Annotated in this window: 58 protein-coding genes (1 of these 58 only partly in view); 32 read left to right on the top strand and 26 right to left on the bottom strand. The window is 63.5% G+C overall.

Annotation, left to right across the window (positions count from 1 at the left end):
- The 16 genes from AB1555_13850 to AB1555_13775 all read left to right on the top strand — a co-directional run.
- On the top strand, positions 1-579 hold the 3' portion of the coding sequence (locus AB1555_13850; protein MEW6247776.1) for a glycosyltransferase family 4 protein. It extends 753 nt beyond the left edge of the window; 579 of the gene's 1,332 nt are visible here — the last part of the coding sequence; its start codon lies off the left edge, out of view; its stop codon occupies positions 577-579.
- A 159-nt stretch (positions 580-738) separates the two neighbouring features.
- A complete protein-coding gene (locus tag AB1555_13845; GenBank protein ID MEW6247775.1) occupies positions 739-1,848 on the top strand; it encodes a glycosyltransferase in 1,110 nt (369 codons plus the stop codon).
- Complete coding sequence (gene asnB / locus AB1555_13840; protein ID MEW6247774.1) at positions 1,849-3,783, top strand: asparagine synthase (glutamine-hydrolyzing); 1,935 nt, start codon at positions 1,849-1,851, stop codon at positions 3,781-3,783.
- A 145-nt stretch (positions 3,784-3,928) separates the two neighbouring features.
- Positions 3,929-6,079, top strand: coding sequence for a bi-domain-containing oxidoreductase (locus AB1555_13835; protein ID MEW6247773.1), 2,151 nt, complete (start codon positions 3,929-3,931; stop codon positions 6,077-6,079).
- Positions 6,069-8,027, top strand: a complete 1,959-nt coding sequence (locus tag AB1555_13830) for an alginate lyase family protein (GenBank protein MEW6247772.1) — start codon at positions 6,069-6,071, stop codon at positions 8,025-8,027. The genes AB1555_13835 and AB1555_13830 overlap by 11 nt, the downstream gene beginning before the upstream one ends.
- Positions 8,008-8,742 (top strand): WecB/TagA/CpsF family glycosyltransferase, encoded by a 735-nt coding sequence (locus AB1555_13825; GenBank protein MEW6247771.1) that lies wholly within the window; start codon positions 8,008-8,010, stop codon positions 8,740-8,742. Before AB1555_13830 ends, AB1555_13825 begins: the two co-directional genes overlap by 20 nt.
- Positions 8,739-10,364, top strand: a complete 1,626-nt coding sequence (gene xrtD / locus AB1555_13820) for a VPLPA-CTERM-specific exosortase XrtD (GenBank protein MEW6247770.1) — start codon at positions 8,739-8,741, stop codon at positions 10,362-10,364. The genes AB1555_13825 and xrtD overlap by 4 nt, the downstream gene beginning before the upstream one ends.
- A gap of 10 nt (positions 10,365-10,374) precedes the next feature.
- Positions 10,375-12,009 (top strand): MraY family glycosyltransferase, encoded by a 1,635-nt coding sequence (locus AB1555_13815; GenBank protein MEW6247769.1) that lies wholly within the window; start codon positions 10,375-10,377, stop codon positions 12,007-12,009.
- Between the two features lie 134 nt (positions 12,010-12,143).
- Entirely contained in the window at positions 12,144-14,531 is a 2,388-nt protein-coding gene (locus AB1555_13810; GenBank protein MEW6247768.1) for a tetratricopeptide repeat protein, read from the top strand.
- Between the two features lie 2 nt (positions 14,532-14,533).
- Positions 14,534-15,157 (top strand): polysaccharide biosynthesis/export family protein, encoded by a 624-nt coding sequence (locus tag AB1555_13805; protein ID MEW6247767.1) that lies wholly within the window; start codon positions 14,534-14,536, stop codon positions 15,155-15,157.
- Positions 15,158-15,174: 17 nt separating this feature from the next.
- The gene (locus tag AB1555_13800) at positions 15,175-16,377 is read left to right on the top strand and encodes a hypothetical protein (protein ID MEW6247766.1); all 1,203 of its coding nucleotides are present in this window, start codon (positions 15,175-15,177) and stop codon (positions 16,375-16,377) included.
- 76 nt (positions 16,378-16,453) lie between these two features.
- Complete coding sequence (locus tag AB1555_13795; protein ID MEW6247765.1) at positions 16,454-18,157, top strand: lipopolysaccharide biosynthesis protein; 1,704 nt, start codon at positions 16,454-16,456, stop codon at positions 18,155-18,157.
- Between the two features lie 27 nt (positions 18,158-18,184).
- Positions 18,185-19,045: a CpsD/CapB family tyrosine-protein kinase gene (locus AB1555_13790; GenBank protein ID MEW6247764.1), complete on the top strand. Its 861-nt coding sequence runs from the start codon at positions 18,185-18,187 to the stop codon at positions 19,043-19,045.
- A gap of 2 nt (positions 19,046-19,047) precedes the next feature.
- Entirely contained in the window at positions 19,048-20,472 is a 1,425-nt protein-coding gene (locus AB1555_13785) for an AAA family ATPase (GenBank protein ID MEW6247763.1), read from the top strand.
- A gap of 106 nt (positions 20,473-20,578) precedes the next feature.
- Positions 20,579-21,700: a UDP-N-acetylglucosamine 2-epimerase (non-hydrolyzing) gene (gene wecB, locus AB1555_13780; GenBank protein ID MEW6247762.1), complete on the top strand. Its 1,122-nt coding sequence runs from the start codon at positions 20,579-20,581 to the stop codon at positions 21,698-21,700.
- Between the two features lie 189 nt (positions 21,701-21,889).
- Positions 21,890-23,311, top strand: a complete 1,422-nt coding sequence (locus tag AB1555_13775; protein ID MEW6247761.1) for a porin — start codon at positions 21,890-21,892, stop codon at positions 23,309-23,311.
- 32 nt (positions 23,312-23,343) lie between these two features.
- Here AB1555_13775 and AB1555_13770 read toward each other — a convergent pair whose 3' ends face one another.
- Both AB1555_13770 and AB1555_13765 read right to left on the bottom strand, forming a co-directional pair.
- Positions 23,344-24,066 (bottom strand): hypothetical protein, encoded by a 723-nt coding sequence (locus tag AB1555_13770; protein ID MEW6247760.1) that lies wholly within the window; start codon positions 24,064-24,066, stop codon positions 23,344-23,346.
- A gap of 101 nt (positions 24,067-24,167) precedes the next feature.
- The gene (locus AB1555_13765) at positions 24,168-25,211 is read right to left on the bottom strand and encodes a PstS family phosphate ABC transporter substrate-binding protein (protein MEW6247759.1); all 1,044 of its coding nucleotides are present in this window, start codon (positions 25,209-25,211) and stop codon (positions 24,168-24,170) included.
- Positions 25,212-25,670: 459 nt separating this feature from the next.
- Here AB1555_13765 and AB1555_13760 point away from each other — a divergent pair, with 459 nt between their 5' ends.
- Together AB1555_13760 and AB1555_13755 are read left to right on the top strand one after the other, a co-directional pair.
- The gene (locus AB1555_13760; GenBank protein ID MEW6247758.1) at positions 25,671-26,360 is read left to right on the top strand and encodes a response regulator transcription factor; all 690 of its coding nucleotides are present in this window, start codon (positions 25,671-25,673) and stop codon (positions 26,358-26,360) included.
- Positions 26,361-26,449: 89 nt separating this feature from the next.
- Positions 26,450-26,815 carry a hypothetical protein gene (locus AB1555_13755; protein ID MEW6247757.1) on the top strand — a complete coding sequence of 122 codons (366 nt, stop codon included), beginning with the start codon at positions 26,450-26,452 and terminating at the stop codon, positions 26,813-26,815.
- A gap of 89 nt (positions 26,816-26,904) precedes the next feature.
- Here AB1555_13755 and AB1555_13750 read toward each other — a convergent pair whose 3' ends face one another.
- Complete coding sequence (locus AB1555_13750) at positions 26,905-27,738, bottom strand: CHAD domain-containing protein (protein MEW6247756.1); 834 nt, start codon at positions 27,736-27,738, stop codon at positions 26,905-26,907.
- 116 nt (positions 27,739-27,854) lie between these two features.
- Here AB1555_13750 and AB1555_13745 point away from each other — a divergent pair, with 116 nt between their 5' ends.
- Positions 27,855-28,358: a histidine phosphatase family protein gene (locus AB1555_13745; protein ID MEW6247755.1), complete on the top strand. Its 504-nt coding sequence runs from the start codon at positions 27,855-27,857 to the stop codon at positions 28,356-28,358.
- Here AB1555_13745 and AB1555_13740 read toward each other — a convergent pair whose 3' ends face one another.
- The 16 genes from AB1555_13740 to AB1555_13665 all read right to left on the bottom strand — a co-directional run bounded on the left by AB1555_13740 (position 28,359) and on the right by AB1555_13665 (position 42,790).
- Complete coding sequence (locus AB1555_13740; protein ID MEW6247754.1) at positions 28,359-29,048, bottom strand: thymidylate kinase; 690 nt, start codon at positions 29,046-29,048, stop codon at positions 28,359-28,361.
- Between the two features lies 1 nt (position 29,049).
- Entirely contained in the window at positions 29,050-29,799 is a 750-nt protein-coding gene (tmk, locus tag AB1555_13735) for a dTMP kinase (GenBank protein ID MEW6247753.1), read from the bottom strand.
- Positions 29,796-31,349 carry a Ppx/GppA phosphatase family protein gene (locus tag AB1555_13730; protein MEW6247752.1) on the bottom strand — a complete coding sequence of 518 codons (1,554 nt, stop codon included), beginning with the start codon at positions 31,347-31,349 and terminating at the stop codon, positions 29,796-29,798. Before AB1555_13730 ends, tmk begins: the two co-directional genes overlap by 4 nt.
- A gap of 48 nt (positions 31,350-31,397) precedes the next feature.
- The gene (gene phoU, locus AB1555_13725; GenBank protein MEW6247751.1) at positions 31,398-32,084 is read right to left on the bottom strand and encodes a phosphate signaling complex protein PhoU; all 687 of its coding nucleotides are present in this window, start codon (positions 32,082-32,084) and stop codon (positions 31,398-31,400) included.
- Between the two features lie 38 nt (positions 32,085-32,122).
- Entirely contained in the window at positions 32,123-32,902 is a 780-nt protein-coding gene (gene pstB / locus AB1555_13720) for a phosphate ABC transporter ATP-binding protein PstB (protein ID MEW6247750.1), read from the bottom strand.
- An 8-nt stretch (positions 32,903-32,910) separates the two neighbouring features.
- Positions 32,911-33,798: a phosphate ABC transporter permease PstA gene (pstA, locus tag AB1555_13715; protein ID MEW6247749.1), complete on the bottom strand. Its 888-nt coding sequence runs from the start codon at positions 33,796-33,798 to the stop codon at positions 32,911-32,913.
- 20 nt (positions 33,799-33,818) lie between these two features.
- On the bottom strand, positions 33,819-34,748 hold the full coding sequence (gene pstC, locus AB1555_13710; GenBank protein MEW6247748.1) for a phosphate ABC transporter permease subunit PstC: 930 nt from the start codon (positions 34,746-34,748) through the stop codon (positions 33,819-33,821).
- Positions 34,749-34,777: 29 nt separating this feature from the next.
- The gene (locus tag AB1555_13705) at positions 34,778-35,722 is read right to left on the bottom strand and encodes a PstS family phosphate ABC transporter substrate-binding protein (GenBank protein ID MEW6247747.1); all 945 of its coding nucleotides are present in this window, start codon (positions 35,720-35,722) and stop codon (positions 34,778-34,780) included.
- A gap of 168 nt (positions 35,723-35,890) precedes the next feature.
- Positions 35,891-36,313, bottom strand: a complete 423-nt coding sequence (locus tag AB1555_13700) for a hypothetical protein (GenBank protein MEW6247746.1) — start codon at positions 36,311-36,313, stop codon at positions 35,891-35,893.
- A 53-nt stretch (positions 36,314-36,366) separates the two neighbouring features.
- Positions 36,367-36,600 (bottom strand): hypothetical protein, encoded by a 234-nt coding sequence (locus tag AB1555_13695; protein ID MEW6247745.1) that lies wholly within the window; start codon positions 36,598-36,600, stop codon positions 36,367-36,369.
- A 21-nt stretch (positions 36,601-36,621) separates the two neighbouring features.
- Positions 36,622-37,140, bottom strand: coding sequence for a phosphate-starvation-inducible PsiE family protein (locus AB1555_13690; protein ID MEW6247744.1), 519 nt, complete (start codon positions 37,138-37,140; stop codon positions 36,622-36,624).
- 28 nt (positions 37,141-37,168) lie between these two features.
- Positions 37,169-37,561 (bottom strand): CBS domain-containing protein, encoded by a 393-nt coding sequence (locus AB1555_13685; GenBank protein MEW6247743.1) that lies wholly within the window; start codon positions 37,559-37,561, stop codon positions 37,169-37,171.
- 36 nt (positions 37,562-37,597) lie between these two features.
- A complete protein-coding gene (locus tag AB1555_13680; protein ID MEW6247742.1) occupies positions 37,598-37,813 on the bottom strand; it encodes a hypothetical protein in 216 nt (71 codons plus the stop codon).
- Positions 37,814-38,067: 254 nt separating this feature from the next.
- Complete coding sequence (locus AB1555_13675; GenBank protein ID MEW6247741.1) at positions 38,068-38,658, bottom strand: OmpA family protein; 591 nt, start codon at positions 38,656-38,658, stop codon at positions 38,068-38,070.
- Between the two features lie 38 nt (positions 38,659-38,696).
- Positions 38,697-42,398: an aldo/keto reductase gene (locus AB1555_13670; GenBank protein ID MEW6247740.1), complete on the bottom strand. Its 3,702-nt coding sequence runs from the start codon at positions 42,396-42,398 to the stop codon at positions 38,697-38,699.
- Positions 42,399-42,619: 221 nt separating this feature from the next.
- Positions 42,620-42,790: a hypothetical protein gene (locus tag AB1555_13665; GenBank protein MEW6247739.1), complete on the bottom strand. Its 171-nt coding sequence runs from the start codon at positions 42,788-42,790 to the stop codon at positions 42,620-42,622.
- Positions 42,791-43,047: 257 nt separating this feature from the next.
- Between AB1555_13665 and AB1555_13660 the strand changes: the two genes are divergently transcribed.
- On the top strand, positions 43,048-44,490 hold the full coding sequence (locus AB1555_13660) for an NAD-dependent malic enzyme (protein MEW6247738.1): 1,443 nt from the start codon (positions 43,048-43,050) through the stop codon (positions 44,488-44,490).
- A gap of 3 nt (positions 44,491-44,493) precedes the next feature.
- On the opposite strand, the gene AB1555_13655 is transcribed toward AB1555_13660, so the two are convergent.
- Entirely contained in the window at positions 44,494-44,988 is a 495-nt protein-coding gene (locus AB1555_13655; GenBank protein MEW6247737.1) for a c-type cytochrome, read from the bottom strand.
- Between the two features lie 209 nt (positions 44,989-45,197).
- Between AB1555_13655 and AB1555_13650 the strand changes: the two genes are divergently transcribed.
- The 3 genes from AB1555_13650 (at position 45,198) to AB1555_13640 (ending at position 48,574) form a co-directional block, all read left to right on the top strand.
- Positions 45,198-45,827 (top strand): DnaJ domain-containing protein, encoded by a 630-nt coding sequence (locus AB1555_13650; protein MEW6247736.1) that lies wholly within the window; start codon positions 45,198-45,200, stop codon positions 45,825-45,827.
- A 5-nt stretch (positions 45,828-45,832) separates the two neighbouring features.
- Entirely contained in the window at positions 45,833-47,035 is a 1,203-nt protein-coding gene (gene rnd / locus AB1555_13645; GenBank protein ID MEW6247735.1) for a ribonuclease D, read from the top strand.
- Positions 47,036-47,266: 231 nt separating this feature from the next.
- Positions 47,267-48,574 carry a GGDEF domain-containing protein gene (locus tag AB1555_13640; protein ID MEW6247734.1) on the top strand — a complete coding sequence of 436 codons (1,308 nt, stop codon included), beginning with the start codon at positions 47,267-47,269 and terminating at the stop codon, positions 48,572-48,574.
- Between the two features lie 21 nt (positions 48,575-48,595).
- Here the strand turns inward: AB1555_13640 and arsC are convergent, their stop codons facing one another.
- Positions 48,596-48,946, bottom strand: coding sequence for an arsenate reductase (glutaredoxin) (gene arsC / locus AB1555_13635; protein ID MEW6247733.1), 351 nt, complete (start codon positions 48,944-48,946; stop codon positions 48,596-48,598).
- A 154-nt stretch (positions 48,947-49,100) separates the two neighbouring features.
- Here arsC and AB1555_13630 point away from each other — a divergent pair, with 154 nt between their 5' ends.
- Complete coding sequence (locus AB1555_13630; protein ID MEW6247732.1) at positions 49,101-49,472, top strand: hypothetical protein; 372 nt, start codon at positions 49,101-49,103, stop codon at positions 49,470-49,472.
- Between the two features lie 96 nt (positions 49,473-49,568).
- Here the strand turns inward: AB1555_13630 and AB1555_13625 are convergent, their stop codons facing one another.
- On the bottom strand, positions 49,569-49,955 hold the full coding sequence (locus AB1555_13625; protein MEW6247731.1) for a hypothetical protein: 387 nt from the start codon (positions 49,953-49,955) through the stop codon (positions 49,569-49,571).
- Between the two features lie 3 nt (positions 49,956-49,958).
- Positions 49,959-50,459, bottom strand: a complete 501-nt coding sequence (locus AB1555_13620) for a hypothetical protein (GenBank protein ID MEW6247730.1) — start codon at positions 50,457-50,459, stop codon at positions 49,959-49,961.
- A gap of 196 nt (positions 50,460-50,655) precedes the next feature.
- On the opposite strand from AB1555_13620, the gene AB1555_13615 reads away from it, so the two are divergent.
- Positions 50,656-51,789: a citrate synthase gene (locus AB1555_13615; GenBank protein ID MEW6247729.1), complete on the top strand. Its 1,134-nt coding sequence runs from the start codon at positions 50,656-50,658 to the stop codon at positions 51,787-51,789.
- Between the two features lie 28 nt (positions 51,790-51,817).
- Here AB1555_13615 and AB1555_13610 read toward each other — a convergent pair whose 3' ends face one another.
- The 3 genes from AB1555_13610 to AB1555_13600 form a co-directional block, all read right to left on the bottom strand.
- On the bottom strand, positions 51,818-52,177 hold the full coding sequence (locus AB1555_13610) for a hypothetical protein (GenBank protein ID MEW6247728.1): 360 nt from the start codon (positions 52,175-52,177) through the stop codon (positions 51,818-51,820).
- 294 nt (positions 52,178-52,471) lie between these two features.
- Positions 52,472-52,606 (bottom strand): hypothetical protein, encoded by a 135-nt coding sequence (locus AB1555_13605; protein MEW6247727.1) that lies wholly within the window; start codon positions 52,604-52,606, stop codon positions 52,472-52,474.
- Positions 52,607-52,696: 90 nt separating this feature from the next.
- A complete protein-coding gene (locus AB1555_13600) occupies positions 52,697-53,098 on the bottom strand; it encodes a hypothetical protein (GenBank protein ID MEW6247726.1) in 402 nt (133 codons plus the stop codon).
- 330 nt (positions 53,099-53,428) lie between these two features.
- Between AB1555_13600 and AB1555_13595 the strand changes: the two genes are divergently transcribed.
- The 7 genes from AB1555_13595 to AB1555_13565 all read left to right on the top strand — a co-directional run bounded on the left by AB1555_13595 (position 53,429) and on the right by AB1555_13565 (position 57,003).
- Complete coding sequence (locus AB1555_13595; protein ID MEW6247725.1) at positions 53,429-53,881, top strand: Hsp20/alpha crystallin family protein; 453 nt, start codon at positions 53,429-53,431, stop codon at positions 53,879-53,881.
- A gap of 61 nt (positions 53,882-53,942) precedes the next feature.
- Positions 53,943-54,113, top strand: coding sequence for a hypothetical protein (locus tag AB1555_13590; protein MEW6247724.1), 171 nt, complete (start codon positions 53,943-53,945; stop codon positions 54,111-54,113).
- 273 nt (positions 54,114-54,386) lie between these two features.
- Positions 54,387-54,821 (top strand): Hsp20/alpha crystallin family protein, encoded by a 435-nt coding sequence (locus tag AB1555_13585; protein ID MEW6247723.1) that lies wholly within the window; start codon positions 54,387-54,389, stop codon positions 54,819-54,821.
- Between the two features lie 92 nt (positions 54,822-54,913).
- Positions 54,914-55,309, top strand: a complete 396-nt coding sequence (locus AB1555_13580; GenBank protein MEW6247722.1) for a hypothetical protein — start codon at positions 54,914-54,916, stop codon at positions 55,307-55,309.
- 225 nt (positions 55,310-55,534) lie between these two features.
- Positions 55,535-56,182, top strand: a complete 648-nt coding sequence (locus AB1555_13575) for a hypothetical protein (GenBank protein MEW6247721.1) — start codon at positions 55,535-55,537, stop codon at positions 56,180-56,182.
- A gap of 81 nt (positions 56,183-56,263) precedes the next feature.
- On the top strand, positions 56,264-56,734 hold the full coding sequence (locus AB1555_13570; GenBank protein MEW6247720.1) for an Hsp20/alpha crystallin family protein: 471 nt from the start codon (positions 56,264-56,266) through the stop codon (positions 56,732-56,734).
- Between the two features lie 62 nt (positions 56,735-56,796).
- Positions 56,797-57,003, top strand: coding sequence for an SPW repeat protein (locus tag AB1555_13565; GenBank protein ID MEW6247719.1), 207 nt, complete (start codon positions 56,797-56,799; stop codon positions 57,001-57,003).
- The last annotated feature ends 44 nt before the right edge of the window (positions 57,004-57,047 follow it).

Here is a 57,047-nt window from a genome sequence, read left to right as displayed (position 1 = left end):
CTCTACGTCGGCCGGCTGAGTCGCCTCAAGGGCGTCCACCTGATTCTGGACGCCTTCACCGCGGCAACTCGGGATCACCCGGATCTGCAGTTGGCGATCGTGGGCAACGGCGAGGAAGAAGGCGCACTCCGGGCGCAAGTCTCCGAACGGGGTGTCTCCGAGCGGGTCGTGTTCGCCGGGAAGATCCCGCATGACGAGTTGCTGCGCTGGTACAACGCCGCCGACGTGTGCGTCGCGGCGTCCGAACGTGAAAGTGTGGGCTTGACTGTTCTCGAGGCACTGGCCTGCGGGACGCCGGTGGTGGCCACCCGCGTCGGCGTCGCGCCGCTCGTCATCCGCGACGGCATCAACGGCGCGTTGGTGGAGCATCGGACTTCCCAAGCTCTAGCCAGAGGTATCGAGGTCGCGCTGCGGCTCGGACGGGGCGCCCAAGAGGCTTGTGTGGCCGCCACCCGCGAATACGGCCGGACGTCGGTACCCCTCGGAGAGGTCATGCAGGAGCTGTTGGCGTCGAGACGGACACAGACGGCTGATCGCTGCTTTGAAAAAGCCCAGCAGCAAATAGCGAACAACCCGTAGCTTCACCCCACCCTCTCCTCCCCCTTTTCAAATGGGGAGGGTCTCGGGGAGGGGGCGATTTGCATCCTACGGGGCGGCCCGAAGGCCCATGACAACTATCTTTTATAGAGACGGCGTCCGCAGTATCTCCCTGATCGACCGACGACGAGACTACACGCCATGAGGCTGATCATCCATGCGCCGTTCATGTACGCGGGCGGCGGCAAGTCGCTGTTGCTCGGTCTGCTCCGCGGGTTGCGCGATCACCGGGAGGATTTCTCCCAGGTCATGGTCGTGCGGGACCGGCGTTTCGAGGAAGACTATATCCGTGGGTCCGAAGCCACCGTGCTCGCGACGGTCGACCCTACACTCCGCAGCTGGCTCCGGGCGGAACGGCTCCTGGCCGCCACGGCGCAGGAGGATGATGTGGTCCTGTGTCTCGCGAACGTGCCGCCGCTCTTTCGGACCAAAGGCTTCGTCGTGACCTATGTCCAGAACACCTACGTCGCCGGCACCGACCCCGGCGTCCGTTTGTCCTGGCCTCGCCGTTTCCCGATCTGGTTTCAGCGGGCCTGGTTCCGATTGACCTTGGACCATAGCCACCTGTTCTTCGTGCAGACGCCCAGCATGCGGGACCGCCTGCTCGCACGCACGCCCATCCGCCGGGAACGTATTGCGCTGGGCCCGTTTTTCGACCCGCCGGCCGTTTCCGGCGATGTCCCCTCGGAGCGGCCGTCGCCCCGTTGGGATTTCGGCTACCTTTCTCTTCCCTGGCCGCACAAGAACCATCGGCGACTCCTCGAGGCCTTCGTCTTGCTGGCGGAACAGGGGCTGACTCCCACGCTGGCGCTGACCGTGCCGGAGGCCATGGATGCGCGGCTGGCCCGATACATCGAGGAGGTCAAGCGGGATTGCGGCGTTCGGGTGACGAATCTCGACGCCCTGCCCCATGAGGGGATTGCGGAATTCTACCGTTCGATCGGCGCGCTCATCTTTCCATCCTTGAGCGAATCCTTCGCGTTGCCCCTCCTGGAAGCCGGCGCCTTGAACGTGCCGATCATCGCCGCGGAACGGGATTATGTGCGGGACGTGGCGGTTCCCCGCGAAACCTTCGATCCCGAGTCGCCACGCTCCATCATGCGGGCGGTCTTGCGCTTCCTCGGCTCGCCGGACAAGCCGCCGGGCGTTCCCCGGTCGTCGGAATTTCTCGGCTGGCTCTCGCAAATCGCCCAGGCCCGGTTGCCCCGGCCGGTCCCGGGGGCGGCCGGCGCGCCGCATCGGGAGAATTGAATGTGCGGCGTGGTCGGCATCTTCGATTGGCGCGGAGAGGTGGTTCCGGACGCCGTCATCCTCGCCATGCGCGATCGCATGATCAGGCGGGGTCCGGACGACGCCGGCTTGTTCACGCATCGGGATCGCGATCTGTTCGTCGGGCTCGGTCATCGCCGGCTGTCGATCATCGACCTGTCGCCGTCTGGCCGGCAACCGATGGCGACGGCCGACGGCTCGTTGTGGATCGCATTCAACGGCGAAATCTTCAACTATCGGGAGATCCGGAACGAACTCCTGGCGACCGGGCGCTACGCGTTCCGCTCGCAGACGGACACGGAGGTGATCCTCTACGGCGTCCGGGAGTGGGGCCTCGACGGATGCCTGGCTCGCCTGCGAGGCATGTACGCGTTCGCCCTCTTCGACGCTATGGAGAGAACGCTCACATTGGTTCGAGATCCGCTCGGCGTCAAGCCGCTCTATTATTCGCGCCGGCCCGGCGGCCTGATCTTCGCGTCGGAGATCAAGGCGATCCTGGCGCATCCCGACGCGAAACCGGCCATCGACGACGAGGCCCTCTTTCACTACCTGACGTTCGCCAACGCGCCGGCGCCGCGGACCTTTTTCGACGACGTCGCCAAGCTGGAGAGCGGGACCTATCTTGTCGTCGATCGCCGTGGCCGGGTGCATCAGCGCCGGTTCTGGGATCCGGCCCGGTTCGCGCCGCACGACCCGGCGATTCCCGAACGCGATTACATGGACGAACTCCGCCGCCTGCTGCGGCAGGCGGTGGCGCGCCGGATGGTCTCCGACGTGCCGTTCGGCGCGTTCTTGAGCGGCGGGGTCGATTCCTCGCTGAATGTGGCGCTCATGGCCGAACTCCTGGACCGACCCGTCGAGACGTACTCCATCGGCATCCAGGACGACCCATCGAACGAGTTCGCCCACGCCCGATTCATCGCGCAACGGTTTGGCGCGAACCATCACGAGATCGTCATCGACGATCGGGACTTCATCGAGTTCCTACCGCGCATGGCTTATCACCAGGACGAGCCGCTGGCCGATCCGGTCTGCGTGCCGCTGTACTACCTGGCGAAGCTGGCGCGAGAGTCCGGGACCCCGGTGGTTCAGGTGGGAGAGGGCAGCGACGAACTGTTCGCCGGCTATTCGATGTACCACGCCTTCGCCCGGTGGGAACGGGCCGCCTACCGGCCGTACCAGCGTCTGCCGCGCCCGCTGCGCCGACTCGCCCACGCGATTCTCGAAGGTTTCCTGCCCGCCGAGTACGCGGATGCCCTCCGACGGGCGGCCGACGAGGAACCCCCGTTTCTCGGAAACGCCGTCGCCTTTTGGGACTGTGAAAAGCGCGGCTTGCTCAAGCCTGAGCGGCTGATGCCTCGCTCCTCCGGACGGCTCATCGGCGACCTGGCGTCGCCGTTCAAGGACCGGGAACTGCTGGATCGCATCCTCGCGCTCGAATTGCGGAACCGACTTCCGGAACTGCTCTTGATGCGCGTGGATAAGATGAGCATGGCCTGCTCCGTCGAGGCGCGCGTGCCGTTTCTGGATGAGGACGTCGTGGAGTTCGCGCTGCGGATCCCCGCTGCCCTCAAGTTCCGCGACGGAGAGGGGAAGTATCTCCTGAAGCAGGCGGCCCGCGGCCTCATCCCGGACGAGGTGATTTTCCGGAGCAAACAGGGATTTTGCGGCTCCGCCACGACCATGTTGAGCGACGCGGTGACGCGGTTCGCGCGCGAACGGATTCTCGGCAGCCCGCTGGTCGCCGAGCGGTTCAACCGTCCGTTCATCGAACGGCTCTTTGACCGCCACCGGCGGCGCAAGCGCTTCAACAGCTTCAAGATCTGGAATCTCCTCAATCTCGTCCTGTGGCACGCCTGCTGGTTCGAAGAGACGCCCCGCGACTCCGCCACCCGAGAACCCGGCGCATCCTTTTAACACATCCTTAATCAAGGCTTAACGCCTGCGTTTCGTCAGGTGTTCAGAGTACCCGCCTAGCAAGCGAGCAGCCGGCACCGAACGGCACTGAGCTCACCGCTGTGAGTCCCGGCTCTCCTTGCCTGCGTGACGAAGCGTCCCGGTTATGAAACAAGTCGTCCAGAATTACCGCACCGGCGCGTTGAAGGTCGACGATGTCCCTACGCCTCCGTTGCACCATGGAGGGCTGCTGGTCGCCAATCGGGTGTCGTTGATCAGCCCCGGAACCGAGAAGTCCACCGTCGCCGTCGCGCACAGGAGCCTGGTGGGCAAAGCGATGGAGCGACCGGACATGGTGCGCAAAGTGCTCCATCACATCCACAGAGACGGCCTGGTCCCGACCGTGAAGCGCGTGTTCGAACGACTCGATACCCCCGCCGCCCTGGGCTATAGCTGCGCGGGCACGGCGCTGCGGATCGGCAAGGCGGTCGATCGCTTCTCCGCCGGAGACCGGGTGGCTTGCGCTGGCCAGCAGTACGCGTCTCACGCCGAAGTGGTGTACGTGCCGAAGAACCTGTGCGTCAGAATTCCCGACGGCGTCGATTTTGAAGAGGCCGCGTTCGTCACGCTCGGCGCCATCGCGTTACAGGGAGTCCGCCAGGCCGACCCGCGCTTGGGCGAGCGCGTCGCAGTCATCGGTCTGGGCCTGTTGGGTCAATTGACGGTTCAGTTGTTGAAAGCGGCGGGCTGTTCCGTGCTCGGATCGGATTTGGACCAGGACAGGCTCGCGCTGGCGCAGGAGTTCGGCGCAGACGCCGTCGTTCGCCCGCCGGACCTCATCGAAGCGGCGCTGGCGTTCTCCGAGGGACGCGGCGTCGATGCCGTCATCATCACTGCCGGCACCAAGGAGAACGGACCCGTCCAGGTCGCCGGGGAAATCGCCCGGCAGAAAGGACGGGTCGTCGTGGTGGGCGCGGTCGGCATGACGCTCCCGCGGGAGCCCTATTACAGGAAAGAACTCGAATTCCGGCTGTCGATGTCCTACGGACCCGGCCGTTACGACAAGGAGTTCGAGGAAAAAGGGCGCGACTATCCGTTCGGGTATGTGCGTTGGACGGAGACCCGCAACATGGAAGCGTTCCTCGACCTGATCCGGCAACGCAAGGTCGATGTCAAGCGTCTGGTGACCCATCGATTTCCGATCGAGCAGGCCGAAGAAGCCTACCGGCTCCTGATGGACAACACGGTGCCCTGCCTGGGGCTGGTGATCACGTATCCGTCGAATCACGAGCGACCAGAAACGCCGGTGATCGCCGTGTCGCCGGTTCAACCGGCGGCCTCCGTGGTTCTGGGGTTGATCGGAGCCGGGCAGCACGTGAAGGACGCGCTGCTCCCGGCGCTGGCGGGAGCGCGGGACGTGTCGATCCGGGCCGTGTGCACCGCTTCCGGCGTCACCGCCAAGGCCTTGGCCGATCGGATCCGCGCCGCGTACTGCACCGGCGATCCGCAGGCCGTCCTGGCGGACGACGCCGTCAACGCCGTTCTGATCGGAACCCGGCATGACACGCACGCGGACCTGGTCGTCCGGGCGTTGGAGGCCGGCAAGCACGTGTTCGTGGAAAAACCGCTCTGCCTGACGCAGGAGGAACTGGACCGTATCGCGGCGGTGTATCGGGAACGGGCCGACCAAGGGCTGCAGCTCATGGTGGGGCTCAACCGTCGATTCTCCCGGCATGCCGCTGAGGCGCGCGCGTTGTTCCGCCGGCGCGTCGATCCGCTGGTCATGGTGTACCGGGTGAATGCGGGGGCCATCCCGCCTACGCACTGGATTCAGGACCCTGATGTGGGAGGCGGTCGCGTGCTCGGGGAAATCTGCCATTTCGTGGACTACCTTCAGGCGCTGTGCGGCGCGCTTCCGGTTTCGGTGCACGCTAGAAGGATCGGCCGGCACAGCTCCGGGATCACCGACGACCAGTGCGTCATCAGCCTGGCGTTCGCCGATGGCTCCATCGGGACGATCGTTTATACAGCAGGGGGAGATACCGTGCTGCCCAAGGAACGGGTCGAAGTGTTCGGCAACGGACGGGCCCTGACGATGGACGATTTCGTGCGGACCGATCTCTATGCGCAAGGCCGCAAGCGGACGTTCAAGTCCGGAGAGCGCGACAAAGGCTTCGGGGAGGAAATGGCGCAATTCGTCGAGGCGATCACGCGCGGGAAGCCGCCGTTGATTCCCTTCGAGCAGGTGTGGGCCGTCACCCGCGCCTGCCTGTTGGCCGCGCAAAGCCTGCGAACGGGAGCCGTGTATGACGTCTGACGCCGCCGGAACGATGCCGTTTCATTCCTTCCGTGTCTCCCGGACACTGGCCTGGTACGCCAGGCGCGCGAGCGTGATGAGTCCCGCCGAACTGATTAGTCGGGCGGGCGAGCAGTGCGCGCTGAAGGCCTGGCAGGTCGGCCATCGCTTCGGGTGGCTGACGGCGGACGCTCCGGTCCGCGATGCCGGCCGCCTGGCGTTTTGCGTTGCCTCGACACCGCAATTGCCGGAGTTGCCCTGGGCGCTCGACGCCCTCGCGGACTCGGCGGAGGGGTTGGTGGAGGGGCGTTTCCGCGCGCTCGGCCATGAGTGGGCATGGAGTGAGGATCCGGACATCTGGCGCCGGGCGCCGGACACCGGCAGGCTCTGGCCGAATACGTTCTTCGCGAGCATTCCGTATCGCGAAGGCAATCCGTACGGGGACGTGCGCGTTGCATGGGAGCCCGCGCGGCTTCAGCATCTGATTGCGCTGGCGTTGATCTCACGAACGGCTGAAGCGAGCCTGCGCCGCCGCGCCGTTCAGTCGCTGGAAGCCCGGCTCCGGTCATGGCGCAAGGCCAACCCGTTTCTCACCGGCATTCATTACATTTCGGCGATGGAATGCGCGCTCCGTCTCTTGGCCGTGTGTCACGCGATCGACATCGCCCGGCCCTGGTTGAGCGATCCCGAGGGAACGTGGCCCGTTGTGACAGGTCTGATCCGCGGGCACGCCGAATTCATCCGACGCCGGCTGTCCATCGGTTCGTCTCTCGGGAACCATACCGTCGCGGAGGCGGCCGGGCTCGTGTACGCCGGTATCCTGTTTCCGGAGCTGCAAGGCGATGGAGGCTGGTCGGCCGCCGGACTCCGGTTGCTGGAGCACGAAGCTTCCCACCAGATCCTCGACGACGGCGGCGGCGCGGAGCAGGGATTCCGGTATCAGCGGGTGGTCTCGGACCTGTACCGACTCGTCGTGGCCCTGCTCAGACAGAGAAACCGGCCCGTGCCTGCGGCGCTGGAGCGGGCCGTGGCGCGCAGTCAGGCGTTCGACGCCGCGTTCGGTTGGCCGGCTGAACGTTGGCCGGCGATCGGCGACGGCGACGACGGCTACGCGCTGTCCCCGTTTCTGCGGTTTCCCCGTGGAGAGCCGGCGCCGGTACCCGCGACGTCCACGTTCAGGTCCTCGGGCTATACAGTCGTCACGCGGGCGGACGGCGCCCGCTCGCGCCTGATCTTCGACCACGGGCCGCTCGGGATGGCCCCCTGCTACGCGCACGGCCACGCCGACGCGCTCTCGGTCCTGTTGGACATCGACGACCTGGAAGTCCTGATCGATCCGGGAACTTACACATACACCGGCGAGCCTTCGTGGAGGAGGTACTTCCGCGGAACCAGCGCTCACAACACCGTGACGGTGGACGGACTGGATCAAGCCGTCCAGGAAGCCGCCTTCTTGTGGACGCAGCCGTTTTATACCCGGCTCGCGCATCGGGACACAAATCCGGACGGAAGCGTCGCGCTCGTGGCGAGCCATGACGGCTATCTGAAACGGCTCGGCGTCCTGCACTGGCGGGCGCTGCTGTACCAACCGCCGAGCCGCTGGGTGATTCTGGATCGGCTGACGGGGCGCGGCGTCCATCGGCTCGATGCGAACTGGCATCTGGGGGCCGATCCCTTTGTGGAGGCCGGCTCGTCCGTGCTCCGGTCCGGGGCGACGGCCGTCCGAATCGACGTCACGGGTGGAGCGGTGTCATGGCACCGCGGAGAAACCGATCCGCCGTCCGGCTGGAGGTCTCCGGCGTACGGGGTCAAGGTGCCCATCGCGACGGTGCGCTGCCGTTACGAAGGGCCGTTGCCCCATGAGTTCGTCACGGTGGTCCGGGCGGATCACGACGGAAGTCGGCGATGGGTGCCGGGGGCCGCGCTCGCGCGACTTCGGCGGTTGATCGATGAAGCCGGCGCGTACTGAAATCCTGGGCGTCCCCGTGGACTGCGTCACGATGGACCAAGCGGTCGCGGTCGTCGGCGCCATGCTCGCGGGCGACAAACCGTGCAGCATCATGGCGGTCAATCCGGAAAAGGTGGTCAGGGCGACCGGAGATCCTCTGCTGCTCGATCGGCTTCGCCGCGCCGATCTGCTCATTCCCGACGGCATCGGCATTGTGCTCGCCGCCCGGCTGTTGGGCTTGGGATCGTTCGAGCGGGTTCCCGGGTCGGAGTTGATGCCCAGACTCTGCGCGCGGGCTGCCGCCGCCGGGCGGACGGTCTTCTTGTTCGGCGGCGCGCCGGACGTGAACCGGCAGACCGCGACCGTCCTGCAGCGGCGGTTCCCGGGAATCCGAATCGTCGGCGCCAGCCATGGATACCTCCAGGAGGAAGACATGCCCGGATTGATCGCCGCCATCAACGCGTCGCGCGCCGACCTGTTGTTCGTCGCGCTCGGGAGCCCGAAGCAGGAAGCCTGGATCGACCGGTATCTCCCCGCGTTGAACGTCAAGGTGTGCCAGGGGGTGGGCGGCACGTTCGACGTGATCGCCGGCCGGGTCAAGCGCGCGCCGGCGTCGGTCAGGCGCCTTCATCTCGAATGGCTCTACCGGTTGGTCGCCCAACCGACTCGAATCGGCCGGCAGGCCGCGCTGCCGTTGTTCGCCTGGCACGTGCTGAAAAGGAAGGTGACCGGATGAATCCGCGCCCGGCCGTCGCGCACGGCAAACCGTCGATTGCCGGACTGATCGAAGCCGACCGGAATGCCGGAACCCGGACACGCGACCGCCTCCTCTGGGCGGCCGCGCTGGCTCCGATTCCGTTGATCGGCTTCATCTACTTCGACAGCCTCGCGTACATGGTCCATATCTGGGTCACGGACGAGAATTACGGGCACGGGTTCTTCGTTCCGTTGATCTCCCTGTACTTCGTGTGGGAACGGCGACACGCGATCAGGACACCGGGACTCCAAGGGTCGTGGTGGGGCCCGGCGCTGCTGGCGGCCGGACTCGGCCTCTATGTCGTCGGCGAGCTGGCCACCCTCTACGTGCTCCTCCACCTGTCGTTCTGGATGGTCGTCGTGGCGTTCACGGTCGGCGCCGTCGGCGTCCGCGGCGCGAAGGAGATGGCCTTTCCCCTGGCGTATCTGCTCACCATGATTCCGCTCCCGGATTTTCTGTACCAGGCCCTGTCCGGGCGTTTGCAGTTGCTGTCTTCGGCGCTGGGCGTCGGCTGCCTTCAGGTCGTCGGCGTCACGGCCTTCCGGGAGGGCAACGTGATCGACCTCGGGCCGATCCAGTTGCAGGTGGTCGAGGCCTGCAGCGGTCTGCGGTACCTGTTTCCGCTCGTGTCGCTGGCGTTGCTCTGCGCATACCTGTTCCGCGACCGCATGTGGAAACGGATCACGCTCCTGGCCTCGAGTATTCCGATCTCCATCCTGCTGAACGGGTTCCGGATCGGCGTCATCGGCGTCTTGGTCGATCTGTACGGGCCTGGCGCCGCGGAGGGGTTTCTCCATCTGTTCGAGGGGTGGGTCTTTTTCATGGCCAGTCTGCTGGCGCTGTTGGGCGAGATGCGGCTGCTTTCCCGCATCCATCCGGCCGGAGCGACCGCTCCCGCGCGGCACGAATCTCCCGCCCGGCCGGATCTTTCGAATCGCATCCCGTCGCGGAGCGCGTGGCCGCGGGCGTACGCCGTCTGTCTCGCTTTGCTCGCCCTGGTCGCGGTCGGCGCGCCTCGCCTCGTGTCTCGGGAGGAAGCGACGCCTCCGCGGCAATCGTTCCTCGAATTTCCGTTGCGGGTCGGCGACTGGGCAGGCCTCTCCTATCCCCTGGAGCGACAGTACGTCGACGTGCTCCGCTTCGACGACTACATCCTGGCCGACTACGCGGCGCCGGACAGGGGTTCCGTCAACTTCTACGTCGCCTACTACCGCTCTCAACGCAAAGGACAGTCGGCGCATTCGCCCAAAACCTGCATTCCGGGGGGCGGATGGGAGATTTCGTCGTTCCGCGACGTTGAAGTGATTCCTCCGTCGGCCGCGGAGCCCGGTCTCACGGTCAATCGGGCGCTCATCCAAAAGGGCGACGACAAACAGCTTGTGTTGTACTGGTTCAAGCAGCGGAACCGCGTGCTGACGAACGAATATGCGGTGAAAGCGTATCTGCTGTGGGACGCCCTGACGCAGCGGCGGACGGACGGGGCGCTGGTTCGCTTGAGCGCGCCGGTCCGCGCCGGCGAGAACGAGGCCGGCGTGGAAAGCCGGCTCGCCGCGTTCGCCGCGCTCGTCCATCCCTTGTTGAAGACGTACGTCCCTGACTGAGGATCACGCCATGTCGGGCGCGCTGTTTTTCAGCTTCGTCGGATCGTTGATCATCTGTATGGCGTTGATCCCGCCGCTGGTCGCCACGGCGAGCCGGTTCCATTTCATCGACCTGCCGGGGGACCGCAAAGTTCACGCGGGTCCCGTCGCGAAAATCGGGGGCATCGCCTTGGCCGCCGGGACGTTCACGGCGATCCTTCTGTGGGTCCCCAAAGACGACGTGGTCGTGTCCGGCCTCCTGGGCGGCGCGATCATTCTTCTGTTCGGGGCCTGGGACGACCGCGCCGGTCTCAGCTATCGGATGAAGTTTTTCGGGCAACTGCTGGCCGCCGGCGCCGTCATCCTTGTCGGCGGCGTCCGCCTGACCAGCCTGCCGTTGTGGCCCGATCTTGTCCTGCCCGGCTGGGTCTCCGTGCCGCTGACTTTGCTCGTTCTGGTGGGCGTGACCAACGCGATCAACCTGGCCGACGGCCTGGACGGGCTGGCGGGAGGCCTCTCGCTGCTCAGCTTCGCCGGCATGGCGTACCTGGCGTATCTCTCGGACGATATCGTGGTGACGGCGATGATGGCGTCGGTACTCGGAGGACTGTTGGGGTTCCTCCGGTTCAACACCTACCCCGCGCGGATCTTCATGGGAGACGCGGGCAGCCAGTTTCTCGGGTTTTATCTCGCCGTGTCGTCCATCGTGTTGACGGACCCGGCGCGCGGGCCGTACAGTCCGGCCCTGGCGCCGCTCATCCTGGGGTTGCCGCTCCTGGACACGGTCGCCGTCATGATCCAGCGGATCCGCGAAGGCCGTTCGCCCTTCGTGGCCGATCGGAACCACATTCACCACAAGCTCCTGGCCGTCGGCCTGTCCCAGCGCGAGGCGGTGATCCTCATTTATTCGCTTCAGGCCGGCATGGTCAGCCTCGCCTACCTGTTGCGTTGGCAATCCGACGGCGCGGTGTTGGCGCTCTACGGCGTCCTAGCCGCCGGCATTCTGGCTCTGTTCTTCAACGCCGGCCGCGGCGCGTTGCGGCTCACCCGGAAACCCGACGCGGAGCGTCCGCCGTGGCCCTGTCTCCGGCGTCCGGGGGACCGGTTGTGGCCGGCCGACGCGGCCCTCCGCGTGTTGAGTGTCGCGGTGCCGCTCCTGCTCGCGTTCAGCGTGCTCCTGGTCCGCCGCGTTCCCGACGACATGGCCTACGGCGCGACGGCGCTGTTCATCGCGATCCTCGCGGGTCTCACCGTCGTCCCGCGCGCCGCGCCGCTGTTGGTGCGGAGCGGCCTGTATGTGGGCAGCGCGTTCGTCATGTACTTGGGCGAACAGGCCTCGCTCGACGTTGAATGGAATCTGCGGGTTCCGCTCAACCTGTTGTTCATGGTGTTGGCGCTGCTGGTGATGCTGGCGATCCGCTTCAGCGCCGGGCGCCCGTTCGAGACGACACCGCTCGATTACCTCATGGTGTTGTTGGCTTTGATCATTCCCGTCCTGCCGGAAATGCGGGTCGGCGACATCAATCTCAGCGTGTTGACCGCAAAGCTGATCGTGCTGTTTTTCTCGTTCGAGTTGTTGCTCCACAACGGCGCGGTCCGCATCGCGCGGCTCGGCCTCGTGTCCCTGTGGATGCTGTTCTGGGTGGGCCTGCGCGCGTGGTGGTGACCGCAGCGACAGCAACGGCGGGCGCGAGACGCGGGCGAACGGGTCGCGAAGGTTAGAAAGAAAGAGGTGTTCTCTCCAGCCGCCAAGAGTTATCAGATGGCGGCTGGCTCAGCAAGCTCGGTTAGGAGGCGGGCATGACTTCCAGAACGGTTCACATCGCCGTTGCGCTGCTCCTGATCGTCGCCGCCGGCTGCGGCGGACCGGAGGAGCGCAAAGCGAACTATCGGTCGAAAGCGCAGGCTTATATCCAGCAGGGGAATTTCCCCAAGGCGCGGGTCGCCCTGCGGAACGTGCTGAAGATCGATCCGAAGGATCCCGAGGCCTACTTCCTGTTCGCTCAGGTCGAAGAAAAGGAAAAAAACTGGCGTAACGCGTTCGCCAATTATCAGCGTGTCGTCGAACTGGTGCCCAACCACGACCGCGCGTTGATCAAGTTGGGCAAGTTTTATCTGGAAGCCCGCATGACCGACAAAGTCGTGGAGTCGGCGGAGAGAGTCCTGGCCGCCGATCCGCGGCACGCGCAGGCCCGGGCGCTCAAGATCGCGGTCTTGGCCGTCGGCGGGCGATTGCAGGAGGCGACGGTCCAGGCCGAGGCGCTGCTTGCGGAGTACCCGTCCGAAAAGGACGTGGTCTTGCTGCTCGCCAGTCTGTATGCGGCACAGCAGCGCGCCGTCGACGCCGAACCGGCGCTGCGCCGGGCGATCGACGCGCACCCCGGCGACCTCGATCTGCTGAACAGCCTGGCTTCGACCTACGTCCGCATGGGAGACGCAGCCCGCGCGGAGCAGATTCTGACGCGCATCGTGGAGGCCGAGCCCAAGGTGTTCGACCATCGCGTCAAATTAGCCGGCTTCTACGATCAACGCGGAGACTACGACAAAGCCGAAGCCGCGTTGCGGGACGCGGTGCGGGCCGACCCGGACAGCGAGCCGCGCCGGCTCGCGCTGGCGGACTTTCTCGCCACCCGTCGAGGCGCGCCGCACGCCGAGGCGGCGCTCCTCGAGGCCAAAGAGAGCCTCCCGCATTCGACGGCCATACGGTTCGCCCTGGGCCGGTTGTACGAAGCGACGCAAGAGCGGGACAAAGCCAGGCGCCTCTACGAAGAAGTTCGCGACGATCGACGAAGAAGCCCCGCGTCCTTGGACGCCAGAGTCAGGTTGGCCGCCATGGACTGGGAAGAGGGCAGGCAGCAAGGAGCCGAGCGGGAGTTACAGGAAGTCCTGAAGGAGAACCCGCGCGCCTCCGACGCCTTGCTCCTCCAGGGTAAGATCGCGCTCCGTCGCGGGGACGGCAAAGGGGCCACTCAGGCTTTGCGCACGGTCCTGAAAGACCAGCCGGACCATGCGGAAGCCTTTACGCTGCTCGGGCGGGCGCATCTGGCGCTCGGCGAAACCGACCTGGCCCGCGAGAACCTGCAGAAAGCGGTCGCGCTGAACCCGCGCCTGCTCGACGCGCAGCTTCCGTTGGCGCATCTCGACATCGCCGGCGGCAGAACGAAAGACGCTCGATCGAGATTGGAAGGCCTGCTCAAGCTGGATTCCGACAACCTGGCGATCCTCGGCATGCTGCTCAATCTGCAGGCGGCGGAGCGGGACTGGGGCGCGACCGCGGAAACGATCGCAAAACTCCGCCGGGCAGGAGCCGGAGAGGTCGCCGCCGACCTTGCCGAGGGCAATCTGTTGCTCGCCAGACAAGAGTGGGACAAGGCGATGGCTGCCTTCGAGCGGGCGGCCGCCGCGGTCCCCGCCGCGCCGGAACCGCTCTTTGCGCTCGTGCGATTGGAACACGGTCTCGGCAGGCAGGCCCAAGCCCAGGCTCGGCTTGAACGCCTCCTGGCCCGGGATCCACAGCACGCCTACGCCCTGGGCCTGCTCGGAGAACTCCTGCTCATCAGGGGGGACCAGGCGGGGGCGGAGGCCAAATTCCGCGAGGCCGCGCGGATTAAGCCGGACTGGGCCATGCCGTGGATGAACTTGGCCACCTTGAAATTGGCGCAGAAGCGGCTCGCGGAGGCCGCCGAGCTTCTGACCGAAGGCGTCCGACTCAACCCCGGTAACGGAGAGCTTCGCCTGTTGCTGGCGTCCGCGCTCGGCGAGGCCGGGCACATCGATCGGGCGATCGAGGAGTACGACGCGATTCTCCGGATGAACCCGCGCGCGCTCGTGGCGGCCAACAATCTCGCCGCGCTGCTGGCCGATCATAAGGGCGATCCGAAAAGCTTGGAACGGGCCCTCGCCTTGAGCCGCGAGTTCGAAACGCAGGCCCCGCACCCCTTCTTCCTCGATACGTTGGGGTGGGTCCACCTGAAGCTGGGTCATCGCGACGAAGCGGTGCGCGTGATTCGGCTCGCCCTTTCCAAAGCGCCGGACCATCCGGTCCTGAATTACCATTTGGGCGTGGCCTATTATCAAGCCGGCCTGGCCGCGGAGGCCAAGACCCATCTCCGGAAGGCCGTCGCCTCGGGCAAAGCCTTTCCCGGCGTCGCGGAAGCGCGAGCCATCTTGGCGCAATTGCAGGGGTAGTCATGCGGAAGTCGTCGCACAAAACCGATCATCGTCCGGGACGGACCTCTGCAGGCTTCTGGCTCCCGGTGGTGCTCGTCTGCGTGCTCGCCGATGTCGCGGCGGCGGGCGGCAACGGCGTGGGTCCGCCGCCTGCCGTAGGGCCCGACTATCTGTTGGGACCGGAAGACGTCGTCATGATTTCCGTGTGGAAGGATGAACACCTGACCCGCGAGACCGTGGTTCGTCCGGACGGCATGGTGTCGTTTCCACTGGTCGGCGACGTGCCCGCGGCGGGCAGAACGGTCGAAGACTTGCGGACCGATCTGGCCAAACGGCTCTCGAAGTTCATTCCCAATCCGCACGTCTCGGTCGCGGTGACCAAACTGCTGAGCTACAAGATCTACGTGTTGGGCCGGGTCAACAAGCCGGGCGAATTTCTCGTCGGGCATTACACCGATGTCCTGCAGGCCCTCAGTCTGGCGGGCGGCTTGACGCCGTTCGCCGCCGAGAACGACATCACGATTGTGCGCCGCCAAAACGGGGAGCAGCGGGTCTTCCGGTTCCGCTACGGCGACGCCAGAAAAGGGAAGAATTTGGAGCAGAACATCCTCCTTGAGCGCGGCGACGTAGTCATGGTGCCCTGAACGCACAGAGGCACCGCGTGTTCGTTTCCATCGCCCACGGACCCCGTCGTGCGCCGCGCCTGTGGCCGGCCGTCCTGACGGGCATCGCCCTCTTGGCGTGGGCCGTCGCGGTCAGGGCCGCGGAATGGTCGGCCGAGCCGTCGGTAAGCGTGAGAGGCGATTACAACAGCAATCTGACGTTGACGTTTTTTCCGCACGACGAGGTGTGGGGGTATTGGGTGTCGCCCGCGGTCACGTTCGCCGGCTCGACGGAGACTCTCCGCGTGAGCGCCAAGGCGGCGGCGGATTTCGTCCGCTATACCGGCGGCGAGGACGTCTCGTTCACGAACCTGTATTTCCCTCTCTCGGCGCGTTATCGCCGGGAGCAGGATACCTGGAGCCTGGAGGGCGGGTTTACGCGGGACAACACCCTGTTGGGCGAATTGCAGCAAACCGGCGTCCGCGTGAGCTTCACCCAGCGGAATCTGTGGACGGTCAATCCGGCTTGGACGAGGGCGCTGACGGAAAAGCTGTCGGTGCAGGGCGGCTATCAGTTCGCGGACGCGTCCTACGACAACGGCTTCCGGCTGGGTCTGATCGATTATCAAGTCCACGGGGGAAACGGGGCAGTGTTGTACGACATGACCGAACGCGATCAAGTCCAATTCACCGGCCACTACGTGACCTTCTCCGCGCCCGACGCCCGGCTCAGATCGGTGTATTACGGCGCGACCGCAGGCATGACGCACTCCTTTTCGGAAACCACGAGCGGGACGCTGTCGGGCGGTCCCCGGCAGGTCTCGACCAGCCAGTTCGGCTTGAAGGATTCCGAACTGGTCTGGCTGTTCGCCGCGAACCTGCGCGCACAGGGGGAGCGCTCGTCGCTGCAGCTCGATGTCGGCCGCGACATCAACCCGAGCGGCCTGGGGCTGTTGATTCAGACGGACAGGGCCGCCGTCACGGTCTCGAGCGACGTGACGGAAACCGTGACGGCGTCGATCACCGGGCAGGTTCTGCTCGCGTCCGGTATCGCCACGCAAGGCTTGGCGTTCAGTTTTCCGGATCAACGCTACGTCAGCGCGACTCCCAAGATCGCCTGGCGCATGACGGACTGGTGGACGTTGACGATGTCCTACACATACGCGCAATTGGACATCGACCATCCGTCCAGGACCGCCGGCGCCAATTCGACCTTCGTGATGTTGACCTACACCATGCCGAAGCTGGCCGTCTCGCGTTGAACGGCCCTCGGTGAACGGGAGGCGGGAGAATCACGCCGTGGAACGACAGCCGCGAGATCCGAGGGAGTTTCTGGACATGGCGCGCCGGCGCCGGGCGCCCATCCTGCTCACCGCCGCCGCGATCTTCGGGATCGCGACGGCGACGGCGTTTCTGCTGCCGGCCGTGTATCGCTCGACCGCCACGATTCTGATCGAAGAGCAGGAGATTCCGCCGGACCTGGTCCGGTCCGCGATCACCAGTTATGCGGACCAGCGCATCGAAACCATCAAGCAACAGGTCATGAGCCGCTCGACCCTCTGGCGGATCATCGAACAGTACGGATTGTACGAGGGGCTTCGGAAACGACATCCCACCGAGGAGGTCCTCGATCGGTTCGTCAAAGACATCAGGATCGACGTGATCAACGCCAAAGTCATCGACAAACGCTCGCAAACCCCCACGCAGGCGACGATCGCCTTTACGCTGGCCTATGACGGAGAGACGCCGGAACTGGCGCAAAAAGTCGCCAATGAGCTGACGAGCCTGTTTCTCGGGGAAAATCTCAAGACCCGAGCGCGGCACGCGCAGGAGACCACCGCCTTCCTCCGACAGGAAGCGGAAAACCTCTCCCGTCACATCGAAGAGGTGGAAAGCCGGATCGCCGAGCTGAAACAGAAAGCGGACGGCGCGCTTCCCGAGCTGATCCAACTGAATATGCAGTTGATGAGCCAGGCCGACCGCGAATTGGTGGACGTGGATCGGGAGATCCGGAGCCTCGAGGAACGGAAAACCTATCTGGAAGGGGAGTTGGCCACGATCAAGCCCAACACGCCCATCATCTCCGCCGCCGGGGAGCGCATTCTCGACGCCGGCGAGCGGCTCAAGGCCTTGCGTGCGCAGATCGCGAGCAGCGCCGCGTATCTGTCTCCGGAACATCCGGACATCATCAGGATGCGGCAGGAGATCGAGGCCTTGGAGAAAGAGACCGGCTCGCCGGCCGGGATCGAGGAAGTGACGAAATGGCTGGAAGGAGAACGGGCCAGGCTGGCCGGCCTCCGCGAACGGTACGGGGACGACCATCCCGATGTGGTGCGGGCCCGAAGCGTCGTCGCCTCCTTGGAACAGGAGTTGCGGCGGGCCGGCGAGCACCCGGCGCCCGCGCCGCCCGTCAAGCCGGAAAATCCGGCCTACATCAACCTGCAGGCGCAACTGTCTTCGACGACGGCCTCGCTCAAGGCTCTCAAGAACACGCGGGCGGAATTGAAACGGCGCAGGGACGCTTACGCCGCGCGTCTGGAAAACACCCCGCAGATCGAGCCCGCCTATCTCGACCTCATGAGGGATCGCGACGGCTCGGCGCACAAGTATCAGGAAATCCGGTCCAGGCTCATGGAAGCGCAGGTGTCGGAGGGCCTGGAGATCCAGCGCAAAGGGGAGCGCTTTTCCCTGATCGATCCGCCCGACTTGCCTGAGAGACCGGAACGCCCGAACCGGCCGATGTTGCTCTTCCTCGGGTTGGTGCTGGCGGCGGTCGGCGGAGCCGCAGCCGGTTCCGCCGCCGAACGGCTCGACCGCTCGATCCGCACTCCCGCGCAGCTCAACCGGCTCGTCAAGGCGTTTCCGCTCGCCGTCATCCCCTACCTGCCCACCGACGAGGAGCTGGCGCGCGTCGCGAAGCGGAGAAGCGCCCTCCGGTGGGCGGGGATGGGTGTGGTCGTCGCGCTGGCGCTGTTGGGACATTTCTTGTGGCTCCCCTTGGACGTGGTCTGGTTCACGGCGCTCAGGAAGCTGGGGCTTTAACTGATCTTGGCCGGGAGGAACTGATTGATGGAAGGCCTGCAGCGAGCGCTCGAGCGGTTCAAACAGCAGCAGCGGCGCCCTCGCCCGCCGGACGGGGGCGGGCGGATCCGCGACACGAAACCTGTTCCGCCGTCCATCGTCTATACCTGCACCAGGACGGTCGACATCCCGCGGGAAACGCTTCGCGAGCGTCGCGTCCTGGCCGGGTTCGACCGCGGTCCGTTCGTGGACGGCTACAAGGTGCTTCGCACGCAGGTCCTCCACCGGTTGCGGGAGAACGGATGGAACACGGTGGGGGTGACCAGTCCCGGTTCCGGGGAGGGCAAGACGCTGACGTCCGTCAATCTGGCGATTTCCATGGCGATGGAGGCGACACAGACCGTGCTCCTGGTGGACGCCGATCTGCGGCGGCCGCGCGTCCACGAGCTGTTCGGCCTCGACGACTGCGCCGGATTGGCCGACTATCTGCTCGACGACGTGCCGGTCGAAGATCTGCTGATTCATCCGGGGATCGGCCGGTTCGTGCTGCTGCCCGGAGGGCGACCGCTTCCGCACTCCGCCGAAGCGCTCGCTTCGCCCAAAATGGCGGCGTTGGTCGAAGAACTCAAACACCGGTATCCGTCGCGGATCATCGTGTTCGATCTCCCGCCGTTGCTGCGAAGGGCCGACGTGTTGGCGTTTTCACCCTACACCGACGCCTTGCTGCTCGTCGTCGAAGAGGGCCGCACCACGGCGGAAGACGTCGAACACGCCTTGCTGCTGGTCGGCGGCGCCGCGCCGATCTTGGGCACGGTGCTGAACAAGGAAGGCCGGCGGGACCGGAGCCTTCACCGGCTCGCCGCGCTGCTCTCGGAAGACGACGAAGCCCGCCCGGCGGACAAAGGATAATCATGTACGAATCCTTCTACGGGTTTCGCGCCAAGCCGTTTTCTCTATCGCCCGATCCCGAATTCTTGTACTTGGGAGACGGTCACCGGATGGCGCTGAACCTGTTGGAGTATGGCCTGCTCAACCAGGCCGGGTTCGTGATCATCACCGGCGGACCGGGGACCGGCAAGACGACGTTGCTCCACTCCCTGCTGGACCAATATTCGGATATCTTCGCCATCGGCATGTTGACCAACGTTCAGGACACGCTCGGCAGTTTGTTGCCCTGGATCGTGGCGGCGTTCGGTCTCAGCCACGCCGAAAACAGCTCCGTCGGGTTGTTCTCCGAGTTCTCGGCCTTCCTGGCGCGTGAGCACGCCCGCCGGCGGCGGGTCTTATTGGTCGTGGACGAAGCGCAGAATCTCACGCCGACGATGGTCGAGGAGCTGCGCCTGCTCTCGAACGTGAACGACGGCCGGGGGCGATGCTTGCAGGTCATCCTGTCCGGCCAACCGCCGCTCCGCGCTCTGCTGCAACGGGCCGACATGACGCAATTCGCGCAGCGCGTCGCGGTCGACTGCCACCTGGATCCGCTGTCCGAGGACGAAACGCCCGGTTGTATCCGCCACCGGCTGGGCGTGGCCGGCGGCCGGCCGACTCTCTTCAGCGACGGAGCCTGCGTTCTCGCTCATCGGGTGAGCGGCGGCGTCCCGCGGTTGATCAATCAGGTGTGCGATACGGCGCTGGCGTACGGCTTCGCCGAACAGACGCCGCGGATTACCGCAACGCTCGTGGCTCAGGCGGCGCTCGCTCGCCGCAGGGGCGGCATCCTGCCGCTGCGCGACCGGGAAGACCTGATAACCCTCGCCAAGGAGTGGGATCAGAAGGATTCGGATCGCTCGAAGGGACCGGCGCCTGGTCACGGTTTTTCGACGGCCGAGCCCGGCTCCCCGCCGATTCAGGATCGGCGCCAGACGGGCGGGCACATCCAGACCGCCGGCACGCTCTATGACCGAGGTCTGACCCTGAAGAAGGCCGGGCGCTTCGAGGAAGCCGTCGCGTCGTTTCTGCAGGCGGCCGAGACTCCGGACCACGCGTTTCGCGCGTACGCGCAGGCCGGCCTCTGCCTGAGGGCGGCCGGCCGCCTCGAAGACGCCGCGGAGGCGCTGGGCAAGGCGCTGGACCGCGCGACCGGCTCCGGGCAAGAGGTCCTCAGCATCCGTTATCTCTTGGGCCGCACCTTCGAGTCTCTCGGGCGGCGCCGACTCGCGCTGGACTCCTACCGTCACATCGCCCGATGCGATCCGGCGTTCCGCGACGTCGAACATCGTCTCGCCCAATTGTCCGGCGATCGCGCAACCGGCCGGCGCGCCGCTTACCGGACGAACGGGGCCGGGCCGGGGCGCGTCCTTCATCTCCTGCACCGGCTCTTCCGGAGCGCGCGATGACGCTCCCGGTCATCGCCGGCTGTCGCGCGCTTGCGCGAAGGGCTCATACCGCATACCGGCGCTGTCATCGGGCACGTTCCTTCCGGCACCGCCGCGGGATGACGTCATGAAGATCCTCAACGTGGTCGGCGCCCGCCCGAACTTCATAAAAATCGCGCCTCTGATCAGAGAGATGCGCAGACATCCGCAGATCACGCCGATTCTGGTTCACACCGGCCAGCACTACGACGCCGACATGGCCGGACAGTTTTTCGAGGATCTGGAGATTCCCAATCCGGACTTTCAGCTCGGAGTCGGAGCGGGATCCCATGCGTACCAGACCGCCGAAGTCATGAAGCGTCTGGAACCGATTTTGGAAAGGGAACGACCGCAGGTGGTTGTCGTCGTAGGCGACGTCAATTCGACAATGGCCGGCGCGCTGGCCGCCGCCAAACTTCAACTCTCTGTGGCGCACGTCGAGGCGGGCCTGCGAAGCTTCGATCGCTCCATGCCGGAAGAAATCAACAGAGTGGTCACCGACGCCGTCTCGGACATTCTGTTCGCCAGCGAGGACAGCGGGGTGAGGAACCTGATGGCGGAAGGTGTGCCTCCTCACAAAATCTTTTTCGTCGGAAACGTGATGATCGATTCCCTGATGCTGTCCCATCGTCGGTGGATTCGCTCGACGATCCACGATCGCCTCGGTCTGCCCAAAGGCCGGTACGGGATACTCACGCTGCACCGGCCTGCGAACGTGGACGATCCTGACACGCTGAAAGGGCTGCTGTCCGCAGTCGGCGACATCGCCGATCTGATACCCATCGTCTTTCCGGTACACCCCCGCACCCGCCGGCATCTCGAGACCGCGGGCGAACGCAGCCTGTTTTTCCGATCACAAGACGAACAGGCGCCGGAGCGGGGGCTCTTCTGCGTTCCTCCGTTGGGATACCTCGACTTCATGGCGTTACTGGCTTCGGCGCGGTTCGTGCTTACGGACTCAGGCGGTATTCAGGAGGAAACCACCGCGCTGGGAGTTCCCTGTATGACGTTGCGGCACAACACCGAACGGCCGGTGACCGTGTCCCACGGAACCAACCGTCTGGTGGGCGTCTCTCCCGACGCCATCGTGAAAGAAGCCGAGCGAATATTGCGATCGCCCCTTTCGAACGCCTGTCCCCCGCCCTTGTGGGACGGCCGGGCTTCCCGGCGGATCGTCGACATCCTGCTCGACCGGTTTCATGAGCGCTAAGGCGCGCCACGCGCCTTGCCGTTGTTGCGCCGCCACACGGCTCGAAGTCCTCCCGGGGCCGTGCTAAATAGGTCGCATGGTTTTCTCTTCCACCGAGCGAATTAACCGAGCACCGATGTGGCCGTAACGTTCGCGTAACCCTCCTTCTTTACTTTCCCACCCGATCGACGCGCGACAGGGAGAGGGTGAATGAGAGGGGGGGTATCGTGCGGGCTGGCGCTGTTCTGCGTGGCCTGTTTGGGAACGGCGTGGGTCGGCGACCGGGTTCTGGCGGGGCAACTCGAGGATCTCCTGCTCGAAAAAAAACAGATTACGATCGATGAATGGGTGCAGTTGAAGGCGGAGGAAGAGAAGCGGGAGGCCAAAGCTTTGGAAGAGAGTCGGGGCGTCGGCGACGCGCCGGTCCGCGAGAAGTGGTATGAAAGAATCAGCATCCGCGGATACAGCCAATTACGCTACAACCATACCCTCAACAACGAGTTGCTTATCAACGAGCAGGGCGATAAGTCGATCGGAAAATCCAACACGTTCTTCCTGAGACGCGGCCGCGTGATCATCAGCGGGCAACCGCACGACCGCGTGTTCGTGTACATTCAGCCGGATTTCGCATCGTCCGTGGACGGGTCGAACAACGTCGGGCAATTGCGGGATTGGTACGCGGATCTCTTTCTCACGGAGAACAAGGAGTGGCGCATCAGGGCCGGCCAGTCCAAGGTGCCGTTCGGGTTCGAGAACATGCAGTCCAGCCAGAACCGTCTGGCGTTCGACCGCAACGACGCGATCAACAGCGCCGCGTTCAACGAACGCGATCTCGGCTTGTTCCTCTACTACGCGCCGACCTCCGTCCGCGAGCGCTTTCGCCGGCTGGTCGACAGCGGGTTGAAAGGGTCCGGCGATTACGGGATGCTGGGCATCGGGGTGTACAACGGGCAGACCGCCAACAAATCCGAACGAAACGACAACAAGCACGTCGTGTTTCACTTCATGTATCCGCACGAATTCCCCAACGGTCAGATCTTCGAGGTGGGCATGGACGCCTACACCGGACAGTTCGTCGTGGACACGGCGCCGGTCGTGCCGCTCAACCCGTCGCTGACGGCGGGGACCCCGGCTTCGCCTCGCGTCACCAACAACGGCAACTACGTGGATGAACGAGTCGCGTGGCACTTCGTCTTGTACCCGCAGCCGTTCGGCCTTCAGGGCGAATACACCGTCGGGCGGGGACCCGAATTGAACAAAGCCCGCACCGACGTGGTGACGGGCGATTTGCGCGGCGGCTACCTGCAGCTCTTTTACAACTACCGGTGCGAAACCTACTGCCTGAGCATTTTTCCGTTCGTGCGCTACCAGGAATACTTCGGCGGGAAGAAACACGAGCCGAACTCGCCGCGCAACTCGGTCCGTGAACTCGAGCTCGGACTGGAGTATCAGTTCAACAGGGCCGTCGAGTTGACCGTCATGTATACCTGGACGCAACGCACGTCGGCGGACGCCGGCGCCGTTCCTTCCACCTGCGTCAACCCGCTCTTCACGAACATCCCCTGCGTGCAGACCCCGTATCAACTCCAGACCGGCAATCTGCTCAGGTTCCAGTTGCAGTGGAATTTCTGACGCCCGTCGGCGGATTCAGCGGGCGACTGCGATCACTTCCGGGGCAAGACGTCCCCGGAACGGGGAGCGGCCCCCGACGAGAGGCGCCTCGGAGGAAGCTGGCGGAAGAGCACGATGAGCTCGCGCCGGTCCCAATGAAAGAGCCGGGCCAGTCCTGCGGGAGCGGACGGCACCCGATAGTGTTGCGGTTCGAAATCCAGTTTGCCTTCCTGCGGTGCGATCGGTTTCATGGGCGTGAGCCTGTCATCCGTCGTATCGGCGACTCCGATATCGGCTCGATAGTGGGTCTTCGAGCGATAATTGCTGAGGAACAGATGGAGTCGATCGCCCTTCACAAACAACCCTCCGGACGTCACCTCCCGCCGGATCGCCGAGACCCGACGTGTCTGATAAAAAGTCACCACTTCCTCGGGCGTCGCCATCTGTAACGCGTCGGCCAACAATGGGGCGAAAAACTCGATCTCGGTGTCGGTAAACGCCGGATGCCGGCGCGGTCGGCTCAGGTCGTCGTAGAAGGGCATCCGGGAGACGGGTGCTTCCACGACGACGCCGCCGAGGACCGCGGCCATCTGCTCGGCGGAGACCGAAACCGGGTGGCTGTGTTCATTCCCCTGTGCGACCGTTTGATCGGTTTCGAGCCGAACGAACGACTGGTCGCTCTCGTACACCACCTTGGTGGGAAATTGCGGCGTTCCGCACCCCGCCGCGCCGGCGATGATGCACAAGCTCACCCACACCGTGATTTTCGGCCGCATGCAGCACCGTCGAGACCGTCGCCCTGACACGTTGTTTTGCTCCACTCCCGGGAACGGTCGTTCCGATGATGGCGTGTTCGACAAGCTGTGTCCAGCCGGGTTCAGTTTCGTGGACTCGGCGTTCGCGCGGCGGACGCGGCGTTGACGGGAACGGACCAGAACGCGAGCAGGCGGGCGATCTCGCTCGTGGTCAGCGGAAAGTAGCCCGTCTTGATCACGAGCTCCTGCCCTTGCCGGCTGAGCGCGAACTTCACGAATTCGGCGACCAGAGGAGAGGGCGCCGCTTTCGGCGGCTTGTTGACGTACAGATAAAAGTTCCGCCGTAACGGATACGTTCCGTCGATGGCCGTCTGGAACGTCGGTTCCACATAGCGGCCGCCCTTCGCGTTGGCCAAGGGCACAGGCCGCACGCCGGAGGTGCGATACCCGATGCCGCTGAATCCGATCCCCAGCCGGTCTTTGCTCACGTCCATCACGACGGACGCCGAGCCGGGACTCTTGATCATACCGGGCTTCAGCTCGGCGCCGTCACATACCTGTTCTTTGAAAAATGCCGCGGTCCCCGACAGTCCGTCGCGGCCGTAGCTACGGATCGGCGCGTCAAACCAATCTTCGTGGAGGCCGAGCAAGCCCCACGAGTCGATAGGGTACTTGATCCCGCGGCGTCTTTCGAAGCAGAAGATTGCGTCAAGCTCCTGCAGCGTGATCCCGGCGATCGGATTCTCCCGATGGACGAAAACGGCGAGCGCGTCGACCCCGACGGGGACTTCCGTCGGCTCGTACCCGAACTCCTGCATGAAGTCGGCGATCTCCTGGGTCGTCATCCGCCGCGACATGGCGGCGATCTCGGCTTTCCGTTCCAGGAGCTTCACGGGTCCGGTCTCGGAACCCAGTCCCTCAACCTTGATCGTCACGCCCGGGTAGAGCCTTCCTAGTTCGTTGGCCCAACCTTGCGTGAAGGGGCGCATGGTCTCGGAACCGGCCACGACCAGCGATCCCGACACGGCGCTCGCCGGCGTGTACGGAGGAATCTTCAGGTCCAGCTCCGGTTTGAGTTGGGCCTGACAGGGAACTGCGATCCAACAGGCCAGTGCGGCCCACGCGGCAAAACACCCGAGCGCCCGAACGGTCATTCGGATGCACATCTCACGCTCCCTGTCCCGGAAACATTGCGCCGTAAGCCCGTTTCATCCGGTTACGGATGGCCTTTCCATCCTCCGATCGACACGAACGGCACGTCTCGGCCAATGCGCTGCGTTTACAGCCGCACACTACCGGCGAAGTGTTTCAACGCCGTATCGATCGCGTTAAAGATGTGTTACACCTCGATCAGGCGCGTCCTCCTGCACACAGCCGACCCGGGACAGCGCCCACAATCTTCTCACCGTCTTCATGAGCCTTCGGCCCACCCACGCATCATGAAAGTCAAGGCTGGGCGAGAGGCAAGGAGCTCGGGGCGAGGGGGAAGAGACTCCGATCTCTAGCCCAGGGCCTCCAGCCCCGCGCGCATTTCTGCATAGTTTACGATTTCTTAACTTCCGGTTAACCCCTTCTTGCCGCCGGTGACCTACAGTGATGCCCCATTGTGAAATAGTGAGGCGAACATGGCCGGCGGAAAATCGCCGATTCTGCTCGTGACTGCCAGCGACTCATTGGCGCAGTCGCTGAGCCAGCGGTTGGCCGAGTCAGGCTATCGAGTCGTGGTCGCCGCGCACAAAACCGCCGTCCTGGCCGAGATCCAGGAAAAGGATCCCCTTTTGATCATCGTCGATCGCCAGTTTCCGTGGTACCAGGACGTGCGCCAGAGCCTCATTCCCCGCGGCGTCCCCCTGATCGCGTTCCAGCCGCAATCCTCTGCGTGCCTCGAAGAGGACTGTATCGAAGATCTCAATCTGGGAATGGACGATACGGTGTGCGGCCAGAGCCCGGCGCAACTCGTTGCCCGGATCAGGGCGATCCTTCGAAGACAGCAAGTCAGCCGGGAATCGCCCGCAGTGCTGAGGATCGGCGACATCAGCATGGATCTCGAGAGACATGAAGTCACCGTGCGGGGCCGGCAGATCGATCTCACTCCGAAGGAATTTCAGATCTTGCAATGCTTTCTCGAATCGCCGAGCCGGGTTTTTTCGCGGCAGGAGATGTTGGATCTCGTGTGGGGGCCGGGCTACGCCTTGGAAGCGCATGCCCTCGACGTGCACATCCATGCGCTTCGCCAGAAGATCGAGGCGAACCCCTCCCGCCCGCAATGCATCGTCACCGTGAGGGGGCTGGGGTACAAACTGCGGGCCGGTTAGCCCGGCATGCGCATGCATGTTCGACGGCCGTCACGGGCGGGCGAGCCGTCGCGGAATTTATCCGCGGCCGAAGAACAGGAGGAAGACCGGTGAAAGTGATCGCATCGGTTCTTGTCGCGGCGAGCGTCTCGCTGCTGACAGCGTGCGGGGAGGGATACCGCTACATCGACACGGCCTGCGCCAAAATGCCCGGCGACACCGCGCAATCCCGCGAGGCCGCGCTGCAGTGCCAACAGTTCAGACAAGCCGAAGCCGCCACGGCGGTGTATACGGAGGCGGCTCAGCTTCTCAAATCCTATCGCGCTTGTTTGGAACGATACGAGCAAGCGCCGGCACGGGCCAAGGAATATTGCGCGCTCTATGCGCAGGCGCTGCGCGAGATCGGGCTGCAAGTCAAGGACGAGAGTCTGTCGACCGGCGATCGACTCGAGCGTCGCCCCGCTTCGGATCGCTAGCCGTGGCTTATCCTGCACCGCGAACGGTTCTTGGGCGAGGAGAGCCTTCGGCGTTCGGTCGATTCGGTCCACTCGACGCTTCGTGAGGATCATCCGGCCATTCCGGCGCCGGCGGCTTGAACCTCGGTGGCGCATCGCCTCATGGCCAACCGTTTCAGCAGCCAGCCGAGCCGGTCCGGTACGGCCCGTGCTCGTTTCCGGGCTCGACGCCAGTCCTTGACGATCCGGGGCTTCGACTCCAGCTTGAGCTTTTCTCCCAGTTTCTTGAACTCGGCCAGCTCTTCGTACTTGCCCAGGATGGTCTGCACATCCTTCAGCCGGCCGAGGAAACGGGTTTTCGCCGGGTCCCGGCCGGGAGCCCACTCCTCCTGATAGCGGATCGACTTGATCCGCAGGCGGAGCGCGTGAAGACGTTTCCGGCGCGGCTTCTTGGACGCCGTCGCGAGAAGCTCCTCCAATACCGTCATGTGGAGTTGGGCCAAGGCTGCGAATCGCTTGTCCAACCAGCCGGCATTGGTCGGTTCCGCCGGCAAGGCATGTCTCCAGACAACACGTTCCATCTTGTCATAGACGTTCTTTTCCAGGAGCTTCGCAGACGTCAGCTCGACCAATTCTTGAACCGCATCGCGATCCGACTTGGGGGCGCCGATCCGGACGAGGTACCCGGCGAACACGTGCAAGGTTCTCAGCCGGCTGAGGCGGGACACACATCGGGACAGAACCGCGGCGCTCTCGTCCTTCCCTGCGAGCTCGAGATGGGCCTGCAGTCGCCTCAAATGGACCCTGACGCGATGAAGGGTTTCAGGACGCCGATCTCCATCCGACAGTCCGGCCAGTGCCTGAAGGACGATCGACTGGTACTTGGCTGCCTGGGTATCGACGGAGAGGGACGGCACGGCCACGCTCGCATTCGATCGGTTCACGTGACGGGACCATGACTGTAACAAAGCCTCCCGCAAGGCTTCAAGGCACGCCGGGATGGTTTTAGTCCACTGTGTCGATGTGGTAGAGTAGCCCCCTCCAGGGGCTAGGTGTCCTCATGGATTGTGTGCTCTTTCGTCATGGGATCGCGGTGGAGCGTACGGAATGGTCCGGACGGGACGCGGACCGCCCCCTCACCGACAAGGGCCGGACACGGACGCGGCAGGCGGCCTCCGGCCTGATGCGGTTGGATCTTGTCCCCTTCCATCTGCTGTCGAGCCCGTTCGTACGGGCGCATGACACCGCCAAACTGCTTCACGAGGCGTTCCGGTTGAAGGATGAGATTCGTCTGTGCGACGAACTGCTGCCGGGGGCCGCTCCCGACAAATTGTTCCCGTTGCTGGAATCCTTTCCCGCGGATGCGTGTGTGATCTGTGTCGGACACGAGCCCCATCTGAGCGAGACCGCCGGGATCATGCTTTTCGGCGAGCCGGCGGCCTGTCTTTCGCTCAAAAAGGCGGGCGCCTGCCTCATTCATTTCGACGGGATTCCAAAGCCCGGCAGAGGATACCTGCAATGGTGGTTGGGGCCAGGGCTGCTCCGCGCCCTGCGCAAGGCCTGATCAGGCGGGAGGCAGGACCTCGCCAAGCGGGGGGGCGGGCCGGCGGAGCGCGCGGCCGTCGCCGGTCAAGAGCGGCTGGATTTTAGCCCGCAACTCCTCCTGGATCTCCTCCGGGGGCTTACGGGCGTCGATCACCTCGAATCCGAACTCCTCGGCCATCTTGTCGAATTCCTCGATCAGCAACGCCTGGTACTTTTTGAAGCTGTCGTACAGATCGGCGCCCAATTTCAAATCCATCCCGGATTCCCAGTAGTTCATCCCTTTGCTCTCGATCACCCTCAACGCCAGGGTGTCCACGTCGATCCGCAAATAGCAGACGAGGTCCGGCACGAGCGCGAACCCGAACACGTCCCTGATCCATCGGCGGTCGCCGCTGCGGACCGTATCCCGGGCGAACGCCGTGTAAATATACCGATCGGCCAGGACGACGAAGCCCGAGCGCAGGGCCGGGATGATTTCATGTTCCAGGCGGTCGGCGAAATCCGTCGCGTAGAGAAGGCTGAACGACCACCGGTCGAGAATGTTGCCCTGCTTGGCCATCTCGATCGTTTTGGACATGAGATTCGACCGCGTCCAGCCGGTGGTGACCACGCCGTAGCCCTGCACTTCCAGCCATTCCTGCAACGACTCGATGTGGGTCGACCGACCGACGCCGTCGGTGCCTTCGATGGCGATCAGCTTTCCTTTCAAATCACTCGGATTTAGGTACGTCAAACCGTCGCCAAAATAGCGAGCGTCTCCCATGGGTGCCCCTTCGCGGCTTGTAGTGCTCCAACGCCTTCGCGACCATCCGGCGCATCTCGTTCTGCTGCGTTTCGATCTCCTTGGTGGCGTCCATCGTGATGAGCCCGAACTCTTCCACGATCTTGTCGTATTCCGCCAGGATTCTGGACTGAAAAATCCGGAAACTTTCGGCGACGTCCTGGCTCAGCCCCATGTCCATGCCGGCTTCGTAATACTTCAACTGCGCCCGGGTGCCTCTCAGCAGCCGGTCGATCGCCACGTCGATCGGCACCTTGAAATAGAACGCCATGTCCGGACGGACGGCGAAGCTGTAGAGCTTTCGCACCCAGGCCGGCGAGACGCCGCGCACGACGTCGCGCGCGAAGGCCGTGTACATATACCGGTCGGCCAGCACCAGCATGCCGGCCTTCAACGGCGGCAGGATCTCGTGATAGAGGCGGCTGGCGAAGTCCGTCGCGTGCAGCAGGCTGAACGTCGTCGGGGTCAGGGTCTTGTTCTTTTTCCCCCGCTTGGTGGTCTCGCGGACCAATTCGGAGGAATTCCATTCGGTGAAGAACACCTTGTGGCCCTGCGACTCCAGCCATTTCTGCAGCAGCAGCAACTGGGTGCTCTTGCCCGATCCGTCGATGCCTTCGACGATGATCAACTTGCCGGGATAGGGATGCGGCGCATCCCCGGCCGATGATGGACCGGTCATGCCGGGTCTCCCTCCGGTGACAGCATGATGAATTGTACCCGCCTCCGGAAGACCTTCTCAAACAGGTCCGCGCGCCCGCGGGCGGCCCAGGTTTCCAACTCGGCGTCGCCGGCGGTCTGAAGCGAGATCGTCACGATCGCCCCCAGCTTCACCGTCAGCCGTTGAATCACGGAAAAATGGGTGCGGTCGAGCGCATCGGCGATCCGGAGCAACGCCGCCAGCACCTGGACCGTCCGCTGATGGCCGGCCGGCAAGGCCGCCAAGGGCGCGTGCTTCGGACTCGGCAACGCCCGGCGATGATAGCGCGCGACGTTGGCGACGATGTCCACCTCTTCTGCCGTCAACCCGGACAGGTCGCTGTGCTTGATCAGGTAATAGGCGTGCTTGTGATGTTGCCGGGAGTTGATGAGGTAGCCGACGTCGTGCAGCAGCGCGGCGTATTCCAGCCACTCCCGCTCCGGCTGCCCGAACCCGTGCATCGGTTTGGTCTGATCGAACAACTGCAACGCCAGCGCGGCGACATGCAGAGAATGGGTTTCCGGCGCCTGGCAGCGGCGCGCCAGATGGACGACGTTTCTCCTGCGGACATCCGGGATCTCCAGTTCGGCGCGGAGGCCCTCCCGATGGCGCTCGATGAAATCGTAAATCATGCCCTCCCGGATCGCCTTGTCGGAAATGGTCAGATCGTCCTTTCCGACGAGCTCCATGAGGATCCGCAGGACCGCCGCAGCTGGCAACAACGTATCCACGCGTCTGGGATCGAGACCGGGGATGGCGAGCCGCGCCTTGACGCTCGAGGCGGCCAGCACCGCTTCCACCTCCTGCACTTCCTTCAAGGAGACTGCGGCGAGATGCAGTTGAGGAGGGGGATGGCCCGTGCGTCGCAGATAAATCACCTCCGTCAGGTTGCCGGCCATGCCGGAGGTGGCCACCAGGCCGTCGTACTGCACGGTCTGAAACCCCTGCAACGCGGCTTTCAAGTGTCGCTCGATCGCCGCGTGCATGTCCCGCAACATGGCTTTCGACGGCGGCGTGCGCGTGAGATACAGATCCTTCATCCGGATGGCGCCGAGCTTGAGGCTCCTGGCGTGCAGCATGGCCTCTCGGTTGCCGACCATCAACTCGACGGAGCCGCCTCCGACGTCCACCACCAAGGTCGGCCGGTCCGACAAAGCGATGCTGTGGCGCACGCCGAGGAAAATGAGGCGGGCTTCTTCGGCGCCGCTGATGACCCGCACCGTCAGGCCCGTCTGTTTCGCCACGCCTTCGATGAACTCGCCGCCGTTGCGGGCTTCGCGTACCGCGCTGGTGGCGATCGCCTCGATCCGGTCGTACCCTTTGTTACGGGCGAGCGTCACCAGGTTGCGGACCACTTCGAACCCCCGGGCCATCGCTTGGTCCGAGAGCCGGCGGCTGGCGAACGAGCCGTCGCCCAGCCGCGTCATGTCCTTGAAGCGATCCACAATTTTGTACGAAAGATCGGGGCCGACCTCGGCCAGGACCAAATGAATGGAGTTGGTGCCGATATCGAGAATGGCGAGTTTGGTCATGTTCGAAGCCGAGAGGCGATGTCCGCCGGCGTGCGGCGTGTACCGAGGCTACTCGCTGTCGGCCATCGGCTGTTTGTTCGACGGTTCGGTGTGACGAATGATCTTCCCTTCTACCATATACACGACGAGTTCCGCGATGTTGGTCGCATGGTCGGCGATCCGCTCGAAGTATTTGCCGATGAAGGTCAGGCGGATGGCTCTCGTGATCGTCTTCGGGTTTTCCAACATAAACGAGAGCAACTCGCGAAACAACTGCTCGGTTAAATCGTCGACGAAATCGTCGTCTCCGATCACCTTTCTCGCCAGCGCCGCATCGCGGTTGACGAAGGCGTCCAGGCTGTCTTTCACCATCCGTATCGCCCAGTTCGCCATGCGGGGAATGTCGATGTAGGGCTTGAGTTGAGGTTCTTCATTGAGTTCCAGCGCCCGCTCGGATACGTTTTCGGCCAGGTCGCTCATGCGTTCCAGTTCGGTGGAAATCTTCATCGCCGTGGTGATGAACCGCAAATCGCGTCCCGCCGGTTGCTGCAACGCGAGCAGCCGAAGGCAGTCTTCGTCCACCTCGACATCCAAGGCGTTGACGCGATGATCGGTCTCGATCACGCGACGGGCCAGTCCGTCATCGCGTTCGGTGAGCGCGCGCAGCGCCCCCTGGATTTGGCTCTCCACCAGTCCGCCCATCAGGAGCAGCTTCTCCTTAAGGCCCAACAGTTCTTCGTCGAAATGACGATGCATCAGTCCTCGGGACGCGTCATACGTGAAACGTGATGCGTTCAGCCGAACCGTCCGGTAATGTAATCCTCCGTCAGTTGATTCGACGGATTAGTGAACATCTTCTCGGTCTTGTCGAACTCCACGAGCGATCCCGCGTACATGAAGGCGGTAAAGTCCGAGACCCGGGCGGCCTGTTGCATGCTGTGAGTGACGATCACGATCGTAATCTTTTGCTTGAGTTGATTCACCAACTCTTCGATCTTGACCGTCGCGGTGGGATCCAAGGCCGAGGTCGGCTCGTCGAACAGCAGCATTTCCGGATCCGTCGCGAGGGCGCGGGCGATGCACAGCCGTTGCTGTTGACCGCCCGACAGGGCGAAGGCGGGTTCATGCAGCCGATCTTTGACCTCCTGCCACAGGGCGGCGTCGCGGAGCGCCCGTTCAACGGCGTCGTCGATCGCGCTTCTGCGCTGGCGGCCGCGAATTCTGAGGCCGTAGGCCACGTTTTCGTAAATGGACTTAGGAAACGGATTGGGCTTCTGAAAAACCATGCCCACGCGCATGCGGACTTCGATCGGATCGAGGCGTGGGTCCAGGATATTGGTTTTGTCGGGGTAGAGGACGATTTCCCCTTCGTAGCGGTTGCCGGAATAGAGATCGTGCATCCTGTTGAAGCATCGCAGATACGTCGTTTTTCCGCATCCGGACGGTCCGATCAACGCGGTCACTCGGCGCTCGGCGATGGTCAGCGTGAGCTGCTTGAGGGCCTGAATCGAGCCGTAATAGAAATTCAGGTTCCTGACCTCCGCTTTGACCGCCGGTGCGTCCATCGTCGTCATGGTCCTGCTCACCAGCGGATTCGCTTGCGAAACCGCGCGCGGACGTAGATCGCCAGGGCGTTCATGGCCAGCGTCATCGCCATCAGGACCAGCCCGGCCCCCGCCGCATTGCGATGAAATTCCTCCTGGGGCCTGGACACCCAGTTGAACATCTGCATGGGAAGGACCGTGAACGGATCCAGCAGCCACTGGAACGAGACAAACGGAAATTCCGCTTGCCAGGGAGGATGCGGCAAGAACGCGATGAACGACAACGCGCCGACCGTGATCAGCGGCGCCGTCTCGCCGATCGCGCGCGAAAGCGCGAGAATGATGCCCGTAAGAATGCCTCCCATCGAGTAGGGGACGACGTGGTCCTTCACCGTCTGCCACTTGGTCGCGCCGAGGGCGTAGGCGGCTTCGCGCACCCCGTCCGGTACGCTGCGGATCGCTTCCCGCGTCGCGATGATCACCATCGGCAATATGAGCAACGCCAGCGTGAGTCCCGCGGTCAGAACGCTGTGACCGAGGCCGAACCGGTACACAAAGAGGCCCAGTGCCATCAGCCCGTACACGATGGAGGGCACGCCGGCCAGATTCGCGACGTTGATATCGATAAGGTCCGTCAGCCAGTGCGTGGGCGCGTATTCTTCCAGATACACGGCTGCGGCGAGTCCCAAGGGAACGGCGGCGAACGCGGTGACGACCATCACGAGCACGGTGCCCACCCAGGCGGCCAGAATGCCGGCCTGTTCGGGAAAGCGCGAGGGATAGGAAGCAAAGAAGCGCCAGGACAAGCGGTCCCACCCGTCCATGGCCAGCCCCGCCAGGAGGGCGCCCAGCGCGAACAGGGCGACCAACATGGTCAGGAGCCCCGCGACCGCGAACAACCCTTCCCGGAGTTGACGTGACATCATTGCCGAGGAGCGTCAGGCCGTCAGTAGGCCTGGTAAAGACGCTTGCGCAAGACGTGGCCGGCGATGTTGAACGCCAGGGTCATCAAAAACAACACGAGGCCGGCCGCGAAAATCGTCCGGTAGCCGATGCTTCCATGGGGCAGATCGCCGAGGCTCACCTGGACGATATAGGCCGTGAGCGTGGCGGCCGGCTCCAGCGGATTCCAGGTCAACGTGGGTTGCATGCCGGCGGCGATCGCCACCACCATCGTTTCGCCGATCGCACGGGAAACGGCCAGGACATAGGCGGCCGCCATCCCAGACAGCGCGCACGGGACGACCACGCGCACGGCGGTTTGCATGCGGGTCGCCCCCAGCGCATACGACCCCTCCCGAAGAGAAAGCGGCACGGCGCGCATGGCGTCCTCACTCACCGAACTGACATAGGGAATGATCATGACGCCGATGACCAGCCCTGCGCTCAACATGTTGAACCCGGGAAGTTCCGGCCATACGCGCTGCAACAGAGGGGTCACGAACAACAGCGCGAAGTACCCGTAGACCACCGTCGGAACGGCGCTCAACAATTCCATTACCGGTTTGACGATTTCCCGCAGCAGGGGAGAGGCGTACTCGCTCAGATAGACGGCGACGATGGTCCCCGCCGGAACGGCGACCGCCAGCGCAACCGCGGTGGTCACGACGGTTCCGCACACGAGCGGCGCGATGCCGTAGCGGGGCTCGGAAAAGAGGGGGGTCCACTGGGTGTCGGTGAAAAACTCCAACGGCGCAACCTGCCGAAAGAACGCCGCCGATTCATACAAGAGGACTCCCACGATGCCCAAGGTGATCGCGACCGAGGCAAGCGCCGCCGCCAGAAGCATTGCCTCGATGGCCCGCTCCCCTGGTCGTCGGAGGATACCGGCCGAACGGACAGGTTGGAAACGTGGTTCCGGGCCTTCGGTCTTCATCGATCAGGCGGATGCGCGTGCCGGCCGGTTCAAAGTTTCGCGTCGCGCCGGAGCAGCTCCCGGATGGCGACTCCCACCGTCCGGCCTCCCTGGAAGGCAGTCCCGAGTTTGCCGTTGTGAAAATGGTCGAGCGCCAGGCGGTAGTCCTGCGGAGACAACGGCACATAATTCGTCTGGGGGACCAGCGTCGAGGCTTTCGTCAGATAAAACTCGACGAACTGTTTCACGCCGGGCCGGCGGGCCGAGTCGGCGTTGACGTAGATGAAGATCGGGCGGGACAACGGCTGATACGTCCCGTTCTCTACGGTTTCCCGGGAAGGCATGACCGGACCGTTGCCTGCATCCACCGCGACGGCTCTCAGTTTGTCCCTGCTGAATTCGAAATACGCCAGAGGAATATACCCGAGGGCCTGTCTGTCCCTGGCAACGCCCTGCGCGAGGGTGTTGTCGTCCTCGCTGCTCGTATAATCGCCCCGGCTGGCTTTGGCTGTGCCGACGACGGCCTCGGTGAAATAGTCGAACGTGCCCGAATCGGCGCCGGCCCCGAACAACTTGAGCGGCGCATCCGGCCACGATGGGCGAATCTGCCGCCATCGCGTCACCCGCCCTTGAGCCGACGGTTCCCACATTCGTTTGAGTTCCTCCACCGTAACGGCGTCGGCCCAGGTGTTCTGACGGCTGACGACGATGGTGATCGCGTCGAAAGCGACGGGCAATTCAGAGTAGCGGATGTTGTTCTTTCGGCACGCCGCCATTTCATCCGCCAGGATCGGCCGCGACGCATCCTGGATATCGGTTTCGCCGCGACAGAACTTTTTGAATCCGCCGCCCGTTCCCGAAATGCCGACCGTCACTCTCACGGTTCCGCGGTTGGTCTTTTGAAATTCTTCGGCCACCGCCTCGGTCACAGGAAAAACCGTGCTGGACCCGTCGATCCTCACCAGGTCGGCTTGTTCGGCGCCCGCCGCGCGCATCCACCACAGCAGGCCCCCAACCAGGGCGAGACCAATCATCCTTCCCGCGGTTACGCTCATACCCGCACCATACCCCTTGACGGCGGAACAATAGGCCGGCGATGTTTCTCGACGATTACCGTCATGTTAAGGCCGCGTTAAATCCGCGAAGCCAGGCTGTTGCCGCACTCAAAGGGCGTGAGGCGCCGGCGGAGCTGCCTGAGTCGTGGGTGTGTCCCCGAAGGGGCTCTCCTCCAGGACGATGACGATGCGGGCGCTCTCCGTGTGCGTGTCCTTGCGAAGGCCGAATCCCCGGATCAGCACCGAGCGGACCGGCTCACCGGCGGTTTGCCGCTCGCTCACCTGGACCCAGACCGGCGCCGGCCGGCATCGCGAGAAGGACTCCAATATCGAATGGCAGACGCGCTGGACGGCCGCAGGCATGATATCGGAAGGGCCGGCGTCCTTCGCGGTCAGCAAGGCCGTCAGTTCCTCGGCGCGGCGGTTCTTGTGGAGGAGTTTCAACGAAGACGAGAAGACAACGATGCCGGGGCCCTGCCGATGTCCTCCGGCCGGTCCGGCCTGGCCGGAGCCATCCTGCGCGTGGTTCATCGAACGTTCGTCCGTCTGTGTCGGCCAATCGGTCGGTGAAGAACTCACGAAGGTCATGCGGCGCCGGACGACGCATGCGGCCGGCGCGGCACGGGACTCAGTTCGTAATCGAACCCCCGTCGCGTCACCCGAATGGCCCCGCGGCGGCTCAGGCTGTCCACAGCACGAAACACCTGGCTCCAACTGAGTTCCGGAAGCCGGGCGACGATCTGATCCAGCCGGAGCGTCCGCTCGCGTTCCACGATCGTGATCACCAACGTTTCGGTCGTCGCGGTCTGAAGATCCATGTCACACCTCCGGCGTTCGATTCAAAACAGCGACTCGTGCGACCGTGTCGAGGCGTCGCCCTGCGTGGGCGAGTATCGGACCGCCACCACCCGCATCGCCCCCAATGTCAGCAGAATGGCGCCCAGCACCGCGAGGCGCGCCCACGGTCCGTCTTTGAACCATTGCGAGAGCACTTCGGTCAGCATCATGACCAGAACCGTGTCCACGATAAACGTCACTTTGACCCGCCCTTCCGAGAAATAGGCGAAGGTGGTCTTGAACACTTCCACAAGCGCCAGGAGAACCAAGGTATCGATGATGACCTGGCGCAGCGCGACTTCCACGGCGGCGTGGAACAGCAAACGGAGGTCGAGGAATGTCTTGACCACTCCGCCGGCGAGCCCGGCCAAGATGGTCAGGATCAACAGGCTGAGAACCAGCCGGATGCCTTTTCTCCAGAGGACCGTGAGATCGGTTTCTGCCACGCGTTCGGCCGCACGGAAGAACCGAGCGACGGGAATCCAGTGCAATCCCGGAAACACCGTGTCCGGTTTCGCCATGAATTCTCCCGTCGCCGAACGGTCGACGCTAGAATTCATCGATCGACACCGGGTGCAGGAGATCTCTCACCGATAAGACGCCCACGATTCTCTCGCCTCGCCGGACCGCCAGATGACGGGTCCGATGCTGTTCCATCAGATCCGCCGCTTCCGTCACCGGACGGCGCTCGTCGATGCCGATCACCGGCGCGCTCATGATCTCTTCCACCGGGATGAAGTACGGTCCGCGGTCGGCCCCGACGACCTTTCGGACGATGTCCGGTTCGGTCACGATCCCGACGATCTCGCCGTCCCGCTCGACGAACACGCTGCCGATCTGCCTGTCCTTCATCAACTTCGCGACCTCGACCACCGACGTGCCGGCTTCGATCGTCACCAGATCCCGTGTCATCAATTGGCTGACGGTTACCATGATCTCCATAGCCTCCTTTGTTGTGGCGAATGCCGGTCTTTCGACTCAGACGGCGCACGCCAAATGGGTATGCATCGCCCCGCGACGGTCCGGCTTGACCCGCATCATCGGACTCAAGCCGCCGTCCGGCGCCTTGACCCGCAGCAGAGGATAGAGCAGTTTTTCGCGCATCCCCATCAAGGTCCTGATCGCGTGGATCAGCAGAGCCAGAAGAAAACCTGCGATACCGAGAAGGAGCAACGAATCCCCCAAGCCTTCCATAATGATTCACCCCCTTCAGAGACTCCGACCTCCGGCCTCGCGCCTATGTCTTTCTACACGGCAGACGATACCGGCGCTTCGTTCCAGCTTTGTCACCGAACTGTTAAATCCGGGTAAACAATCACGCTCAGGCGAGAGGGGGAGGTAGAACAACGGTCACACTGGTTTCGGCAGGATCAGACAAGCGAACCGTTTGAGAGCACAAGAGAAAGGGCGACCCGAAGCCGTGCGCGGGAAGCGTCGGGGAGGCAACGCTACTCGCGGACGACGAAGCGGACGCTGCGGTTTTTTTGCCAACACTCGGCGCTGTGCTGGGTGCAAAGGGGTCGGTCCTTGCCGTAGCTCGTCGTATCGATGACGAGCGGCACCAGTCCAAGACTCTCGAGATAGTGTTTCACCCCCCGCGCCCGGCGTTCGCCCAGCACCAGATTGTATTCGGATGTCCCGATTTCATCCGCCCGGCCCTCCAACAGCACCTTCTTCACGCCGTCTTCCTTGAGACGCCTGGCGTTGGCTTCGACCATCGCAATGGCGTCAAGCCGCAGACTGGACTGATCGAAATCGAACGGGATGTCGAGCAGATACCGCACAGTCGGCCGCTCGGCCGGCAGGTCGGGCGGCGGAGGCGCGACTCGGGATGAGACGATCGGAGATTCGGCGGGCGGGATTTCCTTCAACGGCGCCGCCGCGACCCGCTCCTCGGCCGCAGGCGTCCGCATCGTCGGCTCTTGGGATTGATCGACCTTGACGGACGACGAGCGGCTTGCGCACCCGCTTCCCCACGACAGCATCCCGAGACACAGCAGCCAGATGAACACGTTGTTGGTCGGCCGAACTTCCGACATCGATCACTCCTCCTTGAACGACACTCGCTCGCTGAATTTCAGCGGACCGCCCGATACACCTGTCGCACATCGGCAAGCGGCGACCACTGGAGCACGCCGAGCGCATCCTCGACGTACGCCGTCGTCCTCATACCGTTGAGCACACAGGTGACGCCTGGCGTGCTGGCCACGATCCATAGCGCCTTGCGCGACAGGGATTCTTTCCGCCGCTCCTCCGGCAACAGCGGATCGATCGCGCGGGCGATCGCGGCGGTGGTGGCGCGGCTCCGCTCGGTCGCTTCGCGCCGCATCTCCTTGAGCAGCGCCAGCAGTTCCGGCACGTACCGGTCCCGCCAGACTTCCCAGCGTTCCGCCTGCGTTCCGGTCAGCAGAGTGCCCAGCGCCCGCAACACTTGGTCGACATGCGGCGCGATCATCTGGGCCTCGATCTGTTCCCAATGTTCCAGCCCCTGCACCCGCGGCCGGATCTGGGCCAGTTGGTCGGCCCAGGCGAAATAGTCCGCCGGCGCCGTTCCTTGACCACCGTGGGGCACGTGGGGGGCGATGTCGCGCCGATATTCCTGTTCCAGATCGGCCACCCGCTTCCGCTGTTCATCGAAGGATACCTCCTGCGCCTCGAGGGGCAGGTCGGCCAGTCGCACGATGCCGCCGCCTTTGGCCGGGATTGCGTTGAGCGGGCGATTGACCATGACGGCGATCCCTTCCTCTCGCGCCAACTCGAGCAAGGTGAGCCGGTTCTCCGGGCCCGTATTCGGCGTGAGGAGCGCACCGGCCTCGTAAAGATTCATGGGACATTGCACCACCCGGAAGTGGTGCTGCGAGCGGCCCCCCGCCGCCGCGGACTTGGCCGCCCCAATCATGCGCGCCAGCGACGTCGCCTCCGGATCATCGGGCTTGGCCGTGCAGGTGTTGGACGAGACGCCGTACCAGCGCAGGCGTCCGGCCGCCACCTGGGTCTCGAAATATCGAAAGGCCGCTTCAAGCCGCCGATAGAACCGGTCACGCAACGATTCCAGATCCGCTTCGCCTCGCCGTGTCGCGTCGGAGAAAAAATATTCCGGGTTATGCAACAGACAGACATCCATCGTGTCCAGTCCGAGCCGGTCCAGTGAAAGGGCCAGTTGGTCGTCCAGAAAGTCGGGATGCAGACAATGCCAGATCCCCTCTCCGTATTTCACCATTTCGGGATACGGCTTGCCGGCTTTCTCGCGGGCCTCCGCCTGTTTCAGATTCTGCCCCTGCACGTACCCGATCTTGGAGACGACGACGACTTCTTCCCGCGCGAGTTCGCCGCGTTTGATCAGATCGGCCAACACCGACCCGGCGAGCCGCTCGCTGTCGCCGTCCATATAATTGGTGGACGTATCGATCAGGTTGCAGCCCTCGCGCAGGGCCTGTGCGAGCGCGGCGCGATGAGCCGATTCCTGCGTGTCGACCCGGTACGTGCCGAAGCCGAGCCGGCTGACGGTCAACCCGGTGGACCCCAACGATGTATAGCCGTGGGTCAGATCGCGGAAGACCGCCGCGCGATTGATCGCGCGAACCGCGTAGGCGGCGGTACCTCCCGGGGTCGCGGAACCGGCGAGGCGGGCGCCGGTCAAGGTCTTGGAGACGGGTCGTTCCTGAGCGGATGGCGACGCTTCGTTCTTCAAAGCGACGGCCACGCCGGCGGCGTCGGTGATCGGCTGCCGGCAGGCGAAATTCCGGCAGATGTAGAGCGCCGGCTGTCCCCGCACGAGCCCCTTCCCGCGCAACAGCGGATGGTCGGTTGTCTCCTTTGTCGGGTCCCAATGGGCGATGATCCGGTTGGGCAGATACGGGCGATTCATCTCGGCCTTGAGTCGCTCATAGGCTGCCTCACCCGGCGTGCCGACCAGGGCCAGCTCGACCGGGCCCTGCAACAGAAAATCCACCACCGCCAGACTCTTAGCAAAGGCGCGCGGATAGCGGACGATCTGGCGGCCGTAGGCGCGTATCGCGTTCGCGGCGGCTTGCCGAAAATCCTCCCGTCCGAAATGGCGTGACAGCCGGGCCAAAGCGGACGCGGCGACGGCGTTGCCGCTGGGCGTGGCGCCGTCGGGACCTTCGCGGGTGCGGAGAACCAATTGTTCATGGTCCTTGGCCGTGGTGAAGAACCCGCCGTGCTCGTCGTCGGCGAACTCGGCGACGATGGCTTCCGCCAGACCAACGGCTTCTCCGAGATACCGTTCCTCGCCGCCCGCTTCATACAAGTCGATGAGCCCGTCGGCCAGCCAGGCATAGTCTTCGAGAAACGCGGTCACACGCGCCTTGCCCGCGCGAAAGGTCCGAAACAGCCCGCCGTCCGGTCGGCGGAGCGCCGATAAGAGAAAATCCGCCGCTCGCCGGGCGGCTTGCAGATAGCGGGCTTCGTCGAACACCCGGCCGCCTTCGGCCATCGCCCCGATCATCATGCCGTTCCAGGCAGTGATGATCTTGTCGTCGAGCCCGGGCGGGACCCGTTTCCGCCTCGCGTCATACACGATCGGCCGGAGGCGGGCGACGGCGGCTTCAAGTTCTTCGACCGACAGGCCCAGTTCACGCGCCGTTTCGTCGACGGGACGGAGGCGATTCGGGATACTCACGGCTTTATGGGGCGTCGAGGCCAAGGGCTCGACCCAATTACCGGCGGCGGTAATATCGTAATACGCGCAGAAGAGGCGCGCATCTTCCTCGGAGAGGAGGGCGGCGCGGATCTCTTCCGGCGTCCAGACGAAAAATTTCCCTTCAACCCCTTCCGAATCCGCGTCGGTGGCGGAATAAAACCCGCCTTCCGGGGATGTCATCTCCCGCAGAATATAGTCGAGGACCTCCGTGGCGATCCGCCGGTAGCCCGAGTCCCCGGTGGTCTGGTACGCCTCGATGTAGGCGCGGGCCAGGAGGGCGTTGTCGTAGAGCATCTTCTCGAAATGCGGAACCAGCCAGCGCTCGTCCGTGGAGTAGCGGGCGAACCCGCCGCCGATCTGATCGTACATCCCGCCGGCCGCCATGGCGTCCAGGGTCTTGCGCACCATGTGGAGCGTGCGGGCGTCGCCGGTGCGATGGTGACTCCGCAACAAGAGCGACAAGCCCGTGGCAGGCGGAAACTTCGGGGCTCCGCCGAAGCCGCCGTGGCGCGGATCGAAGTCCTCGGCGAACTGGGCGACCGCCGCGTCCAGTTCGGCTTCGCCGACCGACATGGGATTGACGGACTGGGTTTCCTCCTTCAGGCGGGCTATCACATTCGCAGCTTGACGGCGGAGCCCTTCGGGATCTTTCCGCCAGAATTCGGCCACCTTCTTAAGCACCGTCAAAAAGCCGGGCCGGCCCCAGCGGTCCGTCGGCGGGAAGTAGGTCCCGGCGAAAATCGGCTCCTGCTCCGGCGTCAGAAAAACGGTCATGGGCCAGCCGCCTTGTCCTTGATTCATCGCCAGCGTGGCTTGCATGTAAATGTCGTCCAGGTCCGGTCGTTCTTCCCGATCCACCTTGACGCAGATAAAGTGTTCGTTCATGAACCGGGCGATCTCCTCGTTTTCGAACGATTCCCGTTCCATGACGTGACACCAGTGGCAGGCGGAATAGCCGATGGAGAGCAGAATAGGACGGTTCAACTCGCGCGCGAGGCGGAGCGCTTCTTCGCCCCAGGGATACCAGTCTACGGGATTATAGGCGTGTTGGAGGAGGTAGGGGCTGGTTTCGCGGAGCAATCGATTGGGCCGACGCCCTGTGTGTTCGGACGACATGGTGTTCACCGTAACACCCTCCTCTACGTGGGTCAACGGCCGATTGAACCGTACCCGAGTCCGCTGCCGGTTGCCGATTCATGCGCTGCGGAAGAGAGCCGGTGCCAAGTGAGGATGCGGGCCATCGATAAAAAACATTGGCCCGCATCCCCAGGTGTCGGGATGCGGGCCAACAAAGAACGCAAGTATAGAGAGAGTGAAGCTGCGCAGTGCTTTTCCGCTTATTTGCCGCCCTTCTTCTTCTCTTCCTTCTTCTTCTCCTCACCGTACACGAGCTGGACGAGCTTACCGCCCTTCTTCTCTTTCTCCTCCTTCTTCTCGCCGGCGAAGGACGGAGCGGTGAAGGCCATGAGGATGGCGACTGCCAAGAACGCCGTCATGATCCGCTTCATGATGAGTTCACCTCCTTTCGGCACGCGAATGTATTCTAGGGATTCGCCGAGACAGATGGGGCGCTACGGTAATCTAAAACTCCCGCAAAAGTCAACTGCCTTCCTACTGGACGAGGCTTAGGGTGTAGCAAGGGAACAGTGTCACCTAGGAAAGGGCCTAGGCTCCGGTTTTCCACAAAGCCGTCGACCATTCCTATTGGGCCTGAGCCGCCAAGATGTGATAATCTTTCGATAACACGCGAGGATGACGCGCCGCCGTGAATGATGCAGGCCCCTATTCCAACTACCGGTTGACCGTCCGCCTGGAGCTGGGCAACCGGCCCGGCATGTTCGCCCAAGTCGCCACCACCCTGGCCGAGGAGGGCGCCAACTTGGGCGCCGTCGACATCGTGTCGGCCAGCGCCGAGAAAATGGTGCGCGACGTGACCTTCGACGTCCGGAATGAGGCGCACGGCGAGCGCGTGCTGAAACGGCTGGGAACGCTGCCCGGCGTCCGCGTCCTGTCGGCTTCGGATCGCATTTTCCTGCTGCATCTGGGTGGCAAACTCCGGGTTCAAAGCAAGCTCCCGCTCACCACCCGCAACATCCTCTCCACCGTGTACACGCCGGGGGTCGGCCGGGTGGCGGAGGCCATCGCGAAGGACCGGACCAAGGCCTATGCTTTCACGATCAAGAACAACAGCGTCGCCGTCGTGACCGACGGCTCGGCGATCCTGGGTTTGGGCAATCTCGGTCCGGAAGCGGCTCTGCCGGTGATGGAAGGCAAAGCCATGCTGTTCCGGGAATTCGCGGGCATCGACGCCTGGCCGATCTGTGTGAGCACCCAGGACGCCGAAGAGATCGTGCGCATCGTTCAAGGGATCGCGCCCGGCTTCGGCGCCGTCAACTTGGAGGACATCAGCGCTCCCCGCTGTTTCGAGATTGAGCGGCGGCTCAAGGCGACGTTGGACATTCCGGTCATGCACGACGATCAACACGGCACCGCCGTCGTCATCCTGGCCGCTTTGACCAACGCCCTCAAGGTGGTCAAGAAACGGATGGAAGAGATTCGCGTCGTGGTGAACGGGCTGGGCGCGGCGGGAACCGCCTGCTGCCGTATGCTGCTGGCGGCCGGCGTCTCGCATCTGGTTGGATGCGAGCCCGAGGGGATCGTGTTGACCGGCGAAGCGGACCAACTGCGTGCGTCCAGAAACGATCTGAGCGCGTGGATCCACAGAGATCGACCTCAAGGCACGCTGCACGACGCCCTGAAGGGCGCCGACGTGTTCATCGGTCTGTCAGTCGGCAACATCCTGAAGCCCGAGGATCTGGATCTCATGGCGCCTGATCGGATCGTGTTTGCGATGGCTAATCCCGATCCGGAAATCGCTCCGCAACTGGCCGTGCCCCGTTGCCGCATCTTCGCGACCGGCCGCTCCGATCACCCCAACCAGATCAACAACGCGCTGGCGTTCCCCGGCATCTTCCGGGGAGCGCTGGACGTCCAGGCGCGGGACATCAACGAGGCGATGAAGCTGGCGGCCGCGCAGGCCATCGCCAAGGTCGTGCCGGAAGCGGCGCTCAGCGAGGATTACATCATCCCCAGCGTGTTCGATAAAGAGGTGGTCCCGAAGGTGGCCAAAGCGGTAGCGGCGGCGGCACGGGATACGGGGGTGGCGCGCCGCCGCTCCCGACAGAGCGACGAGGCGCCGGGGGATTAAGGATCACTCCGTCCCGCCCAGGCTCAATTCATAGAGCAAGACCTTCCAGCCGTCTTCTTCGCTCAAGAACTGCCCGACGATCGGCAGCATGCCGGTTCCCGGCACTTTCCCCGATTGGCCCAAGCTTCCGTTTTTCAGCACCCACATCAGCTCGCCGGGCGTCCGGAGCTTTTTGAATGTAGGGTTGGTAAAGTTGCGCGGCTGAATCGGGAGCACTTTGGCGGCGCCTCCGTCGCCCCTGCCTTCCGGACCGTGGCACTGGAAACAGGTGCCGCGGCCTAGAAAGATGGCTTTGCCTTCGGCGAGCACCTCCGGCGTCGGCGCGAAGGGCGGCTTTGTCGCCTTCGCTGCAGCCAGTTGGTCCGCCGGAACGCGCGGAATTCTGATATCGAATTCTCCTCCGGGCTGGCCGTAGCCGGACGGATCGGCTGCATAGCTCGATGCGGCCCATGTGGTAATCGTTATCCCGATCGCGAACGCACGCATCATACCGATCATGACGCCTCCATGACGAAAATTTTGAGGTGAAGCTCTCGCTCAACCTGACAGCGGCGGGGCGGGAGTGTAGCACCGGACTCGGCGCTCCGGCAATACCGGGCATGCCAGACGGCGTTCCCTGCGCGGCGGTGCGGCCTATCCCATTGTTGTGCTAGAATGGCGGCCGTCCGACCGTCCAGATGTCGGGCAAGCGTTCCCGACGAGGAATCGTGCCGTTCTCCGCCGCCAAACTCGCCAAGTATCAGACCGGGATGCGCCGCCGCATCGAGTCGCTCCGTCTCAAAACCGAAGACAGCCTGGATTTCGCGATCGACCACATGATGCAGGAACGCGTCGACAGCTACTTCCGGATCGAACAGGGCCTGGAGGAAATCGACCGGACCTTGAAGCTGATCGAGGAAGAACTGCCGCATATCTGCGACCTGTCCGGAGCCCTCCGTCTGGAGGCGCGCCTCGAGTTCATCGAGGACCGCTGGGAAGAATTGGACAGTGAAGCGCGCGAGCGACCCCGGCGGCGCCGGCGGCGGATCAATCTGGCGGATTTCCTGAAAGCCGCCGGCGGGGGCGGAGACCTGTCCGGCGTGCGAAGCGAAATCAACAACGCCACCGAAGCCTTCGACGCCTTGGGGCTGGAATACGGCAGTTCGCTGGCCGCGGTGACCGCCGCGTTTCGCGAGCGCGCCAAGAAACTTCATCCCGACGCGCGCAAGGGCGACCGCAGCTCAGAACCTGAATTGCGTCGGATTATCGAAGCCTATCAGTTCCTCAAGGAACACTTGAGCTTGAGCGCCGCCGAGCCGCCTCGCGCGCAAGACGCCCGGTACAATCCGACGGAATGACCTCGTTGACGGACTCTCACCGATCCCAATACATCACCGATGCCGCCGGTCTGGAACGACTCTGCGGCCGTCTCCGGCAAAGCGGTCGTCTGGCGCTCGATACGGAGTTCGTGGGGGAAGACACGTTCGTCCCTCGTCTTGAGCTGATTCAGGTTGCCACCGACGAGGTCGCCGCCGCCATCGACTTTCCTGCGCTTCACTCCCAGGGCAAGCTGGACTGTCTGTGGGAAGTGATCTGCGATCCCCGAATCGAAAAAATCCTGCACGCCGGACGGCAGGACCTGGAACTGTTCACGACATATGCGGGCCGGGTCCCGACCCCGTTCTTCGACACACAGATCGCCGCTGCGATGGTCGGTTACGGCGCTCAGGTAGCGTATGCTCATCTCGTGCAGCGGCTTCACGGGGCCAAGTTGGCGAAGTCGCACACATTCACTAACTGGAGCCAACGCCCGCTGACGAAGGAGCAACTGGCGTATGCGTTGGAAGACGTGCAGTTCCTTCTTCCGATCTATGATCATCTCCGGTCGCGCTTGCAGAAACTCGGCCGACACGACTGGGTGCACGAGGAATTCTCCCGACTGCGGGAAGCCATCGGGCGACGGGCCGAGGAGCCGCAGGACCGGTACCAGCGCATTCGCGGATGGGACAACTTAAAGCCGCGAGCCGCCGCCGTGCTCCGCGAGTTATCAGCCTGGCGCGAAGCCGAAGCGCGGAGACGCAACATCCCGCGCGGTCGCGTGGCGCGCGATGAAGTGCTGCTCCAGCTCGCCCGCCAGACGCCTAAGACCTTGGACGAATTGCGTTCTGTCCGAGGGCTCCACCCGTCTGAGATCGAACGCAACGGAGAGGCTCTGTTGGCTGTTGTTCGCCATGCCCTGGCGCTACCGCCGTCCGCATGGCCGGCTATTCCGCGCGAGCGCAAACCTGAACCGGAATCAGCCGGCCTCGTGGAGCTCCTGCAGGCTGTGCTCAGAGCCCGGGCGGTCGAAGAAGACATGGCCCCGACGCTGCTGGCCACATCCGCCGATCTTCAGGCGCTGGCCGAAGCCGCACGCCGTCGAGCGTATCCCGACCTTCCCATTCTGCGCGGGTGGCGTCGTCAGTTAGCCGGGGAGACGTTGCTCGGCGTGCTCGCCGGAACCATTGCGGTCTCCGTCGATCCTGCTACCGGTACCCTCCGACTCATCCCGCGCGACCGCTCCTGACCGTTCCGTTCAAAAGAGAACACCCGCCCGTCTGCGCTGCCCTTCAACCCTGCTCACGCAGGCGACCGTCCGGTTCATCGTCCATCGGCGATGGCCAAATGCCTGCTGACAGGCTCGTTTTCTGCGCATTTCCCGCGGCGACCCTGGTACGCTTCTAGCACCCGCAGCGTGGGACAAGCGACGGCACGAATCGCATACTCGCGGCGAAGTGGGGGATCAGTGGGCGCGTCGGTGTGGAAGCTGACCTGTTCCTTTATCATGCCGGGTGGATTTCTCCTGCTCCTCGCCCTGGGCTTTCTACGCCCCAGAGGACTGCCCGGTTGGCTTCAGCCGCTCGTCGGAGTCTTTCCGCTGATGACGCTGGCGTTCGGGCTTCTGTTCGGCTGGCTGTTCGATCGCAGCCGGATCGTGCTCGCCATTCTCATGCTGGCCTTGGCGGACAGGTCGTTGTGGCTCTTCGCCAGCGGCGATGCGGCGACGACGGATGTCGGCCGCATCGTCTTTCAGGCCGTCGCGTTCCTGCTCCCGCTGAATCTGCTTGCGCTGTCCCTGATTACCGAGGACGGCTTGTTGACTCCGCGAACGGGGATCCGCGCCGCGCTGATTCTGCTTCAGCCGCTGGTGGTGGCCGGGTTTTGTCGTGCGGAGCCGTCGGAATTCGCGGCGGCGTTGGAGTTCGCTTACGTCGATCCCGCTCTCACCGTCTGGACACCGATCGCGCAGCCGGCGCTGTTGGCGTCGGGGACGGCCCTGGCGTTACAGGCGTCCCGGTTCGTCGTCCGCAGAAACGCCATCGAAAACGGATTCGTCTGGGCGGTGCTGACCGTCTTCGTTGCGTTGCAGGGGACCAGGTACGGCTGGAAGCCGACCAATTTTTTCGCGACCGCCGGCCTGATTCTCGTCATGACGCTGCTCGAAGCCTCTTACAAGGCCGCCTACGTCGACGAGGCGACCGGCATGCCGGGGCGGCAGGCGTTCGACACGGCGCTGAAGGGATTGGGGCGTCGCTATTCGGTGGCGGTCATCGAAATCGATCAGATCAAGTCGTACAACAACGCGCACGGGCAGATCGTAGGCGGTCAGATCCTCCGTCTGGTCGCTGCGGCCATCTCCGGTCTATCCGTCGGGGGGAGGGTCTATCACCACGCAGGCGACAACTTCGCCGCGCTGTTCCCGGGCAAATCCTCCGGCGACACGCTGGCGGACCTTGAGAGGATCAGAAAAGCCGTAGAGTCTTTGGATCTCGTCCTGCGCGGGCGGGATCAGGTTCGTAAGCGGCGGGACCGACGAAACGGCGCGGATTCCACGCTCGAAGAATTGCCGGTCACGATCAGCATCGGCGTCGCAGAACGAAACGACACCGCTATCCAACCGGATGCGGTGATCAAGACGGCGTACCGCGCGTTGTATCAGGCGAAGCTCGAGGGAGGCAATCTGGTCAAGCGAGGAACACTTTCACAAGAAGCGTTGCCCAAGCCGCTTCGCAACGCTCGCCGCGCGGTCGCGGCCGGCGTGGAAGGCGAACGTTGGAACGGCTGACCCCTTGCGCGCGCGTCCTGCTCACAACAATGTTTTCACCGTCTCCGCCGGCCGCGCCAAAATGACCTTGTCGCCCTTCCGGACCAGCGGTCGTTGAATCAGATCCGGATGCTTGATCATGAGGTCGATCAACTCGTCCTCCGGCAGGTCCTTGTTCGACAACCCCAGCTTCTTATAGATCTCCTCCTTCGTTCGCAGCGCCTCTTTGGCCGAAAGCCCGGCCTTTTTCAACAGATCCTTGAGCTGCGACTTGGTAAACGGCTTGTCGTAGTAGTTCACCGCCGCGAACGGTTTTCCGCTGTCTTTGAGCAACTGCACCGCCTGACGGCAAGTCGTGCATGTCGGCTTCTGGTAGATGGTGATGTCGGCCATTGCATTGCTCCTCTCCTTCGTTGGGTCCCGCACCCACCTTGACGCGATTTTTTCGCCTATGTTAAGTAGCGCGTCGGGCTACGGAGCGAGGGCTCGGCACGGTAGTCCACCGCTCGCTTCGCGCGGCAATGCCGGTGTGGAGTGAAAACCTGATATGCCCAGCGTCGGAACCACTGATGCCAGCGGCCAGTTCGCCTGCGCCACGTCGAGACAGCGGACCCTCCGGGACTTGAAGACCAAACGCAAGGGGCAGCCGGTGTTCGTGCTCGGCCATGTGCCGGAACGAAAAGGGCAGGAGGCGACGTTCGAGCTGTTCAACATCCGCCTGGCGGTCGTGAAATTTTCGGACGGCGCGACGCTTGGCTATGATCCCGCGGAACTGTTGCTGCCGACCGAGATCGACGAAAAAGGCGTCCCCTATTTCGAGATCCGCACCTGCTCGGCTTGTGAGCAATATTTCCCGCTTACCGCAGAGGAATATCACTCCGGGCAAGAACCGACCGTTTGTCCGGACTGCGCGGCTTGAGCGCAGTCCGGAAATTATGAATGAGGAATGGTGAATTTCCAACGGTTCCCTGCGCCTCAATTCACCATTCCTCATTCCTCATTCAACATTCAGCATTCAATCCACTAGCGGCGCCACTTCGATGGCTTTCTTGATCAGGCAGTCCCCGGCGAAACCTTGCAGACCCATGGGCAGCATGCCGGCGTCGATCACTCTGAGCGACGACACCTTGAACCCTTCCGCCACCTTCACGCCTTCCAGTTTCAACGCGTGGCAGATTTCCAGCTTCTTCCAAGCCGGATTGTTCTGAACCGATTCGACGGGCAGCAGCTTGCCCTCGAACACGACCCCGTCCACCGAGATCTTCGCCGAGGCCTGCGTCTTGTCCTTCAGCACTTCCGCCACCACGGCGAAGGCGATGGTTTCCCCCTGAGCCGACGCGATTCCTGTAACGTACAACAATAGAAACAGGCTCGACACGGACAGCCGAGTGATGGGTTTCACTGTTCACCTCTCCGTGTAGGCAAGGTCATTTCCCGACGCGGGCACGCGGAGCACATTTTTGTGCACCCACGCCGACCTGCCGTCGGGAAACCGAACCTGGAAAAACTGTTCGACGCGGCCGTTGGGAGCCGGACGCGTCTCGACGTTTGTCACGATCACTTCGGTGGCGGACCGTCTTGCGGCCGGACCTACGTCCGAGTAAACGGACACCGGCTCGGCGAATCGGTCGGCCTCCGTCTCGGTCGGCGGAAACTCAATCAACGTCACGCGCTGTCCCGGACGAATGGAAAGCATCTCCTGAGGGGGAAAAGCAAGCTTCGTCGACAGTCCGGTCGGCCCACCGTGGCTGAGCGCGCTCGAGCCGACCACTTTCGTCGGATCCGGCGCCTCCGATAACGGCGCGCTCGACGAAACCGGCCGCTCATACTGGCGCCAGAGCGTCAGCACGCCCGCGAGCAGCGCCAGCACTCCGACCGCGATCATGGTCCGCAGAAAACCGGACATGCAGCGTGTTCTCTCCGCATCAGCAACGGCTGGATTCAGTATGCCAAGCGGAGGCGGGCAATTCAAGGCATGGAGTTTCCTTGACGCAGGAAATTCGCACCCCTAGAATCCGATGCGCGGGTTGCGGATCGCGACAGCTCGGCGAAGCTTGATTCGCCTCTCACGCCGTCGACCGTTTCGCAACAAGGAGGACCCGATGCCGCACGATTTCATGCCGGGCCTGGCCGGTGTTCCCGCAGCCAAGTCTTCGATCAGCGATGTAGATGGACAACGGGGTGTCCTGGAGTATCGCGGAATCCGGGTCGAAGAGCTGTGCGCCAAGTCTTCGTTCCTGGAAACCGCCTATTTGCTGCTCTTCGGCTACCTGCCGGCGCAGGCGCAAATGCGGCGGTGGAGCGAAGATATCACACTTCATCGTCGGATCAAGTTCCGGATCGTGGACTTGATGAAATGCCTGCCGGAACACGGCCACCCGATGGACGTGCTGCAGGCGGCCGTGTCGGCGCTGGGCATGTTCTATCCCGGCCGGAACGTCAAGGATATCGACAACAATTACTGGTCGGCGGTGCGGCTGATCGCGAAGCTGCCCACGATCGTCGCCGCCTGGGCGCGTTTGCGCCGAGGGGACGATTATATTCCGCCGCGCGACGACCTCGGCTTCGCCGAGAATTTTCTCTATATGTTGACCGAAAAGATCCCAAGCCCGCTCTGGACCGAGATCCTGGACGACTGTCTGATCCTGCACGCCGAGCACACGATGAATGCCTCCACGTTTACCGGGATGGTCACCGCTTCCACCTTGGCCGATCCCTATACCGTCGTCGCGTCCTCGGTCGGTGCGCTGAAAGGCCCCTTGCACGGCGGCGCAAACGAAGAGGTCGTCCAGATGTTGCGGGAGATCGGCGATCCCTCCAGGGTCCGATCTTATCTCGACGCCAAACTGGCGAAGAAGGAAAAAGTGATGGGCTTCGGCCACCGGGTATACAAGGTCAAGGACCCCAGAGCGACCATTCTGCAGGGCTTATGCGAACGCCTGTTCAAGGAGTGCGGCATGTCGCCGCTCTACGCGGTCGCGGTGGAAATGGAGCGGGTGGCGGAGGAGGTCTTCAAAGGGAAAGGCGTGTATCCCAACGTGGACTTCTACTCCGGCATCATCTACGACAAGATGGGGATCGAGGTGGACCTCTTCACGCCGGTCTTCGCCATCGCACGGGTGGCGGGCTGGCTGGCCCATTGGTTGGAGCAACTCCGAGAGAACAAGCTGTTTCGCCCGGACCAGATCTATTCGGGGGAACACAATCGCCCCTACATCCCCATCGAACAACGATAGGCGAGACACCGACACCGCGGTTTCACTCTCAGGCCGCCTGTGCGAGGTCGCGGGTGCGCGCACGTACCGCGCGTTCCCGTTCGGAACGAGAGCCGACGTTCCGCTCGCGGGCGGGGACGCTCGATTCCTTGACTTCGGATGTTTCCGCCAGAAGCGGCGTTCCTCGCGCGAGAGCGAGAATCTCATCCTGCAGCCGATCGCGCAAGGCGAGGATCGCGGCCAAACGCCGCGGGCGGTCCAGCGACCACCAGCGCAGCGGTTTGGCGAATGTGACGGTCGGCGGCGGAACATTCCCGACCGGCGCCCGGCCGAAATCGTAACCCGTCGCCTTGGCCCGACGGGCCAGGAACTCCGCATATTTGTCCGCGTATAAGCCGTTGTTCGTCATGACAGCTCGTTTTTCATTCAAATAAAAGGACAAAGCGCCAAATTGCGATCGCCAGGATCAGAATCAAGCCTCCGATCGCGCCGATCGTCAAGAGTTCAGCCATCTGGCCAACCTCCTGTGAGAAAAGAGGCCGGACTTCGCCGGCCGTCAGTCCCTTCAGCTCGACGTCCGGGTTTCCTGCGCCGCGCCCGCGCGGCGACTATGAACGCCGGCGCAAAAGGGTCCGAAGCCGATTCCGTCAGAGCGGGCGAATCGACTCGGACCGCACATGCCCGCAATCGCTCGGCGAATCGTTCAGGCCGATTTTCGGAACAGACGTCGACCTGCCGCCGTTCCGGTATCCGCGTACTCGTCATCGACATACGTGGCCCAGACGGCAGCGGCCCACGTCAGCAACATCAACCCGATCAACGCGGCAACTGCATACATAGTTCTCTACCTCCTTTCCCCATAATTGCCGGATAATTGCCGGCCCGGACGCGGACGGTCCGCGTCCGGTTGCCCGATATGCCTGTCCGCTCAGCTCAGCTTAACCGGAACATGCTGCTTAATGAAATTCACGATGGGCTCGATGTCCGACTGCGCATAGTAATTTTTCACGACGCCCTGTTCCAACTGTTCCAACACACCGATCGCCTCGCGAACGAACTGTTCGGCCAACTGCATATTCTTGGCTTCATAGGCGGCAGCGGCCCGATTCAAGAGTTTGAGCACGGAAGCTTGCGGCGTCCGTGGATCGTTCATAAACACCGACCGGTATTCTTGCTTATAAAGTTCCTGTTCAATGTCCTTTAACCAGGTTGTGGAATACGAGTCGGTCGCCGAGATCCATGGCGCGGCATCGACCGTCGACGACATCAGCGCCACCCCGCCAATGAGCAGGGACAGCACGCACACAGCAGCCGCGACTTTCTTCTTCATATGTCCCTCCTTTTGGTTTAGGGGTTAACGGTTGATGATTGACCGGCGTTCCGCGGCGGGCGCGGCGACAACAGGGAAGACGCCCGCTATGGATTCAGCTCAACGAGTAATTCCGCCTGGAGGAAAGTCAACCCGCGAGGTGCGGCGACGCAGCCCGTCGTGCGGTCCTCTTGACGGGCGTCGAAGAAAGGTTACTTGACAGCACGTCACGACATGCCGGATGCCGGCGGGCAATGCGGTAGACCCTCCGCCGGTAGGCTCCATGCTGATTCCACCATGAAAACACCGCATCGTCACGGATCCGCGGCACAGAAAGGAGGGAGTAGGAGTATGAGCACCGTTGCACGTTGGGATCCTTTTCGCGAGCTCGAGGAGTTGTCCGAACGGCTCAATCGTGTCTTCGGCCGACCGCCGGTTCGCCGCGACAACAGCAAGGAAGCGTTGACCGTCGCCGACTGGATCCCGGCCGTGGACATCAGCGAGTCTGAGGGCGAGTATCTCATCAAAGCTGAATTACCCGGCGTGAAAAAGGAAGACATTAAGGTCACGCTGCAGGAAGGCGTCTTGACGATCCAAGGCGAACGCAAGCAAGAAAAAGAGGAGAAGGGCAGAAAGTATCATCGCATCGAGCGGTCCTACGGGACGTTTATGCGCAGTTTCACCCTCCCTGACTCTGCGGATGACAGCAAGGTGTCCGCGGAATTCAAGGACGGGCTCCTGTATCTGCACGTGCCGAAATCGGAAAAGGCGAAGCCGAAGGCCATTGAAGTGAAGGTCGCCTGAGCGAGGGGCGTTCCGGAGCGCCCCTCGCGTTCGGAAACACGCACGGAGGGAGGTGAGCACGATGACGGATATGAGTTCCGTAATCGATGCCTCGTTGGCCTTAATGGGAGCGGCCGCCGTCTTGGCGACGGGTATCTGGACTTTATCGTCGTCCCAATCCACCACCGTGTCCACCACGGAGGTTCAGCGCGAGGCGGGGGCGCCTGCTCAAGCGCTCCGCAAGGCGGCGTAAGCGACCACGGCCGATTGCGAGGGCCGGCCGGGTTTCGGAACCCGGCCGGCCCCCGTGGCTCAACCCGGCGGCGACCGGCATCCTCTTGACGGCCGTCGATTCTGTGTTATCTCTCGTTTCGAGTTGACAGGCTGTGCCGGATGAGTTCGGTGAAAGGCCCGCATTCGGGATGGCGCGTTCGTCAGCTTCCTTCCGTGGGCTCTCGCCGGGCTTATCCGTCGCGGTTTTCAATCCAAACACGTTGACCGCAACATCGAGAAAGGAGGGATCGGTATGACTTGGGCTACTCAGATTCCTACCCTTTTTCGTGACACGTCGTTCGACACCCAGATCGACCGGCTCTTTGACGAGGCGGTCCGCGCCGTGAGCGGCTGGGAGTCGGCGTGGGAGCCGGACTGTAACGTGTACGAAGATGCGAATAATTTCTACATTCAGGTCGCTCTGCCCGGGATGGAGCCGAGCCAGATCGATGTGCAGGTGGAGGATCAGTTGCTGTGCATCAAAGGAGAACGAAAGAGCGAGCCGTCGGGAGACGTGACCTGGTACGCGCATGAATTTCCGTGCGGACCCTTCGCTTGCTCGTTCCGACTGCCTTCCTATGTGGACCACGGTAAGTCCACCGCCTCGTACAAGCATGGCGTGCTCACCATTATGTTCCCGAAGTACGAGGAAGCGAAGCCCCGCTGCATCATGATCGAGGGGACATGAGGGCCGTCAGTTCGGTTTTCGAGCGCCGGCGCCCAGGTGAAAGCCCGTTGAAACCGGCGCCGGCGCCTCCTCGCAATTCACAGGAGGGGACCGTGAAAAAGCTGGTCATCGGGCTAGTCGTGATCGGATTGCTGGCGGCGCCGGCGGGACGGGTTGCGGTCTCACCGCTGCAGGCGGCCCAGGACGCCTATAACCTGAGCGGCGACTGGATCCGGCACGTAGAAGAGGCGCTCACCCGGTCGGTGATTAACGGCGGAACGTCGCACGGACGACAAGAGTATATTCATCGTTACATTCACGACATCGGTTATTTTTTGCATGAAGCCGGTAAGGCGGCTCAGCGCGAAGATCGGCTTGCCGCGGAGCACAACGCCAAGCAGGCTTTGGATCTGCTCCACAGATCGGTCAGGAAGGGCTATTTCCGCCCGGAAGACGCCGAACGGATTGTGACTCTGATCAAACACCATCTGCCCGATGTCGCGATCTAAACCGTGAATGCCGGCGCGGGTTCTGACACGGAAAGGAGGCGGGAGCGATGACCTTGCGATGGTTTCGTCAATGGAAGGACAGAATATTCAAGTGGTTCGAGCACATGTCGTGGCCGCACTTTCGGTGGTCGCGATGAGGAGGCGCGTCCGCCGTTGCGGAGGATGTCGATGATGTATCGGCGGTGGTTCCGTTCAATATCACTATCAATATGGATAGCCGCGACCATGTCGGCCTTTCTGCTGACACTCGGAGTCGCTCAGGTGACGGCTGTAGAACAAAGTCGGACGAAGTCTGTGCTGCCGAGGTCGTTTCAGGGCGCCCGCTTGGGGATGGCCATGGCCGAACTGGCCAGGACCGATCCTCAGATTGCGAAGACCGCTCTGCCGTCCAACGGCCGGCAAACCGAAACGGTCACGGTGGCGTCGCGGGATCCGTACATTCATCGGGTGATGTATCGGTTTTATCGCGGCGCCCTGTACGAGCAGGCGATTTCTTATCGGCCCGATCGGGTGCCTCGCGGCTACGACGGTCTGCTGGATCGTTTGAAGCAGGTCTACGGACGTCCCGTGGCCGAAAACATGGAGGACTACGATCTGAGCCGGGACATCTTCTCAACGAGAAAAACCGTGTGGAGGGACGACACGACGCGGATCACGTTGGCCGAAATTCGGAAGCTGATGGACGGCCGCGAGCAATTCGAGCTTGTGCTGACCATGACCGATTTGTCGCTCGAACAGGCTCGCGACCGAGCCGTTCAGGAACAGCTCCGGCGGAAAGAGTTGAACGTTCCGATTCCACTACCGGATCGGCAGGGAGCATCGGCGCACACCGCTCGACCCTCCGAGGCCGACCGGCTCGGCGCCCACAGTTAACGACGCGACGCGATGGGGTTCGGCCTGGCGTCCCGGAACGTGGACCTGGCGACACAACACACAACAGAAGGGAGGATGGGCATGCAACTCATGTCAAAGCTGAAAGAACTCATTCCGTGGCGGCGAAAGTCCGTCGAGCCCCATGAGGTGATGACGCTGCGGGATGATATCAACCGGCTGTTCGATCGATTGTTCCTGGCGCCGTTCGATCAGGAGTGGTCGCCGACCAGGAGTTGGTATACCGACCTCGATATGGAGGAAACGGAAGACGAGGTCATCGTCCGCGCCGAGGTGCCGGGCATCGAGCCGCGTGACTTGGATGTGACGGTTCGTGACGGCGCGTTGCACATCCGCTACGAGCGACGGGAAGAACAGTCCAACGGCGGCTGGACGCAGCGACGATACGGTGCGTTGACCAGAACGGTCGCGCTGCCGAGCGGCCTCGATACGGCGGCCGCGAAGGCGACCTGTCGCCACGGAGTTCTGACCGTGCGCCTTCCGCGGACGGAGGAGGCGAGACACAGAATTCGGAAGATCCCGGTCCAGAGCTGAAGAAGGAACCGCTCACTCTGGAGTCTTCTCTTACGTCTGTCATGAAAGGAGGTGATGCGCCGATGACCTATCTGCCCTGGCTATTGAGCTTTGTGGCAGTCTGGCTGATCGCGGCCCCCTTTCTTCTCGGCTATGCGGACACGACGGTCGCGATGCAGAACGACATCGCCGTCGGCGCCGTCATGCTGATCGCGGGCTTTATCGGGGTCTATCAGGCCCTCAGGGACCGCGGATGGGGAACGCAGGCTCAGCCGGAACGCCGAAGCTGACTTTGTAAGAGGAGGGCGGGGGGGGGGGGCACAAACCCGCCCCC

The organism is Nitrospirota bacterium, assembly GCA_040755395.1.
Lineage (GTDB): Bacteria > Nitrospirota > Nitrospiria > Nitrospirales > Nitrospiraceae > DATLZU01.
The sequence above is the reverse complement of the archived record's forward strand: the minus strand, read 5'-3'. Positions and strand labels throughout refer to the sequence as shown.

Coding starts and splice junctions, on each gene's coding strand:
- AB1555_13845 (MEW6247775.1), top strand. CDS start 739: ATGAGGCTGATCATCCATGCGCCGTTCATGTACGCGGGCGGCGGCAAG.
- asnB (MEW6247774.1), top strand. CDS start 1,849: ATGTGCGGCGTGGTCGGCATCTTCGATTGGCGCGGAGAGGTGGTTCCG.
- AB1555_13835 (MEW6247773.1), top strand. CDS start 3,929: ATGAAACAAGTCGTCCAGAATTACCGCACCGGCGCGTTGAAGGTCGAC.
- AB1555_13830 (MEW6247772.1), top strand. CDS start 6,069: ATGACGTCTGACGCCGCCGGAACGATGCCGTTTCATTCCTTCCGTGTC.
- AB1555_13825 (MEW6247771.1), top strand. CDS start 8,008: ATGAAGCCGGCGCGTACTGAAATCCTGGGCGTCCCCGTGGACTGCGTC.
- xrtD (MEW6247770.1), top strand. CDS start 8,739: ATGAATCCGCGCCCGGCCGTCGCGCACGGCAAACCGTCGATTGCCGGA.
- AB1555_13815 (MEW6247769.1), top strand. CDS start 10,375: ATGTCGGGCGCGCTGTTTTTCAGCTTCGTCGGATCGTTGATCATCTGT.
- AB1555_13810 (MEW6247768.1), top strand. CDS start 12,144: ATGACTTCCAGAACGGTTCACATCGCCGTTGCGCTGCTCCTGATCGTC.
- AB1555_13805 (MEW6247767.1), top strand. CDS start 14,534: ATGCGGAAGTCGTCGCACAAAACCGATCATCGTCCGGGACGGACCTCT.
- AB1555_13795 (MEW6247765.1), top strand. CDS start 16,454: ATGGCGCGCCGGCGCCGGGCGCCCATCCTGCTCACCGCCGCCGCGATC.
- AB1555_13790 (MEW6247764.1), top strand. CDS start 18,185: ATGGAAGGCCTGCAGCGAGCGCTCGAGCGGTTCAAACAGCAGCAGCGG.
- AB1555_13785 (MEW6247763.1), top strand. CDS start 19,048: ATGTACGAATCCTTCTACGGGTTTCGCGCCAAGCCGTTTTCTCTATCG.
- wecB (MEW6247762.1), top strand. CDS start 20,579: ATGAAGATCCTCAACGTGGTCGGCGCCCGCCCGAACTTCATAAAAATC.
- AB1555_13775 (MEW6247761.1), top strand. CDS start 21,890: ATGAGAGGGGGGGTATCGTGCGGGCTGGCGCTGTTCTGCGTGGCCTGT.
- AB1555_13770 (MEW6247760.1), bottom strand. CDS start 24,066: ATGCGGCCGAAAATCACGGTGTGGGTGAGCTTGTGCATCATCGCCGGC.
- AB1555_13765 (MEW6247759.1), bottom strand. CDS start 25,211: ATGTGCATCCGAATGACCGTTCGGGCGCTCGGGTGTTTTGCCGCGTGG.
- AB1555_13760 (MEW6247758.1), top strand. CDS start 25,671: ATGGCCGGCGGAAAATCGCCGATTCTGCTCGTGACTGCCAGCGACTCA.
- AB1555_13745 (MEW6247755.1), top strand. CDS start 27,855: ATGGATTGTGTGCTCTTTCGTCATGGGATCGCGGTGGAGCGTACGGAA.
- tmk (MEW6247753.1), bottom strand. CDS start 29,799: ATGACCGGTCCATCATCGGCCGGGGATGCGCCGCATCCCTATCCCGGC.
- AB1555_13730 (MEW6247752.1), bottom strand. CDS start 31,349: ATGACCAAACTCGCCATTCTCGATATCGGCACCAACTCCATTCATTTG.
- phoU (MEW6247751.1), bottom strand. CDS start 32,084: ATGCATCGTCATTTCGACGAAGAACTGTTGGGCCTTAAGGAGAAGCTG.
- pstB (MEW6247750.1), bottom strand. CDS start 32,902: ATGACGACGATGGACGCACCGGCGGTCAAAGCGGAGGTCAGGAACCTG.
- pstA (MEW6247749.1), bottom strand. CDS start 33,798: ATGATGTCACGTCAACTCCGGGAAGGGTTGTTCGCGGTCGCGGGGCTC.
- pstC (MEW6247748.1), bottom strand. CDS start 34,748: ATGAAGACCGAAGGCCCGGAACCACGTTTCCAACCTGTCCGTTCGGCC.
- AB1555_13705 (MEW6247747.1), bottom strand. CDS start 35,722: ATGCGCGCGGCGGGCGCCGAACAAGCCGACCTGGTGAGGATCGACGGG.
- AB1555_13700 (MEW6247746.1), bottom strand. CDS start 36,313: ATGAACCACGCGCAGGATGGCTCCGGCCAGGCCGGACCGGCCGGAGGA.
- AB1555_13695 (MEW6247745.1), bottom strand. CDS start 36,600: ATGGATCTTCAGACCGCGACGACCGAAACGTTGGTGATCACGATCGTG.
- AB1555_13690 (MEW6247744.1), bottom strand. CDS start 37,140: ATGGCGAAACCGGACACGGTGTTTCCGGGATTGCACTGGATTCCCGTC.
- AB1555_13685 (MEW6247743.1), bottom strand. CDS start 37,561: ATGGAGATCATGGTAACCGTCAGCCAATTGATGACACGGGATCTGGTG.
- AB1555_13680 (MEW6247742.1), bottom strand. CDS start 37,813: ATGGAAGGCTTGGGGGATTCGTTGCTCCTTCTCGGTATCGCAGGTTTT.
- AB1555_13675 (MEW6247741.1), bottom strand. CDS start 38,658: ATGTCGGAAGTTCGGCCGACCAACAACGTGTTCATCTGGCTGCTGTGT.
- AB1555_13670 (MEW6247740.1), bottom strand. CDS start 42,398: ATGTCGTCCGAACACACAGGGCGTCGGCCCAATCGATTGCTCCGCGAA.
- AB1555_13665 (MEW6247739.1), bottom strand. CDS start 42,790: ATGAAGCGGATCATGACGGCGTTCTTGGCAGTCGCCATCCTCATGGCC.
- AB1555_13655 (MEW6247737.1), bottom strand. CDS start 44,988: ATGATCGGTATGATGCGTGCGTTCGCGATCGGGATAACGATTACCACA.
- arsC (MEW6247733.1), bottom strand. CDS start 48,946: ATGGCCGACATCACCATCTACCAGAAGCCGACATGCACGACTTGCCGT.
- AB1555_13630 (MEW6247732.1), top strand. CDS start 49,101: ATGCCCAGCGTCGGAACCACTGATGCCAGCGGCCAGTTCGCCTGCGCC.
- AB1555_13620 (MEW6247730.1), bottom strand. CDS start 50,459: ATGTCCGGTTTTCTGCGGACCATGATCGCGGTCGGAGTGCTGGCGCTG.
- AB1555_13615 (MEW6247729.1), top strand. CDS start 50,656: ATGCCGCACGATTTCATGCCGGGCCTGGCCGGTGTTCCCGCAGCCAAG.
- AB1555_13610 (MEW6247728.1), bottom strand. CDS start 52,177: ATGACGAACAACGGCTTATACGCGGACAAATATGCGGAGTTCCTGGCC.
- AB1555_13605 (MEW6247727.1), bottom strand. CDS start 52,606: ATGTATGCAGTTGCCGCGTTGATCGGGTTGATGTTGCTGACGTGGGCC.
- AB1555_13600 (MEW6247726.1), bottom strand. CDS start 53,098: ATGAAGAAGAAAGTCGCGGCTGCTGTGTGCGTGCTGTCCCTGCTCATT.
- AB1555_13595 (MEW6247725.1), top strand. CDS start 53,429: ATGAGCACCGTTGCACGTTGGGATCCTTTTCGCGAGCTCGAGGAGTTG.
- AB1555_13590 (MEW6247724.1), top strand. CDS start 53,943: ATGACGGATATGAGTTCCGTAATCGATGCCTCGTTGGCCTTAATGGGA.
- AB1555_13585 (MEW6247723.1), top strand. CDS start 54,387: ATGACTTGGGCTACTCAGATTCCTACCCTTTTTCGTGACACGTCGTTC.
- AB1555_13575 (MEW6247721.1), top strand. CDS start 55,535: ATGTCGGCCTTTCTGCTGACACTCGGAGTCGCTCAGGTGACGGCTGTA.
- AB1555_13570 (MEW6247720.1), top strand. CDS start 56,264: ATGCAACTCATGTCAAAGCTGAAAGAACTCATTCCGTGGCGGCGAAAG.
- AB1555_13565 (MEW6247719.1), top strand. CDS start 56,797: ATGACCTATCTGCCCTGGCTATTGAGCTTTGTGGCAGTCTGGCTGATC.